Raw genomic sequence first — 56,748 nt, forward strand, 5'->3', positions numbered from 1 at the left:
GTAAGGGGCGGGCATAAATGTTGTTTGTATTTCTTCTTTTCTTATTTTACGTCTTAACGTGAATTTGTAGGGCTATAGCAGTGGTATAAAAGCGTTACTATCACTCTCTCCTGATGTCGCTGTTGTAGAGCCAACCGGGGTTAATTACTCCAAGTTCTGGGTAACTAAACTAGCCGAAGCTGGAGTAGAAATCCCCCTAGTAGGTCACAAACAATTACACGCCTACCGGGTAAATCTAGACTTACCAGATAAAGACGACTCCGCCGACGCTTTAGCCCTAGCTTGTTACTATATGGAACACAATCAGAGCGATCGCCGTTTCGTTCGTATCCGCGACCCGATCGTCTCCCAAATTCGGGATATTGTTCTGCGCCTCCAGCACCTCAACCGGGTGCAGTCGCCGATCATTAATCGGATGCGTCAAGACCTGGCATGGCAGTTTCCCGAAGTTGCAATGACGAGCCTAAATGCGCCGCTATTTTGGGGCTGGTTAGCCGGGGAACGAAAGAGCCAAAGGTACGATAAAAAGCTGATTAATAGTTCAGGCTTAGGTCTGGAAAGCGAAGTAATCCACAGCGCTAAAGCCATTTGCGTTCTCCAAAGAAGGGAACGCGCTCTTGAAGTTCTGATGCGTAATTTAATGAAAGACCTGCGCTTTTTAAAATACCGTAAAGTCTTTGCCCAGTTTGGCTTTGGCGAACGCACCGAAGCCCTGATTTTGAGCCAAATTTACCCGTTAGAAAACTACTTTGACGCAGATGGAAAGCCAGAAGTTAGAGTTGCTATTGGTCGAGAATCGGGGAAACCAACTAAACGCCACCTGTCCCGTAGGCGATTTCAAAAGGCACTAGGGGTAGCGCCATCGCGTGAAGATAGCGGCGACAAGAAAAAAAGTAAAAAGGCTGGATCTTCCTTAATTAAGATGGCACTTTGGTAGTGGGTTTTTACTCGCATTGAGCCAAGAAAGAGACGCACAAAAAGTGATATTGGCGAAGCTCTGGGGGAGATATTCGACGCTGAAAAGGACGCTTTGCGCCCGATAAGACTTGTCCGCAGTCGCATCGCCAGTCGCGCTACCGATTGGCTGTTTGCTGAATTAGTAAAAGAGTTATTTACAAGTAACAATTAATTAAAAGGCTTCCTTGCCAAACTGACAGTGCCGAACTACGCGCAATGGTTCGGCTTTTCATTAAACTACTAAAAATGTCTAAAGTGAAATCGATTCAGCCTAGTTATAACGTTGCTTGGATTAATAAGATTGCCGAAGTCCCACAAGCGGCGTGGGATGCCCTCGCTATGCCCCTCAAAACACCTTTTTTGGAGTGGGAATGGTTGAATAACTTAGAAAGCTCTGGGAGTGCCATACCTCAAGCTGGCTGGTTGCCGAATCATTTAACTATTTGGCGCGATCGCCAATTAATTGCTGCCGCACCGCTATATCTTAAAGGTCATAGTTACGGTGAGTTTATTTTTGACCAGCAATGGGCAGAAGTATCAAGGCGAATTGGGGTTGATTATTATCCAAAACTCTTAGGAATGTCACCTTTTACACCTGCCGAAGGTTATCGATTTTTGATTGCGCCGGGAGAAGATGAAGATGAGATGACTGGGTTAATGGTAAGGGCGATTGATTATTTTTGCGATCGCCAAAACATTTCCGGCTGTCATTTTCTCTACGTCGATCCAGAGTGGAAACCTGTATTAGAACGTCATGGGTTTACTGCTTGGCTGCACCATAGCTCGATTTGGCAAAATCAGGATTTTCAAAACTTTGACGATTATTTGACAATGTTTAACGCCAATCAGCGCCGCAATATCAAGCGAGAACGCAAAGCTGTAGAAAAGCAAAGTTTGCAGTTGCAAGTATTGACAGGGGATGAGATTCCTAAATCATTGTTTCCGCTTATGTATAGTTTTTACGCCGATACTTGCGACAAATTTGGCGGGTGGGGAAGTAAGTATTTAACTAAGCGCTTTTTTGAGCAGTTATACACCAATTATCGGCATCGGGTGGTATTTGTCGCGGCTTACAACCAGTTGGATAAGCGTCAACCGATGGGAATGTCTTTTTGTTTGACTAAAGGCGATCGCCTCTACGGGCGCTACTGGGGTAGTTTTCAAGATATTGATTGCTTACACTTTGATGCTTGTTACTACACACCGATTGAGTGGGCAATCAAGCAAAAAATTCAAACTTTTGACCCCGGTGCAGGGGGCAGACATAAGAAGCGGCGCGGCTTTCCGGCAAGTCCTAATCATAGTATGCACCGCTTTTATAATCGTCGATTGACACAAATATTACTTCCTTATATTAAAGAAGTAAATGCTATGGAACAGCAAGAGATTGAGGAGATTAACCAAAACTTACCTTTTAATCCCAGTAGCGAAGGTAAGTAAATAAATTGCCTGAAGCAAGTTATTCAGGCAATAGCTGATTTGTCCATACTTAGACTATTACAGGCTACATAGCTAAAAAACCGTACATTTTCAGAGAGATTTTTATTTATTCGCAAGAGAGTAAGTGTAACTAGCTGGTTATTTGCCAATAACTGAAGCAAAAATGGGTTATTCAATCCAAGTATAAATTTATCAATTACCTCTATTAAGTAAAAACAACCTCCAAGTATTTGTATTTCTTTATACAGAATTAGTGCTTATAGTGATACAAAATGAACTTCTTAAGAGGTATTGACAACGTATTTAGTTTTAGGAGTAGAACAAGTTACTTCAGGCTTTCCTATGGCTCTTGAGTAACTTGTCCGGACGCTAAAGCTTGATGTTGTTAAAAGTTAAGATTTCACCAGATTATTAAGTATTTACTAATTTAAGGATTGCCAGGACGGATGAAGGTAAAACTCACACACAAGCACAAGCGGAAAAACACGAAAAGGCGGCTATATGGGCATTCAAGCTCACGCTTTAACAAAAATATCCCGATTTTGGCTCAGTTAGAGCGGGCAATTAAACAACTAACTCCTAGTTGGCAAGCCTGCATTCCTCTAGCAATCTTGATTGTGCTGGTATGGGGTTACGCAGCAGTTGCCCAAGACGGAGCGCCTGCAAATACTGACAAGGTAACGCAAGACTTGCAAAGCTTGAGGGTAGGGATAGACACACTATGGGTGTCTATCGCTGCCTTTTTGGTATTTTTTATGAATGCTGGTTTCTGTATGCTAGAAACTGGGTTCTGCCGTCAGAAAAATGCCGTTAACGTTTTAGCGAAAAACTTGATCGTATTTGCGCTATCTACCGTAGCATTCTGGGCGATTGGCTTTGGCTTAATGTTTGGTGATGGCAATCCATTTTTTGGTACTAATGGATGGTTCTTAAGTGGAGCCGACAACAGCCCCGCTACTGGAGATGCCTATCAAGGTGTTTTTAGCGCTCTAAATTGGACAGGCGTACCTCTAGGGGCAAAATTTTTATTTCAGTTGGTGTTTGCTGGAACTGCCGCAACAATCGTTTCTGGCGCTGTTGCCGAACGCATTAAATTTTTTAGCTTTTTAGTCTTTAGCCTTTTACTTGTCGGTATTGCCTACCCAATTACAGGCCATTGGATTTGGGGTGGTGGCTGGCTAGCAAAAGCTGGCTTTTGGGACTTTGCCGGATCTACGGTAGTTCACGCCGTTGGTGGTTGGGCAGCTTTGATGGGTGCAGCCTTTTTAGGGCCCCGCCTAGGCAGGTATCAGAATGGAGAGTCGGTAGCAATGCCAGGACACAATATGAGCATTGCCACCTTGGGCGCTTTGATCTTGTGGCTAGGATGGTTTGGTTTTAATCCTGGTTCAACAATGTCAGTAAACCCGAGCATTGCCCATATTGCTTTAACAACGAACTTAGCGGGATCTTTCGGTGGGATTGCAGCGACAATTACCGCTTGGTTGTATCTTGGCAAGCCGGATTTGTCGATGATTATCAATGGCATACTAGCAGGCTTGGTCGGAATTACCGCAAGTTGTGCTTTTGTTAGCTTACCTTGGGCTGCGGTAATTGGTGCGGTTTCTGGAGTAATAGTCGTCTTTGCTGTCACCTTCTTTGACAGAATTAAAATTGACGACCCTGTAGGTGCAACTTCCGTTCACTTAGTTTGTGGCATTTGGGGAACTCTGGCAGTAGGTCTATTTGCCGAAGGCCCTGCGGGCGCTTTGAATCTATATGGAGAAGGTTTAGGACCAATCAGGGGCTTGCTATTAGGTGGTGGTTTTCAACAAGTTTGGTCGCAAGTTGTTGGTATTATCTCGGTAGGTGGCATTACTGTTCTTCTGAGTACAATCTTCTGGGTGGCACTCAAGGCTACTTTGGGTATTCGCGTGACTGCGGAAGATGAAATTCAAGGTTTGGATATCAGCGAACACGGGATGGAAGCTTACAGTGGATTTCTCAAAGAGGCGGAGAATACTGGGTTTAGTGAAGCTGATCGTGGGGACAGGAAAAAGGGATCGCCAGATTTATCTGGTAAATTATATTAATCATCGCTAAAAGCTAAATAAGATCGAAACTGTCCCTAAAATGAAAATGACAAGTTTAGGGGCAGTTTTTGTGAAAGGACTTAAATTTTAAGTCCTAGTAGACCAAGCAAATGATCCAAACTTGAGAATTAGTTGCGAATAGGTCAAAGGTAAACTCAAGAAAGCAAAGTTTATTTAGAGCTTTATAAAGTTAGAGGCTAAGACTTTTGCTTGATACTTATTCCACTAGCAAATTCTTCTCCATAACCTTCTTCGCCGTGTTCGTGGATATCCATACCTTGGTATTCTTCCTCGGCAGAAAGACGCAAACCAACGGTAGCATCAAGGACTTTGAGAATTACAAACGTACCCACGCCAGCAAAAATATAGGCAACAGCGATCGCTGCTAATTGAATTCCAAGTTGATTGAAATTACCGCGCAGTAACCCATCTTTACCAAATTCATTGACTTCAACGGTGGCAAAAATCCCGGTTAAAATTGCTCCTACCGTACCGCCCACACCATGCACGGGAAAGGTATCTAATGCGTCATCAATTTGGAATTTATGCTTGACACTAATAGCAAAAAAGCAGCATACCGCCGTAATACTACCAATTAATATCGCAGCTAGAGGTGTAACAAATCCGGCGGCAGGTGTAATCCCAACTAAACCAGCCACCGCACCTGTCGCTACCCCTACGGCTGTAGGTTTGCCGCGTAAAACTTTTTCTAAAATTAGCCAAGTTAATGCCGCCGCCGCCGCCGCCGTATTAGTGGTAACAAAAGCAACGGTAGCCAAGCTACCGGAAGCAAAAGCACTACCAGCATTAAAGCCAAACCAACCAAACCATAGTAAACCCGCACCTAGCAAGATAAAAGGTACATTGTGAGGAGATGCTAACTGACTTGGATAGGTTTTGCGTGGGCCAATCACAATAGCCGCTACTAGAGCCGAAATCCCCGAACTAATGTGTACTACCGTACCCCCCGCAAAATCGAGAGCGCCAATGCCACCAGCCAAGCCTAAAAAGCCACCTTTTGCCCAGACCATGTGAGCTAAAGGACAATATATAAAAGTTGACCAAATTAGCACAAATAACGCGTAAGCCCGGAAGCTAACTCGCTCAACAATTGCTCCAGAAATTAGCGCTGGAGTAATAATTGCAAACATTGCCTGGTAGATCATGAATGTTTGGTGCGGAATAGTTGCGGAATACGAAACTAATTCCTCTGGCGCGGAGCCTTTGAGATAATCGGTGACTGCCATCGTAGCGCTGACACCATTCAAGCCCAGCCATTGCAAACCACCAATAAAAGCTGTCCCCGGGGCAAAAGCAAGGCTGTAACCCCAGAGAACCCAGGTAACTCCAACTATGCCCATGAGCAAGAAGCTCATCATCAAAGTATTTAAAATATTGCGATCGCGGACAAACCCACCATAGAAAAATGCCAACCCTGGTGTCATCAATAAAACCAAAGCGGAACACATCAACATAAACCCTGTATCCGCCGACGTTTGCGCCGCCGCTATCATCTCCTCAGTAGTCGCCGCTAATGCTGGAGAAATTAAACTAGAGCCTAGCAATATTAATGCGATCGCTACTATGATTGGTATTTTCTTTACCATTTATCTTAACCTTTTACATCTATACGTAGAGTGCAGTGCAATCTCATTGCATCAGTATCAATAGTAGTAATTCCGTATCTAAAGATACATTTGGCTCAATTAAGTCAAAGATCGTTGTAGTTAATGCTGCTTTACTGGGCAGTTTCATTTACGGGAAAACGATCGATTAACTGCACTGCACGATAAGCATTGCGTTGTAAAGAAGCTGACAAATGGGGAACATAGGGTATTTGCGATAATAAGTCTAAGGTGCGACGTAACAGCCGGACAACATCCCCCTCATCTAAACTTGTGTGGCTGCATAGTTCAACCCAATCTACCCCCAGCGCCCAATTTTCTAGTAAAGCAACTAAATCGTACTCTAACCAAATTGGTAAAGCGATGTTATAACGGCGTTGCATTTGAAACAAATTTCGCCGTGTAGAACGCAAGAGCGCAAGGGCTTCTTCTACAGAAACAGACAACGTGTAACGTACCCAGGTATCAGGGCGAGGGGTTTCTGTGACTATGGCAGCGATCGCCGCCGCCAAACATTGGGGATCTAATTCGTCAAACTCACCACTTGCTAAAGCTAGAGCAATCCATAATTCATTGTCCCCGCGAATTGCCGCCGCAACTTGTCCTAAATCAGTAGGTACTAAGTCTTGCAAACAACCAAATCGTTGCAAAATTTCGATTAGATGTAAAAATTCTTCCCAGTGACGCTGAGAAGTCTTTTCTAATTCTGCTTGACGGTTAGCAAGCTCGGCTTCAAGTTCTATTGCTTTGTTGCGACGCTTGAAAAGTGTTGCCGGATTGCCTGCTTCATGCAAAGGATGGGCTTCAATTTGCGCCGTCACTGCTATAGTTCGCTGTTGTTGAGCCAAGACTTCGGGCGCAATGTGAATAATCGCCGCCGAGTTAGGAATTAAAGCCGCAACTGCCTGAGATTCTTGGTTTCCTCGGCGTGATTGTCCGGGTCTGATCAGCATTTCTACCGGAGGCAAAAGATCGCTAGAAATTTCTAATGGTGGCAATTCAGCGTGTAAATCTACCACGTCGCTTGTTGTCACCACATACCAACGATTATTTGCCCCCAAACATACTAAGTAGGGCAGTTGTCCCGCTCCGGGGGTTTTGGCAACTAAAACGGCGGTTATAGGTACAGAAGTGACGACATTTTTTCCCTTGAGGCTCAGGAGAGTACCTGTCATGGCAAAGCTCAGAGTTAGACTTAGTTGCTCTACCCTGTCATCGGCGGCTTGTGCTTGGAGAGTTTTTAATAACTGGGTTTCAACTTTAAGCCGTTGCCGCAATTTTTCGTAGTTTTGCAATTGGATCGGATCTACAGAGGCAAGCTGCTCTTGTACTTGGGCTAGTTGAGCCTGCACCAGGGCGATCGCTTCGTATTGAGGTTTTAGGTACAAATTGGCGATATACTGCCCAAAACTACGTTCTACAAGCTCTTTTGCTTGTTCTAAGGTATGAGTTTGCAGTAAGTTCAACACCATGCCATAGGTGGGGGTAAACTGACTAACTAATGGGTCGGCTTTCGCTGTTGCTAGGTAAGCGGCTTCTTTTGCCCCTTCAAAGGGGGTTTGAGCGGTAACAACGTAGCCGCGCTTATCCATACCCCTACGACCTGCCCTACCTGCCATTTGCAGGAACTCAGAAGCATTTAACAATCGATGCCCGCGATCAGTACGTTTTGATAAACTAGAAATTACGGTAGTTCGGGCAGGCATATTTATTCCCGCCGCTAGAGTTTCTGTTGCAAATACAACTTTAATTAACCCTTGCTGGAATAATTCTTCAACTAATCCTTTCCATGCTGGCAATATTCCCGCATGATGGGCGGCAATCCCGCGATACAATTGCTCAACTTGTCCAGTCCTTCCCGCGTCGGGGTTGCGCTGTAAAAATTCATCAATTTGCCACTTCAATTCGGCTGCTTCTGAGGGGTTTACTAACGTCAGCGTTCCCAAATCTTCTACAGCTTTATCGCAATTTCTGCGGCTGAAGATAAAGTAAATTGCTGGCAGCATATCTCTTGAACTTAGCTGATTAAGCAGATAAATTATGCTGGGAGCTTCGGGTCTTGCTCCATTACGTCTGGCATCTTTTGCCTTTTGAGCGTCTATGCTACCGCGTTTTGGTCGGAGGCGGGGATTAATTTTGCCACCTTCAAGCAAGGGAAATAGCCCTTTAACATTGCAAAACTTAAACTCTAAAGGTACAGGGCGAAAATCTGAATAAATTAGTTGAGTTGGCCCGTGAACTGTATTAATCCAATCGGTAAGTTGGTCGCTGTTGGCAACGGTAGCAGAAAGGGCGACTAATTGAATTTCTCTAGGACAGTAAATAATTGATTCTTCCCAAACTGTCCCCCGTTGGCGATCGTTCATGTAATGACATTCATCTAAAACTACCGCCTCTACACCCTGCATCGATGTGCCAACTTCACCGATAGGCGTACCGTAGAGCATATTGCGGAAGATTTCGGTAGTCATTACCAAAATTGGGGCTTCTCGGTTAATCGAAACATCTCCCGTTAGTAATCCTACTTTATCTGCCCCGAAAGTTCTCCGAAAATCGCGCAGTTTTTGGTTAGATAGCGCTTTTAAAGGTGTCGTGTAAAATACTCGTCGCCCCCTAGCTAGAGCGCGATAAATAGCGTACTCGCCAATTAATGTTTTGCCTGAACCAGTAGGCGCACATACTACTACCGACTTATTCTCATTTAAAGCCGCGATCGCGCTATTTTGAAATTCATCTAATTCAAACGGAAATATATTTTTTAAATCCAATTCGGGAAATGCTTGGGAAACCACTTTTAATTAGGCGAGCAATAAATTTATTAGGCACAGAAGGCATTGCCAACTTGTCGATATTCCTACGATTGTAAGCCAATTTAATTAATTAAATTTTTTGGTAGGGGTTATTTACCTAATTCAAGACTGCGCGCACTTGCTGCTTGTACCGCTTGAATCAACGCCGAACGCAGCCCACCCTTTTCTAACTGGGCTACTCCAGCAATGGTTGTTCCCCCCGGACTTGTAACGCGATCTTTGAGGAGGGCGGGGTGCATTTTTGTAGTTTGCAATAGCTCTACAGTGCCTTTAATGGTTGCTAGGGCTAGTTGCATAGCAATTTCTCTTGGTAAGCCCGATTTTACGCCCCCATCGGCTAAAGCCTCAACAATCATTGCTACGTAAGCCGGGCCTGATCCCGATAATCCTGTCACCGCATCCATTAAGGTTTCGGGAACTTCTACCACTTCCCCTACCGACTCAAATATTTTTCTAGCGATTTGGCGATCGCTTTCAAGCACTTGAGAACCCATAGAAAGGGCTGTAATACCTGCACCCACTGTAGCCGGAGTGTTGGGCATAGCTCTAACTACTGGTAGATCAAAAGCTGATTCTAATTGACTTAACTTTACCCCTGCCAAAATCGAAATTATTAACGGCTTTGATTCGCTTGTCGTTAAAGCTTGGTTTAATACCTTGGCAACTTCGGGAAATATCTGGGGCTTAATTGCCAGTATAATCGCCCTACAGCGCGCTAAATCTTGGTTGTCGGCGGTTACTTGTACGCCATAGGTTTGCGCTAAATAATCGCGGCGTGTCTCCTTTACTTCGCTGACAACGATCTCTAAAGGTTGATAAATTTCCCTAACGATTAAGCGGGATAGCAGCGCTTCGCCCATTACCCCGCCACCAATTATACCAAGCTTGCCTTCGAGCAACGAAATCATCCTTTTACGAGCAGTTGCTAATTTTACCTGTTTTTGACAGGCTTTAAACCCAAAATAGGAAAATTCTTGTTTCCTTTATTAGCTAGATTGAGCTATCCGAGTAGATTCTGGTGTCCAAGACGCCGTTGGCGCTGTAACTCGTCCGGTGCGGACTTGAGCTTGAGCTTGGGCGGACTCGGTTACAATACCCGATTGAGTTGTAACTTGAACGCAGATAGGAGTAAATAAAAATATACTTTCTCCTACACGCTCTTGATGACCGTTGATAGCGTAAGTTCCGCCAGCAACAAAGTCTACTGCTCTTTGGGCTTGATCGGGGTCTAACATGGTGAGATTGAGAACTACCGATTTGCGATCAAGCAGTGCTTGAATTGCCTGGGGCATTTCTTCAAACGTGCGCGGTTCCATGACTATTACTTCGGAAGTGCTATTGTTTGTTCCTGGCATACCAATCACATTATTTAGTGGTGTACCCGATTCTGTGCTATCTGGGGCTACAGAAATTCGCTCGCGCATCCGGCGGCGACCGTTGCCTTCTTCAGGCATAGATTGAGCTTGCTCTTGTTGGTAGGTGTTGCGGTAGTTATCCCCGTTTCCATTATCTTCATACTCGTCATATTCGTACTCAATCGGGTCATTTAAACCCACAAATTCTTTTAATTTTCCAAAAATACTCACTGTTTGCCTTCCTCCTGACGATTTACACCTTTAGTTAAATTACCACAGCAAATTTTACCAAAGACTCTAGGACTAGCCTAAATAAACGCAATAAATTCTTTGTTGATAAATTCTCTTAACAACACTTTTTGAATTTATAAAATTAATACCCTATGTAAGTAATTAACGCAACCTTATATCCGATAAAACTTTTTGTACTACTGCAAGCGTTCTCCGAACAAAATCCGTCCTAGACGGATCATTGTTGCGCCAGATGCGATCGCACTTTTGTAGTCCTCTGACATTCCCATCGATAACTGCGGTTGCGGCAAATTTAGCCAATTTTTAGATTTAATCTCTGTAAGCAGAGCCGAAGTGCGGTCAAACACGCTTTTTACTTGACTTTCATCTAATCCTACAGGTGGAATTGTCATTAACCCACCAATAAGCAAGTTTTTACAGCAAGCTAAATCGGGTAAATCTGCCCAAAGCTGAGGTACAGTCCAGCCAGTTTTTTGCGGATCGCTCTCAATTTTTACTTGCAAACAAACTTGTAGTTGGCGCGGATTTTCTGCTGCTAATTTATCTAATTGCTGTGCTAATTTTAAACTGTCTACTGAGTGAATCCACTGAAACAACTCTATTGCTTTTTTAGCTTTATTACTTTGCAATCTCCCGATAAAGTGCCAAGTAATATCTGTCAAATCTACAAGTTGCAACTGCTTTGAGTGAGCTTCTTGGACTCGACTTTCGCCAAAATCTCTAATTCCCGCAGCGTAAGCAAGGCGCATTGCTTCTACAGGTACTTGTTTGCTAACAGCAATTAGCTTAACGGTATCGGGTAAATTTTGGCGAATTTGGGTAACTCTTTCGGCAATAGTCATGATTGAAAAGTGCTTTGCAGAATTTTTTGCAATTGCTCGTACTCTTGATATTGTCCGCTACGGCGTAGCAGACGCAAACGAGTTTCTAAGGATAAACGTGCCTGGGAGCGGCTGACCGATTCAAATTTCATTCCCCCACCGGGAGATTCGTGGGTGACTAAAAAAAACAAGCGTTGGGCGTAGAGAGTTGTAAATAGCTCTTGGTGTTGTTCGAGTACGCAAACTCTAGAAAGTAAACCAAAGGTGGGATGATTTAGATAGTTTTCTGTATTCATCAAATATTGAGGCAGGTAGCACCAACTTTCCCAAGGATTAGGCAGATTATGCCGATGATAGCTTGGTTTGGGTGCAAAAGGTAAATGGGGAATACTTATATTTAGACACGCAAAGCTACAATTTGGGCTTGGGCTTTTTGCAAAGATTCATGCCATTCAGTTTCGGGATCACTATCAGCGACAATTCCGGCTCCTACTTGACCCCATACAGCGCTTGAGTTGCTGCTTGGAGTTACGAGTAAGGTGCGGATCAAAATATTTAAGTCCAAGTTGCCTCGCCAATCTAAATAGCCGCAGGAGCCATAAAATAAGCTGCGCCGCACAGGTTCTAATTCTTCGATAATTTCCATACATCGAACTTTAGGACAACCAGAAATCGTGCCGCCAGGAAACATTGCCCGAATTAGCTCAATAGGGGAAACCTCAGGCGGCAAAACTCCCCTGACGTTGCTTACTAGGTGCATAACATGGCTGTAGCGTTCTATGGTGAGTAATTCATCTACCTGTACCGATCCCCATTGACACACGCGCCCTAAGTCATTGCGTTCGAGGTCTAAAAGCATAATATGTTCAGACTTTTCTTTGGCACTAGCAATTAGCTCTTGAGCTAGTCTATTATCTTCTGCAATCGTCGCTCCGCGCGATCGCGTTCCGGCAATTGGTCTAGTTTGAGCAATGCCATTATATAGTTGTACCAGTCGTTCGGGAGAGCAACTAATCACATCTCCCCAAGGCGATCGCCAGAAGCTTGCAAATGGGGAAGGATTAACTTGCTGTAAGGTGCGGTAAATTTCCCAACTATCGCTACTCGTTTGAGTGCTAAATCGTACCGATAAATTTGTCTGAAAAATATCTCCCGCTTGAATATATTTTTTAGCTTGTCTAACGGCGGCTTCGTAGTCACTTTGAGCGGTTAAGAAACGAACTGGGGAAGTACGAGCAATAAAGGGTAACGGGGGCGTAGGAGCTAATTTCAGTTGGTTTGTAAGCGTGTCTAATTGACTAATATCTGCGGCGGCTAACCAGAGCAACTGCTGCAAATGATCCAATACGGCGAAACTTTCTGGTTGATACCAAAAGGCAACGGGAAACGGTAAGTTATCTGCTCTTTTCCAAGGCAATTTCTCAATTTCCCAAGCTGCATCATACCCTAGCCACCCCAGCCACCCCCCGGTAAATGGTAGCTCGTTGGGGCAGTAATTGAGGGTTTTTTCGCCGGATGCTTGTGTTAGCAGTTGTTCTAAAAACGGAAAAATCTTGCCAATTGGTGGTGTCCAGTGCAGACATCCATCAACTAGACGAGGAGATCCGGCACAGATAGAATATCTAGCTAAGGGAGTGCGATCGCCTTTTATGGGTAGTGGGCTTTCTAATAGTGTGGCAATCTTTGCCTTGCCAAATAAAGCTGCAAAAACCTCCGCGCCTGTGCGATTCTCTAATGGTAGCGATTTCCAGTACCAACTTTGTTGCATTTATTTTTCACTAAAAGCCAGCTAAAAACTTAAATTTTGCTAAATCTGCCTAAAAACAGCTTTTACTCATTGCCTTAGCTAATAGACTAGAGCGGTGACTTTTAAGCTTTGATTCTACACGGATTACTAGCAAAATATTTTTCTATTTAACTTAAAGCAAGTCAATTACTTTCTTATTCAATTTTCGCCACTTGCCAAGAAACCAAGGTGGCAAAATCATCGGTAAGTTGAGTTTGGAAGTGTGGGGTTCGGCAAGATAAACAGTAGTACAGTAAAGTAAGCTAATTATGCCGCGATCATTTGGTCATTGAGCGTGTAAGTCCTGCAAATTTGAGAGGAGTTCTTGCTGTGCGGCTCCTTCTTGGGGGACAAAAGATTTACTTTGGGCGTAACCTATAAGTCCAGGCAAATCTAGCTCGTGTCTGTGCATAAATTTGTGGCGACGGATGCGCATAAAATCTGGACTCGACCACAACGGATTCATTGCGCCGCTTTGCTTTCCCCTTGGAGCATGATTCGGTAAGGCTTTAAAGATAACGCGATTAAATTCTGTGAAAAAGTCGTTTTCAGCAACCCATTCGTTCCAAATTAAAGCTAATCGCCCTGATGGTTTCAAAATGCGATGAAACTTTCTTAGAGTTGGCATCGACTGGAACCAATGAAAAGCCTGAAAGCAAGTTACTAAATCTACGGATTCCTCGGATAACTTAGTTTGTTCAGCAGTGGCATCACGACATTCTCCTAAAGGATGAGGTTCCGCAGCCTCTCTCATTGAGGAGTTGGGTTCAATAGCAACAACTCTTAACCCACGTTCAGCGAAAAGACGCGAGGCGATACCTGTCCCTGCACCAATATCTGCTGCTGTTAGCGAGGAGGGCTAGGTAAGCCCTCTTAAAATAGTTTCAATTGCGGTAGCGGGATAGCTTGGACGGTACTTAACGTAATTTGTCACTTAGTTAGAAAATAAACTTGTTGAGTTCAACTTATCTCTTGCTACGTTGTTGGTGTTAGTTGTATTCACAATCGTTACTCCTAGCTTCAGCGCTCGGCACTTAGTTAACGATCAAGCTTACACAATTTTCTAAATAACACTCAACTTTTGCAAGTTCACAAAAATTATCTGAAAAAGGCTTGAACTATATAGCGTTAAAACTGTATAGCTCAAGCCTTTTTGATGTATTGAAAAAGTGAAGTTTTTATCAGCTGCCTTAGCCTTTAACGCTGGGATGATGTTGTTGTAGTCTTAACATACTCTCGCGTTTGGGTCACAATCTGTGCTGGCTGCTGCTTAGGCTTGTTTTGGTCGTAATGGTTAGTAATGTATTTATTAACAACTTTGTCGGCGATGACAAAGGTTTTACGAATAATTCTTTTCCATAAAGAATTGTTTTTGCTAAAGGAAAGACGTACGATCCAAGGTTCAATCAGCGTCATGTGTCGTCGCCATCCCAAGCGATTATACTTATTTTTGAAATACTCATCTTCGGTGAGATCCCACTTGGTACGCAAGTTCTGCAAACTAGCTAGTTCCCAAGCATCGCTCCAACGCAACATATAAAAGGTCATGTCGGACAACTCTAGGGGAGGTCCTGGTACGTAAGTAACTAGGGAATCTGGTTCTAAGTAAACCGTTCCACCGGCTTCTACTACTGTCATGCAGAAATCTACGTGTTCTTTGGTATTAAGCATACCTTCATCTAGCTGACCGATTTTATCAAATATACTTGTACGGACTAACATACAATGGAACTCTGCAAGCCCTGTTTCCCCGCGTTTTAGCCCGTCGCGTACATCTACAACCCGCCGACCTTGTTTGTAAATTTTCTCTAAAATCCGCCGTCTGACGTTACCGTCTTTATTTTCTAATAGTACGCCCGATTCTCCACCAGCACAGTGAACTATTTCATGAACGGGTGAACCTTGGCAAATTAATGGGCTAATTACTGTAGCGTCTGTTTTTTCTGCACACTCTACCAGTTTTGTCAACCAACCTGGTGTCACCTCTACGTCGTTGTCTACAAAAACGACGTACTTACTCTTTACCTTAGCTAGACCAATATTACGTGCTTGATTGGGTGAAAGGTAGTAATCTGTTCTAATTAATTCAAAGCCTTTTTCATGCGCTGCTTGTTGCAAATAGCTTTTGATATTTGCTGGCGAACCACCATCTATATAAATGAGTTCAAAAGGAAACTCTGTATGCTTGTAGATACTCTCAAGGGATTGAGAAGTATAGTTAAAACGTTCTCTGGGCGAAACAACAACTGTAACTTGAGGATCTGACACTAGCGAATTATCCATTGCTCTCTCCTGATGAATTTAACCGAAATTACTTTGGTGAATGAGTAGCAATTGTTACAACAAATCTGGCTTTTCAAGTTTTCCTCAATAAACTTATATTAGTTAAGTCATCTTAGAAATTGCAAGTTGTTTATAATTTATTCCTCAATTTTACTAGCCTTTTCTGTCAGAACTTGGTGATAAATCTCTACTAAGCGATCATTAAGCTGATTGGTGTCATAGTGTTTTTCTACATAGGCACGACCAGCTTCACCCATACTTACCCAAGTTAGGGAATGTTCAACTAGCCAAGACAATTTCTCTGTTAAAGCATCTACATCTTTTTCTGGAACTAAAAAGCCAGAAACGCCATTTTCAACAAGTTCAGGAATACCACCATGTAAAGTGCCAATAACTGGCATTCCCATTGCCATTGCTTCTTTTAATGTATTTACTGGAGCATCTTGATCGCCGTTAGCTGCTGTTATACTTGTAGCTATGAAAATAGAAGATTCACTGAGAATTTTAACAACTTCTTGCTGGCGTTTTTGACCTAAGAGTTTTATTTGGTCGCTTACTCCTAAATCGTTTATTAATTGCTGCAATTGTTCTTTTAAAGGGCCATCACCCATAATGTTATATTCAATGTTTTTGTTGTTTTTAACCAGCCTCGCCACTGCACGAATACAATATTCAATACCTTTCTTTTCTACTAAGCGACCAGTGGTGGCAATGCGTATTAAGCCGTCTGCGGGTAAAGTGCGAGGAATATAAACAAATTTACTGCAATCTATACCCGACCCCAATACAACTAGCTTGTCTTCATTACAACCAAGTTTGAGCAGTCGATTTTTGAAGTAGTTACAGTTTGTCAGAAAAAAATCCCCGGTTTTGAATAGTTTGTTATAAACCTGTTCACCCCTTTGTCTGATAACTGAACTAATATCATAACCACGAAAGGAGACAACCAATTTCCCCTTAATCGCACCAAGTTCTTGTAGTTGCATTATCGGTAGTCCAATAGTCCCAAACTGACAGTGAATAATGTCGTAGGGTGCCTTGTTTACTAAATATTTGCTTCGGTACAACAATCGTAAGGAGGTTGCTTGAGTGCCATATTTAAAAGTATTGAGACTCCGCAACAAAACTAAAGGAGCTTGATAGAAACTAGCGGACAAAGCTATGCCTTTAAGTAACCGAAATAAAAAATTTTTGGGGATTTCAGGCACGTAGTAAGTGCGTTCGAGCAGGTTGTATTTTTCTATATCTGGATGAACTTTAGTTGTGTCTACTTTTACATTTTCTTCAATTGCATAAATGTCAACGGTAATTCCCCGTTCAATCAATCCTACAATTTGATTTAATATAAAGGTCTCTGACGTAACTGGAAAATTAGCAACAATAAAAGCGACTCTCATAGTAATTATTGATTTTAAAAAGTTTTTTTACTGGTTTATGAACTCTTTCAATTCTGATATTGCTATTTTTTTGATAGTAAATTCAAAATTTTATATTCTAGTTTGTATTAGGCTTACCCTCCCCATTTTTTTAGCTTTTGCTCAATTCTTTATCTAACTTTAGGGTTTTATGAGGATTTTGTAAAGATTGAGTTGATTGATAATACATTACGTTCTTATGTAATAGAATAAAGTTATTTAATAGCATTATCAATGCTAACTGTATAGATTAAGACAAATTTTTATCAGTAAAAGCAGTGCTTGGGGCAAATAAGAAGTAGCTGATGCCTAAAACCACCAAATAATTTAAGCAGGAAAAATTTTAAAAGTTAAGCTTTCTCAAACTAAAATTATTAAAGTTTCTACAAAACAAGCAAAGATGTTTATTCTGTTAAACACTAAGTGCAAAAGTTGAGTGTTTAAATTTAGCAATAAACGAGCAATACCCAACTTTCTATCAAATCAACGATTGAAGAAAAAAACCCTATGCCAACTGTAACAGTAATTATTCCAACCTACAATACTATAACTTACTTACCAAAAACATTAGAAAGTGTCCTCAATCAAACATTCACTGATTTTGAAATTATAATTATTGATGATGGGAGTACGGATACAACCGCTAAATGGCTTGGTAATCTGGTAGAGCCAAGAATAAAAATAGTAGTGCAAACTAACCAAGGGGTGGCGGTAGCTCGAAATAAAGGTATTGCTCTTGCTAGTGGAAAATACATAGCATTTTTAGACAGTGATGATCTGTGGGAGCCAACAAAACTAGAAAAACAAGTGCAGTGTTTAGACGCAGATCCTGCTGTAGGTTTAGTAAATACTTGGATCAAGAACATAGATGAGCAAGGCAATGATTTAGTTGTTGTGCGTGTGCCAGAAGCCGAGGGCAATGTCTGGAACCAAATAATAGAGGAAAATCTAATTTTGTGTGGTAGCGTCCCGATGATCCGCCGCAGTAGTTTTGAAGAAGTTGGTGTATTTGACTGCAATTTGCTTTCTGCGGAAGACTGGGATATGTGGATTCGTTTGGCGGCAAAGTATTCTTTTGCTTTGATTAAAGAGCCTTTAGTTTCCTACCGCCAGCATCTTAAAAGCAAATCTAACAACCTAGAAAAACACCTATCCCACCGATTGAAAGTAATTGATAAAACATTTCTGGCTGCGCCTCCCCAGATGCAACACTTAAAAAATCGCGCAGTTGGGCGTGCGTATTTGGCAATCGCTTGGAAACTGCTGCTACAAAAAGATTATAAAGCAGTAAATACTCACCGCCAGAAGGCATTGACTTACTCACCGGAGTTACGAAAGAGCGATAACTACAAGCGTTTAACTTTACTAAGTTGGGCAAAACAATGGTTAGGTGAAGAGAGCTATGCAAGATTGCGATCGCTAATTGGTAAATTCAAAAAGCCGTCTGTAATTGGAAGTTAGCTTTTTTAGCTCATTGCTGGGAAGGGAAATAATCGCGCAATCCAAAATATAACCAAAAATGCGATCGCAATACCATCAATTGTTTTTAACTTTAACTGCTGCCATTGGACGCGATGAAGATTCGGGCTAGTAAAACCCCGAACTGTCATCGCATTAGCCATTTGGTCGGCTCTTAATAACAAATTTTCTAATAATCGCTCGGCGACTAGCATCCATACTCTAATTCCTCCCTTAACACCAAGCTTTTGCCAATTGATGGCGCGGGTATTGACGGAGCGAATTAAGTTTTGGACTTCTTCTAACACCAAAGGAATAAACCGCAAAGATAAGGTTAGTGTCAAAGCAATTTCTGTAACCGGAATTTTAAAACGGCGCAAAGGACGCATTAAGCTTTCAATTCCGGCGGTAATTTCTTCTGGAGCGGTGGTTAGTAAGTAAAGATTGCTGCTGTAAATTACGTTAAACATCAGTGTACTAACCCGAATTGCTAAATCGAGCGATCGCCTAGTAATAGTAAATCGCTCAATTTGGAATAGGATGTATTGGTAGTCTGAAACCTTGGCAATGCTTTGATCTACTGGTGGCAAGCGGGGTTGGTACTTGACATTAAAAGAGTCTGGGACAAAAGCACCTAACAGAAATACCATGCCAGCGAGTATCAACAGAAACCCCATTTGTTGCCGCCAGGCTCGAAGCGGAATTTTTGCCGTCAGAGTAATAGCAATTAGCATGACTACCAAAGCAATCCGCCAAGGTGCAGTAGCTAAAATAGGTGCAGCTAAAAAACTTAAGAGCCAAAATAGCTTTACTCGCGGATCGAGTTTATGCAGCCAAGTAATCGGTTGTTCTAGATATAGCCCTAGGGGAAGATTTCGCAGTAAATCCATTAGTGCAATTTGTAGCGCCGTAATCTAATCTAATTGACATCGGGGAAAAATTATCAAAATTTCCCCATTGCCTTATTGCTAGTAGCTTTTAACGCGAGTAGCACGATTAGCTGAACTGCCAGTATCTTCTACATCACGAACTTTTTTGCTGCGCCAAAACAACCTAATCGGAGTACCAATAAACCCTAGTTGCTGACGAAATTGCCTTTCAATGTAACGCTTGTAGTTTTCATGAAAGCGGGAAGCTTCATTAACAAATAATGCGATCGCCGGGGGCTGTGTACTTACTTGAGTACCGTAATAAATTTTCCCTTGACGACCTTGGCGGCTGGTGGGTGGTGAATGCCAGCGCAAGGCTTCTTCTAGCACTTCATTAATTACCGAAGTTGTGACGCGGCGTTTGTGGGCAGTGGCGGCGATATCTGCTAATTCGAGGATTTTTTCAACTCGCTGCCCAGTTTTGGCACTGACAAAAATCATTTCTGCCCATTCAATAAAATACAGCCGCTCTTTAAGGGTTTTTTCGTGGTCGTAAATTGTGTAAGAATCTTTTTCTACAGCATCCCATTTATTAATTACTACGACGCAAGCTCTGCCTTCTTCTTCAATCCGGGCTACTAATTTTTGATCTTGCTCCGTAACGCCGTCTTCAGCATCAAGTACCAGCAAAACCACATCGGCGCGACGGATAGCTTTAAACGCGCGATTGATGCCAAAAAATTCTGCCCCATATTCCACATTTTTTTTGCGCCGAATGCCTGCGGTGTCGATTAAACGGTAGGTTTTGCCATCCCTTTCAATTACAGTATCGATCGCATCGCGGGTTGTGCCAGAAATCGGACTAACGATCGCTCTATTTTCGCCAACAAAAGCGTTCAGTAAGCTAGATTTGCCCACATTTGGTCGCCCAACGATCGCTATTTTTGTTTCCTCTACGTCTGGAAGCTGGTCACTATGGGGTAAGTGGGCAATTACCGCGTCTAATAATTCTCCTGTACCATTGCCATGAATCCCTGACATGGGGAAAGGTTCGCCTAAGCCTAGTTCCCAAAACTGCGCCGCTTGGGTTAAACCAAGTTCGGCAGATTCGCATTTATTGACCGCTAGAACAACCGGGACGCTTTGTTGGCGCAACCATTGGGCAATTTCTTCATCGGCGGCGCAAATCCCCGCTTGACCGTCTACGATCATCAGGGCAGCACTTGCTTCAGTAAGGGCTAGGGCGGCTTGTTCGCGGATCATTGGTAAAAATTCGGTATCGTCGTCAAAGACTAACCCGCCTGTATCGACGACAACAAAATCGCGATCGCCCCAGAAGGCATTTAAATAAGTGCGATCGCGGGTAATTCCTGGTTCATCGTACACAATAGCCGCGTTCGTCCCTGCCAGACGATTTACTATTGTAGATTTGCCCACATTGGGACGGCCGATAATTGCGACTATTGGTAGAGACATAAAAGTAAAAGAGGCTGGAAAAAAATGCTTTGTGTCTATATTTTAGCTGTGTCTTTGGTGAGGTAGTTAAATTTGATATGCTGATCAAGAGCAACTAACCGTAAAAACCATGCCCTCTCTTTCAATTTCTACTTTTCCCCTCACGGCTGTAGTGGGTCAAGAAGCCATAAAATTAGCTTTATTGCTAGTAGCTGTAGATCCAGGATTGGGGGGAATTGCGATTGCTGGTAGGCGTGGTACGGCTAAATCGGTTATGGCGCGGGCGCTGCATGATTTATTGCCACCGATTGAAGTAATTACAGGTAGCATATTCAACGAAGAAGCAGAAATCGATAACCTTGATACAAGAGTAATTCCGGCTCCTTTCGTGCAAATTCCCCTCGGTATTACCGAAGATCGGTTGCTTGGCTCGGTAGATGTAGAGCAGTCGGTAAAATCTGGAGAATCAGTATTTCAGCCGGGTTTACTCGCTCAAGCCCACCGGGGAGTTTTGTATGTAGACGAAATTAATTTATTAGATGACCAAATTAGCAATCAGTTATTGACGGTTTTAAGCGAAGGGCGCAACTTTATCGAACGAGAAGGTATTAGTTTCGATCATCCCTGTAAACCTTTATTTGTAGCTACTTACAATCCCGAAGAAGGTAATTTAAGAGAACATTTACTTGATCGCATTGCAATTACTTTAAGCGCCGATGCCATTTTGGGTTTAGATCAAAGAGTCCAAGCTGTAGACCAAGTTATTCAATACTCCGCCTCTCCTCAAGAGTTTCTAAAACAGTACGACGAAGACTTAGACAATCTCAAAACTCAAATTATTTTGGCGCGAGAATGGCTTAAAGATGTCACTATCAGCCAAGAACAAATTATTTATCTAGTTGATGAAGCGATCCGCGCTGGGGTACAAGGACATAGAGCCGAATTATTTGCGGCTAAAGTAGCTAAAGCGGCGGCGGCGATAGATGGACGAGATCGGGTGAATGCGGAAGATTTGCGCCGAGGAGTGGAACTTGCGATCGTTCCTAGAGCTACAATTATTCAAACGCCCCCAGAGGACTCACCACCGCCACCGCCACCACCTCCCCAAAATCAAGAAGAATCGCAGCAAGAGCAAGAGGAGCAAGACGAGCAAGAAGAACAAGAAGAACCTGACGAACCCCAAAAAGAAGAAGAACAGCCTAGTATTCCTGAAGAATTTGTTTTTGACGCAGAGGGGGTAATTTTAGATCCCAGCGTATTGTACTTTGCTCAAATGGCACAAAAACGGGGCAAATCTGGCGCTCGGAGTGTAATTTATTCTGACGATCGCGGACGTTATATTAAACCAATGTTGCCTAAAGGTGCGGTGCGCCGCATTGCTGTAGATGCAACCCTTAGAGCGGCTGCACCCTACCAAAAAACCCGCCGTGAACGTCAACCAGATAAGCGGGTAATAGTTGAACAATCCGATGTACGCGTCAAACGTTTAGTCCGTAAAGCTGGAGCGTTAATTGTCTTTGTCGTCGATGCTTCTGGCTCTATGGCATTAAATCGGATGCAATCAGCCAAGGGTGCAGTATTACGCCTGTTAACCGAAGCCTACGAAAACCGCGATCAAATATCTTTGATTCCCTTTCGCGGCGAACAAGCAGAAGTTTTATTACCCCCCACTCGTTCAATTTCCGCCGCCAAAAAGCGGCTAGAACGAATGCCTTGCGGTGGTGGCTCCCCCCTAGCTCACGGCTTAACTCAGGCGGTGAGAGTCGGCACTAATGCCCAAATGAGCGGCGATATTGGGCAGGTAGTCATTGTCGCAATTACCGATGGACGTGGGAATATTTCTTTATCGCGCAGTTTGGGCGAAACCATCCCCGAAGGCGAAAAACCCGATATCAAAGCCGAGTTACTCAACATTGCAGCAAGGATTCGGGCTTTGGGGATGCAGTTATTGGTAATTGATACCGAAAATAAGTTTATTTCTACAGGGTTTGCGAAGGAATTGGCGACAACATCTGGCGGGAAGTATTACCATTTACCAAAAGCTACTGATAGCGCGATCGCATCGGTAACTAAGGGTGCTATGGCAGATTTGCGATCGCGTTAGAAAGGAATCAATACATTTTCTGTTATTTCTTCGCGTACTGTACGGCTGACGTAACGTGCATGATTGAGACACTCTACCAATAGCTTATTGGCATAATAATATTGCTTCAATACTTGCTTTTGAGCCTTGCTAAACTGACAATTTTTTAGTTCTTGAGTGTAGCTGTGTATATGAGCAGTGTTTAACCCAGTATCGCCAGCAAAATCGTTATCCAACGTTAAAGCAAAGTCAAAGTCAATGTTAAGAATGAACTCTAAAGATAAAGCGCGAAAAGCTGAGGACTTGTAGGGGGATTTTATTTCCACAGATTTTTGCATATTCCAATTAAGAAAATGCAATAAAATTTCGTCTTTGGCAACTATCGCATTAGCTCTGTTTTTGATTAACTTGAGCAAATAATCTCCATTTCTCAGCATTCCAGCCAACAATAAAAATACTTCTTTCCAGCGATTTTCGGTTAAATGCTCTACTAAGTTTTGTAGGGATTTTTCTAGGAGTTGGGGTGTAGAACTATTGAGAATTTCTCTAGCAGTAAAATACTCTTGTAGCGCCAAATCAGAAAAGGAATAAATACCTTTTGATTGCTGTACAACTACTCCATGCTGCACTTCTATTGATTTTAGTACGGCTTTGCTATTAAGTTGCAATTCTTGGTAATTAGTTGTGGCGTTGGGCAAATTAGTAATGTAATCGCTAATATATTCCTCTACAATTTGCTGAGTAAAAAAGTAATCGCCATTGCTAAAAGTTTTCAGCGCGATATAACTTAGTAAGTCTTGCTTACTTTGTAAAGATATTTTTTTGTATATATCACTTCTTTCTGTCTCGTTATTGCTATCCCACTGTTTTAATAATATTTCTAATCCATTATTATAAAATTGCGAGTTGTTTAAGGGAAATTCTGAAGTTTCTTCAAATACCAAGTCCAGCATTGTTAGCAGCAAAGAATTTGTATTATTATTTTTAATACTTTGACGGCTGCTGCTTTTTTCTGCCTTGGCAATCTTTTTAGGCTCCGCCCATTTATGGCTAAAGTTAGTAATATGTATTTTGTCTACAGTCATCAGTTTTGAAAGGTTTGAATCTAAGTTATTTGCTAAAGCTTTCATAAGAATATTTTTATAGTTGCTGGTTTATTTAAAAGTTGCAGAAAGTTTCTAAGCGCCTGTTTGCAGCATTTGAGGTTGTAGTAAGCCGATTAATTGCTCTTTTCCTCTTTGCAAGTATCGAGTCACGGTCATTGGACTAATGCCAATTCTTTTAGCTGTTTCTTTGCGCGATAGCTCTTTGAGAAACACCAATTCAACGGCGGTTCTAGTATTTTCTTCCAATTGACTCATGGCTCCTCGCAATTGTTCCCGCTCTTCGTCTTGTTGTTGGCTAGTAGTCGCTTGAAAATCTGGTAAAATATCACCCAATGTTAGGGAACAATCAATATTTTGAACGACGGTACTATCTAAACTTATTGCCTTCCGATTTTGAGCCGCTAATTGACTGTCGTACCATTCTTGAATAGATACATTAAGTTGATGAGCAAGTTCTATATCTGTCGGACAACGACCTAAAGTTACAGTTAATTCTCTGCGAGTTTTTTGCCCTTGATTGTAAACTTCTTGCCACCGTCGAGGAATTTTTACAAGCCCAGAGCGATCACGTAAAAAATGCATGATTTCGCCGCGAATATAAGGTACGGCAAAAGAACTAAAAGCATAGCCTTGTTTAGGATTAAATCGCTCGATTGCCCGAATTAAACCAAAATAACCAATTTGTTCTAAGTCTTCGTAGGGTTCGGTGCATTGATGGCTAAAATGATGAGCTATTTTGCGGACTAATCCGGTATGTAAATTTACTAATCTATTGCGAAGCTGTATAGAGGGATTTTGATAATATGCAAATAGTAATTCTAGGCTGTTGGACTTGATACTAGATTGAGTGACCGCCATATAAACCCTACGTTAAATAATAATCTTTCTTACCAGGTAATAATTGAGGAGTCGTCGGTTGCACGTTCCTCAAATCGCTGAGATTATTGTCCGTAGAATAGCCAGAACAAACCATCGTTGTTTTACTGAATTTCTTAAAGACATTACTGGCAAGAGGCGCATTTCTACGTATATTTTCTGAGGAATTGAATAAATGATTAAATTTAATCGAAGAAAGGGGCGTTCAATTCAAGAGATTGAAGACTACATAAGGTAGTAAAAAATAAGTTTTAGCTGCTCTTTATACAATTAGTCTTAAAGCTGATGGAGAGAAGACTTTGATGGCGTTTAGATAAAAATCATCTCCGTACCAAGCTATAGCTAAAATAGAAGATGCAAGTATATGTATATAAAAGCGCGATCGCATGGACATTTCAGATATCAAGCGCGAAGTTGCCTTATTGTCTAGCCGCCTGGGTAAAACTCAGGACTATCTTTGACATCCCTGCACTAAACGCCAAAATTCAAGATTTAGAACAAGTAGCCTCAGTGCCAGAATTTTGGGAAGACCAAGAAGAAGCGCAAAAGACGTTGCAAGAGCTTGGCGGCGTTAAAGATCGCCTCAGCCAATACCACCAATGGCAGGCAGGTTTGGAGGATGCCAAGGCGGTTTTAGAGCTATTAGAACTAGAAAACGATGACTCTTTACTAAATGAGGCTCAAACGAACCTCTGTCAACTTAGCCGCGAACTTGACCTATGGGAGTTGCAACAATTGCTCTCTGGTACTTATGACGAAAAAGGCGCAGTTTTGACAATCAATGCTGGCGCAGGCGGAACCGATGCCCAAGATTGGGCCCAAATGCTGCTAAGAATGTACACTCGCTGGGCGGAGGAACATGGCTACAAGGTGGCTTTAGAGGAAATTTCTCAGGGAGAGGAGGCGGGGTTAAAGTCTGTGACTATAGAGATTGCAGGACGCTATGCTTACGGGTATTTGCGCTCGGAAAAAGGTACTCATCGTTTAGTCAGAATTTCGCCCTTTAATGCCAATGATAAGCGGCAAACAAGTTTTGCTGGGGTAGAAATCATGCCTTTGATTGACAACAGTGTTCATCTAGATATTCCTGAGAAAGATTTAGAAATTACGACAACTCGCGCTGGTGGTAAAGGTGGGCAAAATGTCAACAAAGTAGAAACCGCCGTGAGAATTGTTCACATTCCGACGGGAGTTGCAGTGCGTTGTACTCAAGAACGAAGTCAATTGCAGAATAAAGAAAAAGCCTTAGCTATTTTGAAAGCAAAGCTACTAATTATCGCTGAGGAGCAACGGGCCCAAGAAATTGCCGAAATTCGCGGCGACATAGTAGAAGCAGCCTGGGGAAACCAAATTCGTAATTACGTGTTTCATCCGTACCAAATGGTCAAAGATTTGCGTACCAATGTAGAAACAACGGCAGTTACAGATGTGATGAATGGGGAAATAGATTTATTTATTCAAGCTTATTTGCGCCAACAAAACCAAATAGTTGATAACTAAACTAGACTTGCACCAGGGGATGCACGTTAAATTGATGAAGTAATCTGTTAAAAATTTATTCTTAAGTATGAACACATCCACCACAGAAAAACCCGAACCAACAGTAGCAAAACCAAGTTACGTTAAGCTTGCCATGCGAAATATGGTACAGAAAGGGGGAACTTCTTTACAACATTTTGCCTTGACAGCGTTTGCTTTAGTAGCTGTACTGGTAGGGCTTGCCTACTTGACACACTAAGGAAATGGGGAAAACGTGTCAGGTAGAAGTAAACGTTCAAGACAGCCGCATTGATGAATCTTTGCACCCACAATCAGAGTCAATCACTCTCTGGGAAAAGTGGTTTGAGTGCTGGATTACTGACTTAAAATCTCAATTACCGACGGCAAATACTTACGAGCTTAGTTTGCGCTTAACGGATGATGCCGAAATTAGAGTTCTTAATCATCAATACCGCGAGCAAGATAAACCTACCGATGTCTTGGCTTTTGCAGCTTTAGAAGCAGATTTTCCTATGAATGAAAAAATGCGATCGCAACTGCCGCTATACCTTGGTGATATTGTTATCTCAGTAGATACTGCGAATCGGCAAGCTACTGAGCAGGGACATCCACTGCAAACAGAATTAGCTTGGCTGGCAACTCACGGTTTACTGCACCTTTTGGGTTGGGATCATCCTGATGAAACCAGCCTATTACAGATGCTAGAGCAGCAAGCTGTTTTGTTGCAACTGATCGGGCTAACCATTGAAAGGGACTACAATCCCTAAATTGGGTCGTAACTGCGACACAACTAATTTGCCCGTGACCGCCATCAAAACTGCTATAGCTATCAACCTAACAACTACTTTTTCTGCTGTCGTCTCCTGTCTATGCCTCAAAACCTTCCGACACCAACGCCCAGCCGACCAGAAAAGGTTGCTCCAGCGCGCGAGTTATCTTGGCTTGTAGCTGCAAATTTATTTGTTAGTTTTAAATATGCTTGGTGTGGAATAACTTACGCCTTTCAAACTCAGCGTAACTTTCGCATTCATGTAGGAGTAGGTGTTTTAGCCATGGGGTTAGCAATTTTTTTACAATTGCCACTTCTTGAAATGGCAGTAATTGGGCTAACCAGTGGTTTAGTGTTAGTGATGGAATTACTCAATACCGCGATAGAGTCGGTGGTCGATTTGGCTGTTAAGCAGTCTTACCACGATTTAGCAAAAATAGCTAAAGACTGTGCGGCGGCGGCGGTTTTAGTTTCCGCGCTGGTAGCGGTTTTAGTTGCAGGAGTTTTAATTATGCCGCCATTGATGGTGCTGATGCGAAGTCTTTGGGCGTAAGGGATAAGCTAATTTTTGCAGCGCTACTAAACCTAAACTAGGAGAAAATTGAGTTTTGATTATAGTTATTGATAATTACGATAGCTTTACTTATAACTTGGTACAGTATTTAGGGGAACTAGGGGCAGAGTTTCCCGTTGCTTCAGTTATTCAAGTTTACCGCAACGACCAAATTTCCCTTGAGCAAATCCGCCGATTGCAGCCAAAGGGAATTGTAATTTCTCCAGGCCCCGGTCGCCCGGAAGATGCGGGGATTTCTTTAGAGATAATTCGCACCCTAGGGCAAACTGTACCTATTTTGGGTGTATGTTTGGGTCATCAAAGCATCGGGCAAGTTTTTGGGGGTCAAATAGTCTCGGCTCCAGAATTAATGCACGGTAAAACCTCCCAAGTAACTCATACTGGTGTAGGCGTTTTTCGCGGTTTGGATAATCCTATGACCGCAACTCGATATCATAGTTTAGTCATTGAGCCGCAAACTTGCCCGGAAGCGCTTGAAATTACAGCGTGGGTGGAAGATGGCACGATTATGGGAGTTAGGCATCGCAATTACCCCCATATTGAAGGCGTACAGTTTCACCCCGAAAGCGTACTAACTACTTTGGGTAAGCAATTGTTACGAAATTTTTTGACACAACTACAGTCGTCCAGAGGGTGAGGAGAAATTGATGAAACGGCGACAAGTATTAGGTTATGCAGGAGCGGGGTTGGCAACAACGCTGTTGACAAATTTGAGTGCGACGGCGCAAACAGGGGAATCGTTAGCAGTAAAATGGTTGGGTCATACTTGCTTTTTGTTTAGTAGTGGCAAAACGCGAATTTTGGTTAATCCATTTCGGACGCTTGGTTGTACGGCAAAATACCGCGCTCCTAAAGTGGAATCGGGTTTAGTGCTAGTAAGTAGTCAGTTGTTGGATGAGGGAGCCATAGAAGGGCTGCCAGGTAAGCCTCAGCTAATTTACGAGCCTGGGGTATATCGATATAATGACATTCAAGTTCAAGGAATTAATACCTTTCATGATCGCTTTAATGGCAGAAGATTCGGCAATAATGTAGCTTGGCGCTGGAAGCAAGCAGGAATTAATATCTTGCATTTGGGTGGTGCGGCGGCTCCGATTACGATTGAACAAAAAATTCTCATGGGTCGTCCTGATGTGCTGTTAATTCCCGTTGGCGGTGGTGTTAAAGCTTACAATCCAACGGAGGCTCAAGCAGCGATTCGAGAGCTTAATCCAAAGTTGGTGATTCCGACTCATTACAGAACCCAAGCGGCGGATAGTAGTAGTTGCGACCTGGTGGCGGTAGACCAGTTTTTGGAATTAATGAAGGGTGTTGCTGTGCGTCGCGCTGATAGCGATACGGTGGCAATTAGTGCTGGCAACTTGCCTCAAAAAGATATGGCAATTCAGTTACTAAGTTACAAATTCTGAGTAATGCGATCGCATTTTTATAGAGACGTTTTAGTTGAGCAATCCTAAAACGTCTTTTTGTTTTTAATAATTTATTAGTTTTTTATTCGCTTTAATTTAGAGATGAGATAAAAATGCTACATGACTATGAGGAGCCAGAACAGCTAATATAACAGTCTCTTTACACTCTTTTTCAGTTGAAGCAGATGTCTCTTTAATACTTATCTAATTAAAAGAATGTATAAAATGAAACTTTGAATTCAATCGTTTATGTGTTAAAGTATACAGGACTAACTAATTAGGCTTCTAATGACTGCTTCGTGGTAGTAAAGATATATTTCAAAACTTTATAAACCAATATCGTCAAAAAACTTGAAACAACCCCGGTAAGTGAGAGGAGCTTTAAAGGTACAGCTTTGACTTATTAAATTTCCATCCATTAGCAAGAATTTAGTCTTCAACAACTTTGAATAAAATCTAAATGTGTTGAATTTTAGGATTATTAGTAATATCTTAAGCCGCAACCCTTATTAATACAAAAAACAATGAAAATTGGAATTTTAACCTATCACTGCACAACCAATTACGGAGCAGCTTTACAGGCTTATGCTTTACTAACGGCAATCAAGCAGCAAGGATGGAAAGATGTAGAGATTATTAACTATCAGCCTTATTCAATGCTTAAAAACTATTTTATTAGACCACTTCAGCCAATTAATAAAAAGCTTCAAATTAATACTCAGCTTTTTGTTAATTTAAGAAAATGTTTAAATATGAGAAAATTTTTACTGGATAACCTACCGTTAAGTAAAAACAGAGCCTATACAAAATCTAGCTTAAAAAAACATTATCAAAACTATGATTTGGTCATTTGTGGTAGCGATCAAATATGGCGCATTGATGCAACTTATGGCTTTAAATCGGCATTCTTTTTAGATTTCATAAATACTAATACTGGTTGCCGTAAAATGAGTTATGCTGCCAGCTTTAGCGATACAGATAGTTTAAAACAACATCAACAGTCAATAGCTCAATTACTCAAGAGTTTTGATAAAATTTTAGTGCGAGATTCTAACAGCTTACGATTAGTGCAAGAAGAATGCAGTCTTCCCGCAGTGAAAGTTGTAGATCCTACATTTTTGATCGACTATGATGCGATCGCAGTGTTGCCCAAAGTAACAAAAGAGTATCTATTAATGTACAACCAACAAGGTTTTACGACCTTAGAAGAAGACTTCATAAAAACTATTGCTACAAAACGAGGCTTAATAATAATTTCGATTGGACAAATTAACAAAATAGCGAGTATAAATATTGTGGAAGCCGATCCTAAAAAGTGGATAGGATATTTTAATAAAGCTGCTTATATTGTTACCAATACATATCATGGAACGATATTTTCAATGCTCTTCAAGAAGCAATTTACAGTAATTCTTAATGAGAACAAATCAAATAAAACTGGTGATTTATTAAAAGATTACGACTTAGAGGAGCGAATTTTTTCACCGCAATCCTACACCCAAGACTCAGAATATAACTTGATAGATATTGATTACAGTCAAGTTGAGCCAAAAATAAAATTAGCTGCAGCTAATTCTAAAAATTGTCTATTCAAAGCGATTGAGAGTAAAGTAGCTTGAGTAAATCTCTCTTAAAGTAGTGGTTTGAGAAAACAAGGCTTTTCTAGCGGTGCGAGGTATTCTGAAAAAAATTCATTGTCGCGTAACAGCACTGTCATAGCAACTTCATATCAAGGGCATAGATTAATAAAAGTAAGCGACAGTACACCTAAATTCTTGAAGATGCCAGTAAAAAGACCTAAATCCTGTCGGCAGCCTCAAAATATAATACTTAATACGGCCCCCAAAATGAACAATCAAAAAACAGCTTCTTGGCGCAAAAGCGCTACTTATTTATCGCTGATCCTCCTAGGTGCGGGAGCAACTTTTTCTGGTAATTATTTAGCTGACAAAACCCAAAGCGCGCCAGCAATTGCGGCTCCAGCTATTAGTAATAATGCGTCTCAATTACCCGGTGCGACTAATACTAACTTTGTTACCTCGGTAGTAGAGCAAGTAGGCCCGGCGGTTGTCCGCATCAATGCTTCGCGCACGGTAACGCGCAACATACCAAACGATCCGCGCTTGCGCCGCTTCTTTGGCAATGATTTACCGCGATCGGCAAGTAGAGTTGAAAGAGGAACCGGATCGGGCTTTATTATTAGCAAAGATGGACAGATTTTAACTAATGCCCACGTAGTTGATGGGGCGACAAATGTAAGTGTAATCTTAAAAGATGGTCGGCGCTTTACTGGTAAGGTGCTAGGCACAGATCCGGTAACGGATGTAGCTGTAATTAAGATTCAAGCCGATAACTTACCTACAGCGACTCTAGGCAATTCTGAGGGGTTAAAACCTGGAGAATGGGCGATCGCCATTGGCAATCCTTTAGGACTTGATAGCACCGTCACCACTGGAATTATCAGTGCTACAGGTCGTTCTAGCAGCGCTGTAGGTGTTCCTGATAAGCGGGTGGCATTTATTCAAACCGATGCGGCAATTAACCCCGGCAACTCTGGAGGCCCGCTATTAAATCAGCGTGGTGAAGTCATAGGGATGAATACAGCAATTATTCAAGGTACGCAAGGATTAGGTTTTGCTATTCCTATTAATACGGCGGGAAAAATTGCCAATCAATTAATTGCTCAAGGTAAGGTCGAACATCCTTATCTGGGAATTGAAATGGTTGCCCTTACGCCAGAAATCAAGCAAAATTTTAACAGCAATTCTGATAGCGGCTTCACAATTGCCGAAGATCGAGGTGTGTTAGTCGTCCGCGTTTTACCCAATTCACCCGCCGCCACTTCTGGCTTAAAAGCTGGGGATGTAATTCAAAAGCTTAATGGTCAAGCGGTAACGGACGCTGAGAGCATTCAAAAAGCTGTAGAAGATACATCTGTTGGTGGAAACTTGCGCTTAGACTTGCGCCGCAACGGGCAAACCCTGGATTTAGCGGTACGTCCCGGCGCACTACCGCAGAGCGTTCAGTAATTAAGCTACAGGTAGGAAAAACTTAAACGTACTACCTTTACCAAACTTACTTTCTACCGAGATTTCGCCGCCTTGCAACTCCACTAAACGGCGAGATATAGCAAGTCCGATTCCTGTCCCGCCTGAATGACGCGATCGCGATCTATCCGCCCGATAAAAGCGCTCGAATATATGGGGTAAATGTTCTGAAGCAATCCCAATTCCTGTATCTGTAACCGCTACCCACAATTTACCCGTTTCTGTCCAAGCAGACAGCGTAATCGAGCCAGAAATTGTATAAAGCAAAGCATTACCGAGTAAATTAACTAATATTTGCTCGGTTCGGTCTATATCTGCCCATACTAGCGGCAATTGGGGCGGACAGTCTAAAAGCAAAATGGGGCTTTCTTCATGCAATTGGTCGGCGAATCTTTGCACTAAAGAGGCTAGTAAGGGACGGATATTGAGAGACTGCAAATTAATTGCTAGATAGCCTGCTTCGGCTTTGGAAAGCTCTTGTAAATCGTTAACTAACCGCTCTAAACGCTTGGTTTCGGTGGATAGCCTGAGATAAATTTCCGCCGAAGGCTCTATTCCTCCCTCGGCTAGTTCTTCTAAATATCCCCGCACAATTGTTAGCGGGGTTCGCAATTCATGGGTTAAATCACTAATAAGTTCGCGCCGCCGTTGTTCTACACCTTCTAAACTAGCGGTCATGTGGTTAAAACTAGCACTAAGGCGATCAAGTTCGGGAATGTCACTATTGGGCAAACGTCGATCTAGCTGTCCGGCGGCGATTTGGCGGGTGATTTGTTCCATTTGGGTCAAACTAAGAACAATGCGCCGCGACACCCAATAACTTAAGGCTCCCGATGCTGTTGTGCTGACAACTAAAGACCAAAGCGTGCCGCGATACCAAGCATTTTCAAATCCTTCAATTAGTTGGGGACGAGCGTAACGCAAGCGATAACCTGTACCTTCTAACTGTTCTAAACGCAAAACAAAAAAGCGGGGTGAAGAAACTTTACCAATAATTACTAAGCTAAGAATGCCTACAAGCATTACAAGTAAGTGAGAAAAAAATAAACGCGATCGCAAATTCACTTGTTAAAGTTTTTTGGGGGTAGGTTGACCATTAATTAGCCGAATCTTCAAACTTATAACCCACGCCAACAATAGTTTTAATAAAAGTTGGATTGCTAGAATCTGGCTCGATTTTTTTCCGCAATCGGGCAACATGAGTATCTACGACTCTTTCATCGCCAAAAAAATCACTACCCCAAAGTTTATCTATTAACTGAGTACGATTCCAAACTCGTCCCGGATTGCTGACAAATAGTGTTAATAAGTTAAATTCTAAAGTTGTCAAATCGAGAATTTCTCCCGCCCCCGCCGTTAATTTGCGACTAGCCGAGCGACCATCTAGATCAATGATAAAATGTCCCGTCTTATATCCTTGATTTTGCCCTCCTTGGCGAAGACTGCGGCGCAATAACGCTCTAACTCTGGCAACTAATTCTCTGGGACTAAAAGGTTTGACTAAATAATCATCCGCGCCCGTAGATAAACCAATAACTCGATCTATTTCTTCACCTTTAGCCGTCAGCATCAAAATATAAGGATCTTTTGCTCCTGGTTTTTGCCGAATTCTGGCACATAATTCTAGCCCATCTAATCCAGGTAGCATTAAGTCAAGAATAATTAAATCTGGCTGTTGCTCTTGAATTACCCGCAATGCAGCTAAACCATCCCGGCTAATGTGGCAAACAAATCCTTCTTTTTCTAAAGATAGTTGGATTAATCTAGCTATTTCCGGTTCATCTTCAACAATCAAAATATCCATAAAGCGGTTAGCTTCCTGGTAGTGAATCCTAAAGGTGTAGTTGTAATACGGGCTGATTCAGGCTAAGGATGAGAAAATTTTTTGAATCTGCAATATTTAACTAATCGCCTGTAATTGTTCTAGGCGCTCTAATACTTCGGTACTATGAACGGTAGGATTTACTTTAACAAAGGTTTCGCGCAAAATTCCTTGCGGATCGATAATAAAGCTATGACGTACAGATACAGATCCCATCCACGATCCGTAGGCTTTGCTTACTCCTCCCGTTGTATCTGCTAATAAGGGGAATTTTAGACCTTCAGAGTCGCAAAATTCCGCATGAGAATCAACGGAATCGGCACTAATACCAATAATTTGCGTATTTTTTTCTACGTACTTAGGTAAGTCTTGTTGAAATCTCCGCGCTTCTATGGTGCATCCGGCGGTGAAGTCTTTGGGATAAAAGTAAACTACTAACCATTTACCTTGAAGTTCAGCAAGAGATATTTCACCATCGCCGATATTTATAGGTAAGGTAAATTCTGGTGCAGGTTGATTGATGGGTGGAAGTTTGCCCCCCATAGCGTTGGCTGCTGGTACATTTAACCAAGTAATTAAGGTTAAGCAACTAGCAAGGAGCAGAGTTAAGATTGTGCGGCGCGATTGCGTAAAGCGCAGCGCTAAGAGCGATCGCATTATAGGTATACCAGAAGTAATTGATCTGTGCTTCCATTCTACAAGTCTTGAGGTTGCAAGCCTAAATCTACTTGTTCGGTGATGCGAGTAATCGCTTCAATGTATTGACTATCAATTAAAAAAGTACCCTGATTAAAACGTACCGCCCAATAATTTGCCGGACGGCGATCGCTTACTATCCCTTCTTCTCCTAGGGTCACCACCTCAGCAGGGCGCAACATAGGCATCGGATCGGCGGTTTTGAGGTAAGGCGGAAGGGTAATTACTCGGACTTTTTCGCCAATGACAAATTCTTTAGACATAATTTTAATAGTTTGCTAGGGCGGTAGGTTGCGACCAGCGATTTACAGCTTTACCAATTACGGCTAGTTCCGACATCAAGCGGTCAAAGCGATCGGGTGTCAAAGATTGCGGCCCGTCAGACAGTGCTTTAGCGGGGTTGGGGTGAACTTCAATCATTAACGCATCCGTCCCCGCCGCGATCGCAGCAAGTGCCATAGCGGGGACATACTCGGCTCTACCTGTCCCGTGGCTGGGGTCGATGGCTATAGGTAAGTGGGTAAGACTTCGCAATACTGGAATTACTGATAAGTCTAAGGTATTACGGGCATACTGACGGTCAAAGGTGCGTATCCCCCGTTCGCAGAGAATAACGTTTTGATTGCCTGCCGCCATAATATACTCGGCAGCCATTAACCATTCTTCAATAGTTGCCGACATTCCCCGCTTCAAAAATACAGGTTTTGGTTGCGCCCCTACTTTTTTGAGCAAAGAAAAGTTTTGCATATTTCGAGCGCCGACTTGCACTATATCAGCGACGGCGGCAATTTTATCAAGCTCGGCAGTATCCATTACTTCAGTAATAATACCTAATCCACTTGCCGAGCGCGCGGCGGCGAGTAGTTCTAAAGCACTCTCACCGTGTCCCTGAAAGGCGTAGGGCGATGTTCTGGGTTTGTAGGCTCCACCTCGTAAAAACTGCGCTCCGGCGGCTTGGACGCGCTGGGCTGTCTCGATAATCATTGCTTCATTTTCTACCGAACAGGGCCCAGCGATCGTTACAATTGGGTGATTTTGCCCAAAATGTACTGCCCCGTTAGGAGTATTAACTATTACTTCGCTTGCTTGTCCGTGTCTAAATTCTAAGCTGGCGCGTTTAAATGGTTGTTCTACGCGCAAAACTTGCTCAATCCAAGGACTCACTTCTTGAATTTGCAAGGGATCGAGACTAGCCGTTTCTCCTACTAAGCCTAGAACTACTTTATGTTTGCCGACAATTTTTTCGGCGGTAAGTCCTTTACTACTTAGTTCTTCGCTAATGCGGGTAATTTCAACTTCTGGCGAACCAGCTTTCATGACTACAATCATGGAACATTCCTCGGTTGAAGGTAGTTATTTAATTTTAGAAATATTTTTAGCAAAAAGGGAGCAAACGCGAACTTGATTTGATTATTTCAAGTTGGCGATCGCCCTTAATATCAGAATTGCTAGATGTTTTTCTGTCGTGTCGATTTCCAAGCTGCGAGCATTCGACCCCAATTTACAACGAATTCTTGTATCCCTAACTTGCTCCCAGCGTTTTCTTCATCCCAGGAGGCAGAGAGAATCCCATAGGTTAGTCCCAAGACGCTTAAACCTAAAAAACCCATACTCGTTAGTAGCACTAACACTCCTGGCGGCTTAATCCCGTAATTAATACCGACATAGCCACCAATTAAAGTCACCATGCCTAAAACTGTGGGTACGCCGCAAAATACTACCATCCGCCGCGCCATGCGATCGCTTACTACTTTCGGCACTGCCATTTCTTCTTTAGTAAATGGCGGCTTAGGACTTACTGGGGCTTTTTGGGGCTTATAGTTACTTTTTAGTTTTTTGTTAGCCGCCGATTGGGAGACTTTGGGCGTTTTTTTGGGTTCATAAGGTAAGGGTTTGCGATCATCGGGTTCGGTAGCCATAATAACTAATCCTTAACCGCGAATTCCCAATCGCGCAATCAAAGCTTGATACTTCTCGCGGTTTTGCTTCTGCACGTAAGATAGTAACCGCTTGCGTTGACCAATTATTTTTAACAATCCCCGGCGTGATGAGTGGTCTTGTTGATTGGCGCGTAAGTGTTCGCTAAGACGGGTAATCCGGTCAGTTAGCATAGCAATTTGAACTTCCGATGAGCCAGTATCAGTCTCGTGGACTTGATAGCCAGTAATTAATTCTTGTTTGCGCTGTTGTGTCAGTGCCATAAAAACTCTAATTATTTTGATAATGCAGCAATTTACTATGTTATCACAGCCTTATTAGCCTGCCAAATACTCCTACTTTTTCTTAAAATAAGCTTCCATCACTTGAAGCACCATCGGCGCGCAAAGTTTGCCGCCACCGCCGCCGGAATGTTCTGCAAAGGCGACAACGACAATTTCCGGCTTACTACTAGGTGCGTAGCCACCAAACCAAGTATGAGATTTATGTCCAAAAGCTTCGGCAGTGCCACTTTTGCCCGAAGTTGGGGGAATATTGGGAGAATTTAATACTTTTCCCGTGCCGCTATCGACTACTTGGCGCAATCCTTGACGTATTACTCGCACGGTGTCTGGTTTGAGGTTTAAAGACTTGCGCCAGGTTTTTGCAGTTTCGTTGTTTTTGAGTAAGTGGGGTTGGACTAGATAGCCGCCATTGGCGGGTACTGCAAACATTCGCGCTGTTTGCAAAGGTGACACTTGCAAAAACCCTTGACCAATGGACATATTAACGGTATCTCCCACACTCCAAGGTAAGTCAAGATTTGCTTGCTTCCATTTATCGTCTGCAACCAATCCCTGCGCTTCTTCGGCGACTAATTCTATGCCTGTTTTTTTACCAAAACCATAACGGCGCGTCCAATCAATTAAAGTCGGCCCGCCAACGCCTCTACCAATTTGATAGAAGAATGTATCGCTACTCCAAGCCAAAGCGCCAGCAAATCCTAACGGCCCAAATCCGGCGCGATTCCAGTCGCAAAAGGTAGTACCGCCGATGTTCATACAAGCATAGGTTGGGAGTACGGTAGTAGGGGCAAATTTACCCGATTCAATTCCGGCGGTAGTAGTAATAATTTTGAAGGTACTAGCCGGGGGAAAGCCTCGCAAAGCGCGGTTGACAAAAGGATGATCTTTACTCTGTAAGCTTTTCCACGCTTGCGGGGCGATGCGTTTTGTAAATATATTTGGATCGAAGGCTGGACGGCTAACCATAGCCAAGACCGCGCCGTTACGGGGATCTAAAGCGACAATTGCTCCTTGGCGAAGTCCTAAAGCTTTCTCTGCGGCTTTTTGCAAGTTTATATCTATAGTTAAATAAACATTTTGTCCAGTTTTAGCTGCTTTTGCGCCTAATATTTTGACTATTCTGCCTTTTCCATCTACTTCTACCTGTTGTCCTCCCCATTCTCCTCGTAGCTGCTGTTCAAAGGCTGCTTCTACACCCATTTGTCCGACGACATCACCTAAACGGTAGCCTTGAGAGCGTTTTTTTACTAATTCGCGATCGCTCATTTCTCCGGTATAACCAAGGACATGGGAAGCTAATTCACCATTAGGGTACTCTCTTACTGCTTCTATATAAACTTCTACGTCTTTTAACTGGTTATGAAATTCAGCTAAAGCCGTAATTTGAGTAGGAGTTAAATCCCGCGCTACTCGTACCAAAGTTGAGGAATTGTAGCCAGCTTTTTCTAGGCGTTTTTGAATCTCTGCTTCTGGAGTATGGAGAATTTGAGCAAGTTTAGCTTTTGTTGCTGCCCATTCTACATTTTTGGGAGCCATTGGCCATACATACACTGCATGGGAAAGACGACTACTAGCAAGAATTTTACCATTGCGATCAAATATATTGCCCCGTTCTGGTTGTTTGGGGATAACGCGAATGCGGTTGCTATCTGCTTGTTGGCGATACTGGCTACCGCGAACAATTTGCAAGTAAGCTAAACGGCTACCAATACCGCCAAACATTAGTAAAGTAATGCCCAGCATGATAAATAAGGACTGATAGCTGTCGCCGACATTCCGAGCAGTATTATTTTTTTTGCTAGTTGCACGCACTGAGGACATACATTAGCCCTTATTCTCTATAAAAATATAAGTATAGGTAAAAATTCTCAATTGCTTACTTGCAAGCACAATATGCTATTTGGAGCGATCGCACAACCACAAACAAAATATGGCAAAGCTAAAAGACTCTACAGTAAAAATCATTTTTGATTTGCAAAGACAATTATTAGAGCGTATTGATGAAGCCACCGCTACAGAAGTAGTTATTTTTGAGCGCTTCGGTGAAAATGAAGAAACAATACCTGAACTCGAACAACTCCAAACGGTTAGAGAGAGGGCAACAACGTCTTACTCTCGACTTCATACTTTACTTTTAAGAGTATATGAGTCGCAACCATTAGCTACTTCTGCTATCTTAAAATTGTTAGAAAATTCCATTGAGCAAGCAGAAGCTACCAATGCGGCGGCTAAAGCCAGCGTCCAAGATACAAAGAGAAATTGGAATGTGTCATGAACCAACCAAGAATTCCCGATCCAGAAACAAGAAGACGCTCTATTGAGAAAATGCGCGAAGTTTGTCGTCAGTTTGATGCTCTCAATTTACTTTTAGATGAAGCGATTTTTTTAGCCGAAGCAGACATTCGTAATAGTCCTTTGAATGTTTATCGATTAAAAAAAGCAAAGTTAGGTGTTGTATCAGAAAGTAGCAAATTAGATACCTAGCGCGATCGCTTGATAAATATTTTTAGGCTTTTAAAAACGGAGAGGGAGGGATTCGAACCCTCGATAAGTTACCCTACACAGCATTTCCAGTGCTGCGCCTTCAACCACTCGGCCACCTCTCCAGATGTCGCGAATTCTAATTGTACACGCAATGAGACGCTAAATTAAATAAAGCCGAAAATATTTGCTTTAATTATGACTCGTTACTTCACAGTTAAGATACGCGATCGCATTTCTAACCAAGTACACACCCTCCAAGTACCAGAAACTAGCTACATTTTGCAAAACGCCGAGAATCAAGGGGTAAAATTGCCTTACTTGTGTCGCAATGGCGCTTGTACCGTCTGCGCTGTGCGGGTGGTATCTGGGGAAATCTATCAGCCCGAAGCGATGGGACTATCCCACGAATTACGCAAACAAGGCTATGCTCTATTGTGTGTAAGCTATGCCCGCTCTGACTTAGAAGTAGAAACCCAAGACGAAGATGAAGTATACGAATTACAGTTTGGGCAATACTTCGGTAGAGGTAAAGTCAAAGTAGGCTTGCCAATAGATGAGGAATAAATTTCTTTTTATTCTATTACTTCTCAACGGGTGTCAAACCACAACCCAGCCTCAAGGGTTAAAAGTCAAAGTAAAGCGCGTAATTAGCGGACAAACTATAGAAGTAGTCAGCAATGATAAAACTATACAAGTTAGGTTAATTGGCATTGACGCGCCCGACTTGCAACAACAGCCACACGGACAAGCAGCCAAAGCTTTTTTAACCCAGCTAATCGTTGATAAACAGGTGATTTTAGAGCTTGACGACCAAAAACAAGATGAATTTGGGCGATCTTTGGCTTACGTATGGAGCGACTTTTTAGTAAACGAATATTTGGTAAAACAAGGAGTAGTATTAGTTGCAGTAAAATCGCCAAATCATAAACATGATACCCGCTTAGTTCACGCCCAACAATGGGCTAGACTTCAAGAACAGGGAATCTGGAACCCCAAGCAACCAATGACTTTGACCCCCACCGAGTTCCGCGCCAAGTATCGCTAACTATGACAGCACAATTATCAGGTTTTTTAGAAATAGCTACCGAAGCCGCGATCGCTGCGGGTGAAGTTTTGCTAAGTTATTTAGGTAATATTGGTACGGCAACTCAAAAAGGTCGCCCAGGCGACTTAGTTACCGTAGCTGATAAAGCCTCGGAGGCTGTCGTTTTAGAAATTTTACAGCGACACTTTCCTACTCATGCAATTCTCGCAGAAGAATCGGGCAAACTAGGATTAGCCGAAAGTGAATATTTATGGGCAATAGATCCACTTGATGGCACAACTAATTACGCTCATCAATACCCCTTTTTTGCCGTTTCTATTGGGCTACTAATTGCTGGAGTACCTGAAGTTGGTGTTATTTTCGATCCCTTTCATCAAGAACTATTCCGTGCTGCTAAGGGACTAGGGGCGACAAAAAATCGTCGCCCAATTCAGGTTTCTACTACAAATCAATTAAGTGAAAGCCTTTTAGTGTCAGGGTTTGCCTACGATCGCCACGAAACAATAGATAATAATTACGCCGAATTTTGTCACCTTACCCATATTACCCAAGGAGTGCGGCGCAGTGGCTCGGCGGCGCTAGACTTGGCGCACGTTGCTTGTGGGCGTTTAGATGGTTACTGGGAGCGGGGAATTGCCCCTTGGGATATTAGCGCCGGGGTAATTCTACTCCAAGAAGCCGGGGGCAAAGTTACAGCCTATGATGAAAGTTTATTGAGTATTGAGTCTGGGCGAATTTTGGCTACTAATGGCTTGATTCACCACAGTTTAAGTCAGGAACTAATAAAAGTCCCTTCTTTATCAGCTATAAGCAATATAATTTCTAAATAGCCAGGAATAGATGTTACCGTTTTGACTTAGCTAAGAGGGGAGTATAACGCCCGTAAATAAACTTTTATGGCAGGCAAGCGAACAGCGTTTTATGTCTTTAAATATTGATATTGGGCTATTCAAATTTGATTTTACCGATTGCCATGCAGTTTTAGGAGTTCCTATTGATGCAAATTTTAAGGATATTCGCCAACGATACTTAAAAATTGCTCGTCTTTTACATCCTGATAGTACGGCAGCTAAAGAGATTGAGGAAAAACAAAAAGCCAACGATTTATTTTCTAAAATCGTTAATCCAGCTTACGAAAAATTTACAACAGAACATTCTCGTGCAGAATACCTTGTGCTGTTAAAAGATATTAGCAAACGGGTGAAGCAAGACCAAAATCCTTCATTACAGCACGAATCATCTCAAGAATTAGCTAAAACAAACAATATAGAACAGATTTATCAAAATAAACTGCGGCAACTTGCTCTCAATCAATACGAAGACTTCGATCGAGTTAAAACAGTTATTGCTGAAATTAGCGAACTAAATTTAGTGTATTTGATGCGTCAATCAAACAAAGCATTTAGTTCAGTATCGCAACCATTTCCAAGTACCACGCAAAAATCGCCGGAGCAACCCAAACAAACGTCATCACCGCCGGAGCAAACCCCAGCAACTCTAGTGGAACAATACTTACGCCGCGCTGAAAAATTGATGGAAAAAAATAACTTCCCTCACGCTAGAGTAGAATTACAAGATGCTTTGAAATTAGAACCTAATAATCCTATGGCTCATAGCTTAATAGGAATAGTTTATTTAAAGCAAAATCAATTAACAATGGCTAAAGTTCATATCAATAAAGCTTTGCAATTAAATCCTAATGAACCAATGGCATTAAGAAGCAAACAAGTATTAGCAGAAGCTGTACCAAAAATAGCAGGACAAACAAGTCCAGCCAACAAGGCGGGAGAAGGCGCAGACAAACCAAAAGGTGGTTTGTTTGGTGGTTTGTTTGGTGGGAAGAAAAACAAATGATCTATCAACCACCTACGGGCGCAAGAGATTTATTACCGCTAGATGTTACTCAAAAACACTGGATTGAGGAGCGGTTGCAGCAAGTATTTCAACGTTACGGCTATCACCAAATTATTACTTCAACTTTAGAGCGATTAGATACGCTGATGGCAGGGGGAGCAATTGAACGTCGCTCGGTGATTCAGTTGCAAGGCTTAGAGGAGGAATTGGGCTTGCGTCCTGAGCTTACAGCCTCCATTGCTAGAGCGGCTGTAACTCGCATGGCGGGAGTAACTCATGGGCAGAGATTGTACTACATAGCTAATGTGTTTCGCCGCACTAAAGGCAGTTCTCACAATCGAGTGCAAGAATTTTATCAAGCAGGGGTAGAGTTGTTAGGCGGTGGAGGTGGACTTGCGGATGCGGAAATACTATTGCTGGTGGCGGAGTGTTTGCAAGAATTAGGATTAGCTAGTGGATGGCGGTTGATTTTGGGAGAGGCAGGAATCGCTCGGAGTTTATTATCTCCTTTTCCGGTTTCATTGCAAGCTACGGTGAGAAAAGCGATCGCTTCTCTAGATCGAGTAACTTTAGAAAATTTGCCGTTAAGCGATGCTTTGAAAGCCCGAAGTCTACTATTGCTAGACTTGCGCGGTAAACCTGCTGATGTTCTAGAGCGCGTTGCTAGTCTAGACTTAGACGAATCGCAGATCGAGGCAGTTCATCACCTTAAATCTTTAATATCTCTGCTCGATCAATGCTATGAAGGAGCTAATAGTCAGTTTCCGTTAATTTTAGACTTAAGTTTGGTGCAAACTTTGGACTACTACACGGGGATTGTTTTTGAAGTTGTTAGCGATCGCAACCAAACTCATGTATTAGGGCAGGGGGGACGCTACGATCGCTTATTAGGTCTTTATCATCCCCAAGGTGAGTCATCCCCAGGAATTGGCTTTGCTCTCAATATTGAGCAGTTACAGCAAGTGTTGCTCGATAGCAATCAGTTACCCAAGTTTACACCCGCTAGTAATTGGCTAGTAGTTCCCGAAAACCCCGATGCTTATTTCGCTGCTTTTAGTTACGCCCAGAAGTTGAGAAGTTCTCATCATCATGTGCAAGTAGAGATGGAGTTAGAAGGAAGAAACAGCGACACTATCCGCGAATACGCCCGTAGTCAGCGAATTGGACAGATTGCTTGGATTAAAGCTGGGGATAAGCCCACGATTGAATCATTAAACGTGCGGCCGATTACGCCCGTAGAAATCTAAACATCAAAGCCTTAGCCCTAAAAGCGCGATCCCTTTGGGCTGCGCTTGCGCTATCGCGCTTTTGGCGAGAATTTTATAGAAACTGATGTCAGTATTGACTTACTAAACTGGCACAGTGCATGGCGCTAAAAGCACGTTACCGATCAATAACAATAATATTGCGAAAATAAGCAGAAAAAATGCTATTAATCCAAGTTTTATTGTTAGTTGCGACAACACTTTATCAGGCGATCGCACTTATGCTAGAAGACAAGCAACCACCGCCTGGTCAAATGATTGATGTGGGTGGATATCGGTTACATCTATGTGTAAAGGGAGAAGCTAAACCAACAATCGTTGTAGAGACTAGCTTAGGAGGAGTAGAAGGTTATTTCTTAATTGATAAATTAGCACTCCTTGGACAAGTATGTATTTACGACCGGGCGGGATATGGCTGGAGCGACTATAGCCTTCATCCTCGCACCAGCCATCAAATTGTTAAGGAATTAGACATCTTACTGACGAAAGCGAGAATTGAGCCACCATACATTTTTGTAGGAGATTCTTATGGCAGCTACAATGTACGACTCTATGCTCATTTGTTTCCCGAAAAAGTTGTCGGTATTGTGCTTACTGATGGACTACATGAAACGGGAATGCTTAAGATGTCTATGGTGTTACAAGCATTGCTTCTCTTTTTTCTTTCCGGTTTTGTGATGTCAACTATAGGCTCAACAATTGGGATTGTTAGATTGCTGAAAGTATGCGGAGTATTTGAACTAATAAAGCCCCAGCTTCGCCAATGTCCTCCTGATTCGCTGGCTAAAGTGAAACGTTCCTTTTGTCGTCCTAAACACTGGATTACGATGAGTCGAGAGATCGTAAATTTAGACACCAGTTCGCGTCAAGTCAGTAAAACAAAGCATCTGGGGACAATGCCTATAGTAAGTATTAAATCTAGTTCTTTCTTTAAGCCGTCTTTTTGGACTCTTTTTATTCCTTTGCAAGGTGCTAATCAATTGCGAGATAAAATGCACCGTAAGTTAGGTAAGTTATCAACCAATTGTTTGCAAGTTGACGCAAGTAAAAGCAGTCATTTTGTATGGGTAGATCAGCCAGAAATAATTGTAGATGCTGTGAAAACTGTCATTGCTAAAAATCAGAATATTCTGTAAATTTACTACAAAACCCCGCAGGATAAACTTTTCTATAAAAGAGGTCGGTTAGTAATTAAACCGATATTTAGTGAAGCAAACAGCTTTTCTGAAGGACTAGCAGCAGTGAAGGTCAAAGATAAATGTGGTTATATTAATAAGATAGGAAAAGCAGTTGTAAAATGCAGGTTTTCTGCTTGTGCAGACTTTTCTGAAGGATTAGCAGTAGTTCAAATTGGACAATAATTATGTTAACTACTACTGGAACTAGACTTCAGGAATTGCGTCCAGGCGATCGCGTTAAGTATTATGGTAGGCAATGGGATGTTAAAGATTACAGTACATACCACGATAACTTACAGAGATAGGAACCTACTGAGTGGTTATGGCGATCGCCAACAGGCAAAGAATATTACTTACTCCGATAAGTTGATTCTCAAAACCCGGAATCGCCCGTAAATTAGTATTTGGCTGTAGGTAGGACAACATCTACAAATTTTGGGTTCTTTACTCACTACCTACCGGGATAGCATATTACCAAGGCAGCACCTCTCCATTGCTGTGCCAAAAAGTACCCGTATTTTCTAGCGTCAGCTCATCAATTCGCGCTAATAATCCTCGTACCGATACTTCGGGCGTGATGCCGTTTGCTGTAAAATTTGTCATCCGAGTCTGTACCAAGCCTGGATGCAGGATAGCCACAGCAATACCTCGTGGTTTGAGGTCATGGGAGAGCGATTTACCTGCCATAGATAGCGCAACTTTAGACATCCGATAGCCGTAAGAACTGCCAGAAGTATTATCAGCTATTGACCCCATGCGACTTGTCATCATTACGACCTTTCCACCCACTTTAAGGCGAGGAAGTAATACCTGTGTTACCCGCAACGCGCCTAGGGCATTGACTTCAAACTGTTCTCGGATACTGTCAAAGTCGAGATGTTGTAATGTTACGCTCTTGGCGATCGCCGCGTTATTAATTAAGACATCAATCTGGGTTTCTCTTAGCTTCTTGTGCAAGTTGGCGACAGAATCATCAGAAGTTATATCGATGTTTTCTTCTACTCTGATTCCTAGCGCCTTCAATTCTACTGTTGTCTGCCGACAAACTGCGATCGCACTATCTCCTCTTGATTGAAGCTGACGGCAATATTCGTAGCCGATGCCACGATTGGCTCCTGTAACTAGATACGTTGCCATAAAACGCGCTACTGCAAAGGTTGATTATTTCCCACAATAACGCAACGTTTAGGGCAGTTCACTACAATGCGATCGTGGCTTTACTATTAAAGCAGTTACACAGGGTTCTGTTCTATGATTTATTTGCCCCGTACTCAAAGCATTAGTCAATCGCGCCGCCGCTTTTTGCGTTATCTTGCTGGAGGCGCATCTAGTAGCCTGATCTTTGGTTCTATAGCTTCTGCCAAAAGTCGAGAACTGAGTTTAGAATATCTCTGCTCAAGGTTTCCCCTCAATTCACGTTGCAAAGACTATTTACCAGGAGTACAAGCTCAAGATACTCAAGAAAAACCTATCCAAGTTGATGTTTTGCTCACTCAAATTAAACCAAATGTGCCTGTTTTAGTCCAAGGATTACCGAACCGCGATCGCGCTTACCTAGTTATTACCGAAAAACAACAAATTGCCCCTTATGCAATTAGACCTATTTGTACGCATCTTGGCTGCACAGTAGCGTGGCAATCTACAGAAAACCGCTTTGTTTGCCCATGTCACGGCTCTCAGTACGATGCTCAAGGGCGCGTTGTAAAAGGCCCAGCCCGTCGATCTCTCCCCATTATTACGGCAATTGTTAAGCAAAACCAGGTTCGGCTGGTAGAACTATCTCCAGCTATCGATCCCCGCTAAGATTTTACTTTATCTGCTAGCAAGGTGCGTCTCCCACTTATGATTAATTTTTAGTACCCCTACAAAAATAACCACTTTGCCAAGCTAAACAAACCTGCACTTAAGGCGGCGCTAATCGGGATAGTAACTATCCATGCTTTAGCAATATTTTTTAATGTTGAAAATTGAATTGATTTATAGTTCTGTACTAAGCCAATTCCCACAAGGCCGCCCACTAAAGCATGAGAAGTAGAAACGGGTAAACCCAAGCGTGAAGCAAGTAAAATTGTTGTCGCGGTTGCAAGTTCCGCACAAAAACCACCGCTAGGTTGCAAGGAAATAATACTTGAGCCAATAGTAGCAATAACTTTTTCACCCCAAACCGCTAAACCCGCTACAATTCCTGCGCCGCCAAGTACCAAAATCCACAACGGAATAGTTAAAAAACCTTGGGGAACGCTACCAGTATTGATGATATAAATAATTACGGCTAATGGCGCGATCGCATTTCCGACATCGTTAGAACCATGAGCGAAGGCGACAAAGCAAGCACTTAATAGTTGAAAGAAGGCTAATTGGCGCTCGACAACCATAGCATCGTTTGGGGTGTTATCGGCGGCTAACTGTCGCCAAGCATTGAAAGTAATACCTATAGCCGCAAATCCACCAATTGCTAGAGCAACATCTTGGCGAGGAATGGGTAAATTAGCAATTAAGGGCGTGTTAGTAATCGTTGGGAAAACAATTACGCCAAATACTCCTACTAAAGCGACACTCAGCCAGGGAATCCACTCCTCTAGCTGCGTTATTTTGTTAGTTCGATCTAAAATCCAGTATTTAATAGTTTTGTACAGTAAAGCGGCGATTACGGCGCTAAGTATTGGTGTAATTATCCAACCTAAAGTAATTAAACCAATAGATGACCAGGCGATCGCGTTTATTCCTACCGAGCAAACACTAAACCCGGCGATCGCACCAACTACAGCATGAGATGATGCTACAGGTAAGCCGCGACTGGTGGCAATTTGCAGCCACGCGCCACAGGCGATTAAAACTGAAGTCATCCCCAGGAGTAATACTTGCGGTGCGTCAGTAAATAAAGCTGGGTTAACAATTTCGGTGGCTAAGGTTTGCGATACTTCTTGCCCAAATAATACGGCTCCTGTAAACTCTAATACTCCGGCTATTACCAAGGCTTGACGCAGAGTAACCGCTTTAGAACCTACCGATGTTCCCATCGAATTGGCTACATCGTTCGCCCCTAAATTCCAAGCGACGTAAAAAGCTAAGAAAGCTACGATAAAAATCATTTAATTACTTTTTTATTTGGCGTTGCTGAAAATATGATGATTTCTCCTTTTGACCATTCTTCTGTCTCCTCCTCATTCCTACTGCATTACCAATTACCAATTACCAATTCAGCAACGCCTTTTATTTATTGCTGCCAGATCCTCTGGGGTATTGCAATTAAAAAGCATTTGAGCATCGGGTACAGTTAGAACTTGGACGAATTGGGGTTTGAGCCAGTGTTGAAACGATCGCCCACCAGTGTTAATGAAGCTTGTCAGCGAGCTTAAACAGTCACGGCGATAAAAACCGCATAATGGCTCCCAACCTTTGGTATGGCGAGGTAAAAGGGCGATCGCGTTGCAATTATTTAGTTGCGTTACCCAAGATTGCAACACTTCCTTTGGCAACGCTGGTAAATCTACCGCTTGTAGTAGTACCCAATCGGTATTAACTTGAGCAAGTCCTTGAGCAAAGCCGAGTATGGGGGCGGTAGCTGCTCCTTGAGGCTGCACTTCGCGGATAAATTGACATTTATCTAGTAATAAGGGCTGATAGCGCTCTTGCCAAGGTGTGACCACAAGCAGGCGATCGCATATTGAAAGAGCGCGATCACATACTAGGCGTAACATCGGTACTTCGTCAATAAGTAGCAAAGCCTTATCTGTCCCCATGCGTGAACTTTTACCCCCGGCCAAGACGATCCCAGTTAGGGGAAAATCGACATTATTGTTCACGCCTTAAAAAAAGCTCCAAAGTTTCTAATTTGAGCTTAAATATTTGTTCCAAACGCTCAATTTCAGCCGGAGTACAGAAAAACTCGTTGTTAAGCAACGTGCGAAAAGTGCCAAAAGCCTTTTCCGCGTCAGTGTTAAATAAACCAAGGGCGGCGCGCACACCATCAACTACAGCCAACGGTGGGTTAATAATAATTGCTTGGCGCTGATAAATGCGACTAAAAATCTGGGGTATATCTGCTCTTTGTAAAATCTCTGGGCCACCGACGGCGAAGATTTGGTTGCAAGCGGCGGTATTACTCACCGAATCTACCGCCATCCATGCTAAGTCATCGGTGCTAACAATTGAAGTGCGACTTTTAGAGTCTCCTATTAGTAAATATATGCCTGTTTGCTGAAATCTCTCTGCTAAAGGTAATAAATTTGAACTCAAACCTGCGGGGCGCAAAATAGTGTAATTTAAGCCGCTAGATTGTAAGTATTTTTCTACAGCGCGCTTTGCCTTAAATACTGGTGCGTCTTCGTAACCGCGATCTGCTCCCAGTACGGAAATAAATACAAAATGCTCTACTCCAAACTCTACGGCGCGATCGATTAATTCAATATTGGCGCGATAGTCTAAAGCTAAAGCATCGCCACCGCTACCATGAGCGCTGATAATATATTTTATTCCTAGACAAGCTTTAGAAATATCTTTTGGCTCAATCAAGTCACCAATAAATATTTCACTCCCTCGGTTTTCTAGTTCACCGTAGCGAGAATTTAGGCGGACAAAAGAGCGCACAGGTGCTTCTTTTTGCCGTAGTAGGCGTACAACTCTTTGTCCTATATCTCCACTTGCGCCTGTAACTAAAAACATTTAATTTATCCTCTTTTATCCAGCATATTTTAGCGGAATACGCCAAAGACAGTTAAATAATGATTAGCGATTTTTGGTTCAGGCTTTGTAATAAGCTAGTAAAAGATTATTCTTGCCCGTTTCCGCAGAACTATCAACCCAAGCTGTCAATAGCAGACTAAAGTCAATAGCATTGTGCTAGTGTCAGTTTTTAGAGCAATCTCTTAACCTGAGTAGCTAACCAAAGTCTAAACCTTAGCAACGGTAGTGGTTTATTGCTTTTTTCTTGTAATCTGTCAAAAGAAACCTTCAAGGCAGATTTTCCGCTTTTTTTAATCTTGGTAGCTGTATGTCTGACCTTCCTTTCACTTTAGATCAGTTACGCATTCTTAAAGCGATCGCGGCGGAAGGAAGCTTCAAGCGTGCCGCCGATAGTTTATACGTTTCTCAACCCGCCGTCAGTCTTCAAGTTCAAAACTTAGAAAGGCAATTAGATGTACCTTTATTTGATCGTGGTGGGCGACGGGCGCAGTTAACTGAAGCTGGTCATCTTTTGCTTAGTTATGGCGAAAAAATCTTAACTTTGTGTCAAGAAACTTGCCGCGCGATTGAAGACTTGCAGAATCTTCAAGGCGGGACTTTAATTGTCGGCGCATCGCAAACTACCGGGACTTATCTATTGCCGCAAATGATTGGCTTATTTAGACAAAAGTACCCTGATGTTGCCGTTCAGTTACACGTCCATTCTACCCGGCGCACAGCCTGGAGCGTTGCCAATGGGCAGGTAGATTTAGCAATTATTGGCGGCGAAGTACCAGCAGAATTGCAAGAATCTTTAGAGGTTATTCCCTACGCTGAAGATGAATTGGCGCTAATTTTGCCTGTGTTTCATCCCTTTGCCAAACTGGACACAATTCAAAGAGACGATCTGTACAAGTTACAATTTATTGCTCTTGATTCGCAATCGACAATTCGTAAAGTGATCGATCAAGTCTTGACTCGCTGTGAAATTGACACCCGCCGCTTGAAAATAGAAATGGAACTTAATTCTATTGAAGCAATTAAAAACGCCGTGCAGTCGGGGTTAGGAGCGGCTTTTGTGTCATTGAGCGCGATCGCCAAAGAGTTGCAAATGGATGTACTGCACTGCACCCCCATTGAGGGAGTAGTAGTTAAACGGACGCTGTGGCTAATTTTTAATCCCAATCGTTACAGGTCGAAAGCGGCGGAAGCGTTTAGCAAAGAAGTGTTACCGCAATTTGCCACCCCAGGATGGAATCAGGAGGTTTTAAAAGTCCCGCCCTTAGTTACTGAAGTTGAGGAAGATGTGCGCGATCGCTCAATCTCTACCCAAGCGTAACAAATCACTATTTAGCTAAAAGTTAATCTGCATAAGTTATAAACAAATAACTTGCTTATTGCTACCGTCAAGCTAATAACTATTTATGGAAGTCTATTGCACCCGTTGGACTTGTCCCCATCCGCAAAATAACTTTGCTGATTTAGACGATCCGGCAACTTTGAAGACGACAAAGCAAAAGTATTGTACTACTTGCGGGATGCCATTATTCTTGTTGGAGCAATACATACCATCAAAATTGTTAGGAAAAGGGGGATTTGGAGCGGCGTTTTTGGCGCGCGCGCGCTACACTCCAGGTTTTCGTAAGTGTGTAGTTAAGCAATTTAAACCTTCCGGGGAGCTAACAACAGAGCAATTAGACACGGCGCAAAAACTATTTGAACGCGAAGCGGAGGTGTTGGAACTTATTGGCAGTCAAAATAACCAAATTCCCGATTTATTTGCTTTTTTCGATTTAACAGTTCCCAGTCTCCAACCTCCCAAACAAGAGCAGTTTTTTTATTTAGTTCAAGAATTCATTGATGGCAAAAACTTAGAAGAAGAATTGCAAGAAAAAGGCAAGTTTTCCGAAGCTAAGGTGATGGAGGTACTATTAGAAGTTCTTAAAATCTTAGAATTTGTCCACAATAGCGGCTCAATTCATCGAGATATTAAACCCTCAAATATCATGCGTCACAAAAACGGGCGCTTATATTTGTTAGATTTTGGCGCAGTCAAGCAAGTAGCCAGCACCGCCACAAATAGCGCTTCTACGGGCATTTATTCAATGGGATTTGCACCCCCAGAGCAGATGTCTGGCAAACAAGTTTACCCATCTACCGATTTATATGCTTTAGCGGTTACTTGTGTGATGTTGCTAACGGGTAAAGAAGCAACCCAATTGTTGGATAGTTACAGCAATCAATGGAGTTGGCAACAGGAAGTAACGATTAGCCCAACGCTAGCAAATGTATTAGATAAAATGCTCCAGGCTGCACCAAATCAACGTTTTTCATCGGCTCAAGCAGCAATAGAAGCCCTGGCAATAACTACCCCACCGCTTAACCCTGTAGCGAACCCTAGCCAACCATTAGCACCTATTACGACCCCCGCACCAATTGCTACACCTCCCCCCACTCCTGCCCCTGTTAGGCAGCAGTCGCGTCCCTCTTTTTCAACCTGGGAATTATTAGGTAGTGGCGCTTTTACTGGGTTTGAAGGGGGGTTAATTGCGATCGCTCTATTGAGTCTTTTAGGCACAACTTTAATTAGTACGGGAGCGTGGTTAGTATTACTAGGGGCGCTAATGTTTGTGCAGTGGCGGCGCTGGATTGAAAAGGTAGATTTATTAATTATTGCTGGTATTACTTTGGGGCTGGTATTATTCTTGCCAGGTTTAAACGCAACTGTGAGTAGCTTTCAAGGAATTGGAGCAGTGCAAGCGGTATTAATATTAGCGATAGTTGGAGCATTAGTTGCGATCGCTTTAACAGCAATATTTCGTTTAATTTATAAATTACTTTCCCGGATATTGTAATCGAATAGCACTACCAATCACCTATGTCTCAGCCCAAAAATGAAACTGTTGTTCTGGTCTTGGCTCTATTAATAACATTAGGGTTGGGAAGCGTAGGAATTTGGGTTTTCAATTACTTTTCAAGAGATGGAAAGATTGTTACCCCAACCCCAGCACTAACCAATCAACATCAAACCGGATTAGTTTGGGCGAGAGAAGTTTGCTACCAGAAATAAGCCCAGCGAAAGAGGAGGGTATCGAGGCAATTTCTCAAGGAGACTATAGTAAAGCAATTGTTATGCAAACATCTCTACAAAACCAGAAAAACGATCCAGAAGCTTTAATTTATTTGAATAATGCCCGAATTGGCGCAGCTACAAGTTACACAATTGCCGCCTCTGTACCGATTGGTAGCGATCCTGATGTCCGCGAGTCTCGGCAATTGTGGGTAGGCGATGTCAGTTGGCGCACGGCTTTAGCTTATGATGCAACCGTAGCTTTGATTGCGGCGATCGCCCAAGATCCAACTCGCGTGGGAGTCCAACAAGCTTTGCTGTCACCAAAATTTAGTCCTCCTGGGGCGAAATGTACGATTTTTACCATCAGGCGATCGCAATACCCCAGTGCAACTGGTGCAAATTTTTCCTGGTAAACGTTCTGGTGCTGGTTATGACTTTGTTCCACTGCCATAATACTCTTAGCCAAGGTTGGACTTTAAACTAATGACATGGATAGATTTTACGATCCGCTTGATACTTGCATTCATCTTGGGTGCAGCAATTGGCATTGAAAGACAATGGCGACAAACTAAGTCAGTTCTCAAAACGAATGTTTTGGTATCTATTGGCTCGTCAATGTTTGTCATGTTGTCGGGAATGGTTGTAGGCGATGCTAGTCCCACAAGGGTAGCTGCCCAAGTAGTTTCTGGAGTTGGCTTTCTGGGGGGAGGTGTAATTTTACGAGAAGGTTCTAGCGTTCGCGGCTTAAATACTGCTGCGACTTTATGGTGTGCGGCGGCAGTGGGTAGCTTAATTGGTGCGGGATTTTTATTTCAAGCTTACGTGGGTGCTTTAGCCGTAATCGCGGCAAATCTACTACTAACACCGCTAGTTCAGTTTGTGCAACAACTAAATGGAGAAACGCTCGCTCAAACAAAAACAGAAACTCGCTATCGCTGCCGCATCGTTTGCGAACGAGAGGATGAAGCTGATGTTCGGGCTTTGCTATCTCAAGCAGTACATGATGGTGTTTTGATTCTTGATGCTTTCTATAGCAAAAATATCGATAGTAAAGACATAAATAATCCCACTTTGGTAGAAATTAAGGCAAATATTTTGACAGAAGGGCGCAACGATTTACTTTTAGAAGAACTTGTTAGTAAACTTAAGCTGAAAGCAAAAGTTAGTAAAGTAAGTTGGGAATTTGTTTCTCAAGAAGCTGAGTAAAAATTATTTTTGCCCCCCTCTTCTAAATCTACGTAAATTTGCTTAAGCCCTCTAAGGAGAAAATTTGTATACGGAGCTAGTTATCCGTAGAAATACGCTTGGAATCCTAGATAAGATAGGGGTAGTGTGTAAGGTTGTCAATACAAGGTAAGCGAAATTGACCAAGCTCTCAAACAAGAATAATCAAACTACCTCTAGCCCTGAGAGTAGTACGTTGGATACCAGTCAACCAATACCACGCAAAAAGATAAATAAATTTATTGCTATTTATTTCCTTGTCTTTTGTTTGATCGGTATCGGCCCTTTGATTTTTTGGTTAAATAACCGTAATGATCGCGCAAATCAATCAAATCAAGGTCAATCACCACTTGCTAGCTTGTTTAATTTTAATAGTAGTAATAAATCTATTCAGAGGCGGATTAGTCTAGCTAATAAAGTTTTAATTACAGCCGATAATAGTCCAGATAAACAGGCTGGAGTTCAAGCTTTTGCCAAACAAGATGTTGCCACTGCAATCGATAAGTTTAACTCATCTTTACAGATGAATCGTAACGATCCAGAAGGATGGATTTATTTAAGCAATGCTAAAGCAGCCCAAATAGGTAATGTTGTAAAAATTGCAGTAATCGTGCCAATTGGCGGCAATTTAAATGTATCTAGAGAAATACTAAGAGGCGTAGCTCAAGCCCAATACGAGGTAAATAATGCTGGTGGCATTGGGGGGAATTTATTGCAGGTGGAGATTGCTAACGATGATAACGATCAGGCGATCGCCACCCAAATTGCTACAGAGTTAGTTAAAGATGCAAGTATTTTGGCTATCATTGGACACAATTCTAGCGATGCCTCAATTGCTGCTGCTCCTGTTTATCAACAGGGCGGCTTAGTGATGATTTCTCCCACTAGCGTAGCCAGAAACTTGTCTGGTATTGGTAATCATATATTTCGTACTACCCCGAATACTAGATTTCTAGCTAGCACGCTGGCAAATTATGCAGTTATTGAGGCTCGCAAAGCTAATATTGCGATTTGTGCCGATTCCAAAGCTGAAGCTAGTAAGTCTTTCAAAGAAGAGTTTATTGCGGCTGTATTTGAAAAGGGCGGTAAAGTAACTAATACAACTTGTGATTTTTCCGATCCAAACTTCGATCCGCAAGAAGTTTCATCGCAAGCGATTAGTGATGGAGCAGATAGCTTGTTGTTAGCCCCTTCAGTAGATAAGCTGAATCAAGGTGTAGATGTAGCGCGAGCTAATAAAGGGCGGCTGCCTTTACTCGGTAGTCATACGATGTATACCTACGAGACTTTAAAGCAAGGACAAGTCGATCTCAATGGTATGGTACTTGCGGTAGCATGGCATCCGACAGCAATTCCAGGAAATCCCTTTGCACTCAAGGCAAAAAAGTTTTGGGGGGGAGCAGGGAGTTGGCGGACGGCAACGGCTTATGATGCGACTCAAGCGGTGATCGCTGGATTGAGATCTGGTAATAGCCGCGAACAACTGCAAAAGGCATTGTCTAATTCAGGCTTCTCTATCAATGGGGCAACAGGTACAGTCAAGTTTCTGCCTACAGGCGATCGCAACGCATCAGGTACTTTAGTTAAAATTCGACCAGGTAAGAATTCTGCCACAGGTTACGATTTTGCACCGTTTAAACCGTAAAACTCTTTTATTTAAATAAGACGAGCCACAAGGGAATCATTAATGGGAATGCAAGTGTAGACAGGACAATACTACTGGCTGCCAGTTGCCGATCTAAGTTGTACTCTTCAGCCAGAATTAAGTTGGCGAAGGCAGTAGGCATTCCTGACATCAAAACTAAAGCAAAGCGCGCATCTCCAGTTACGCCAAAATAAGTCAAAACTATTCCTGCTAGTCCTGGTAGCACTAATATTTTTAAAACAGCAGGAATTACAGCAGCGTGGAAACTTTTAATTCCCTGGAGTTTGCTTAATTGCATTCCTATCAACAGAAAAGCCCCAGGAATTACGAATAATAAAGAAGTTTGGATTCCCCATTCCATTAAGGGGGGAAACTCTAGATAACGGCTCAAGTAGCCAATTGCAAAAGCCCAAAGTGAAGGAACGCACATCACATCACGCAACTGCATCCACCACTGATTTTTCTGCGCTTGTCTGCCAAAATAGCTGGCAAGGACTACTCCTAAGCCGTAACTTCCTAGTAAGTTGTGAGTAACGCCGTAAAGTACCACCCAACCTAAATAAGCTGGATCGACAAAAGCTGGTGCGATCGCAAGTCCGATAAAACCAGTATTACCCAGCATAGATGCCAAAACAAAACTGCCCTTGCCCGATCGCTGTTTTGGAAATAACTTCCTGACAACTGGTAGTCCTCCCCACTTAATACTCTCAGCTAAAGGAATAGCTTGGTGCGGGCTTAACGCGTTATCGTTTTTTAATGAATGTGAAACTAAGCTATGCAAATACAGACTCAAGAGCGCCAAACCAAAACCCAGTAGCAGTACTTCTAGCGTAATTACTGGCGGCAACCACATAGCTTTAGAAAAATCTGAGCGTCGAGCTAGCGCTAAAATTTGCATTGGTACTCCTACCCAGTACAAACTGCGACCTAGTAACCGAGGTAAATTTTCTCTTAATGGCAAAAACTGTAACCGAAAGAGTAGTATTCCTAAACTTGTCCACAAAATACTTGTTGTCATTACCCACATTTTACTTACCAGCTAACAGCTAAGATGTATCATTTGAAAAATGTTTATTTGTTAGAATTTGAAGAAGCTAAAGGTAACTCTGTGATTAGCTGACAATTGATTTACAAGTTTTTAAGTCAAAATTTTTAATAAAATCGGCAAAGTTCTTCTTTCCGTCTTAGGTCTTTTTGTCTTTAAAATGGTAGTTATCGACAATGATTAATTTTTTGTAAAGAAAACACCATTTGAATCGCATATCTTTTAATCTGCGATTGAGAATAGTGTCGCTTGTATAAATCAACCAAAAATCAGTAATTGTTAGACAATTTCAAAGCAATATCTGCCTAAATAAACTAGCAATAAATTGAGTGCTTTAGAGATAGTTGATTGTTCTTAAGTATTATATTTAACGGTGTTTTAGCTTGTCTTAAAATCAGTTAATCAAGCCTTTTCAATAGCTTAGGTAAACTTTTTATAAAATGTTTTAGCTAAAATTGCTGATTTTAAACTAATTTTAACTATGGAGATACTTAGCTGAGGATTTTTATATTTCTATGGCAAGCTTTGAAATCACCTATTCTCATTTTATAAATATCCGATTAGAGTT

55 protein-coding genes and 1 tRNA gene are annotated in these 56,748 nt (G+C 42.4%); 28 read left to right on the forward strand and 28 right to left on the reverse strand.

The window, feature by feature from the left end:
- Window positions 1–292: 292 nt before the first annotated feature.
- From C7B70_RS27050 to C7B70_RS14250, 3 genes are all read left to right on the forward strand, one after another.
- On the forward strand, window positions 293–937 hold the full coding sequence (locus tag C7B70_RS27050; protein ID WP_199192269.1) for a hypothetical protein: 645 nt from the start codon (window positions 293–295) through the stop codon (window positions 935–937).
- A gap of 266 nt (window positions 938–1,203) precedes the next feature.
- Complete coding sequence (locus tag C7B70_RS14245) at window positions 1,204–2,397, forward strand: GNAT family N-acetyltransferase (RefSeq protein WP_106369692.1); 1,194 nt, start codon at window positions 1,204–1,206, stop codon at window positions 2,395–2,397.
- 446 nt (window positions 2,398–2,843) lie between these two features.
- The gene (locus C7B70_RS14250; protein ID WP_106369693.1) at window positions 2,844–4,469 is read left to right on the forward strand and encodes an ammonium transporter; all 1,626 of its coding nucleotides are present in this window, start codon (window positions 2,844–2,846) and stop codon (window positions 4,467–4,469) included.
- Between the two features lie 197 nt (window positions 4,470–4,666).
- Here the strand turns inward: C7B70_RS14250 and C7B70_RS14255 are convergent, their stop codons facing one another.
- The 10 genes from C7B70_RS14255 to C7B70_RS14300 all read right to left on the reverse strand — a co-directional run bounded on the left by C7B70_RS14255 (window position 4,667) and on the right by C7B70_RS14300 (window position 16,798).
- Complete coding sequence (locus C7B70_RS14255) at window positions 4,667–6,076, reverse strand: ammonium transporter (protein ID WP_106369694.1); 1,410 nt, start codon at window positions 6,074–6,076, stop codon at window positions 4,667–4,669.
- A gap of 131 nt (window positions 6,077–6,207) precedes the next feature.
- Window positions 6,208–8,886, reverse strand: coding sequence for an RNA helicase (locus C7B70_RS14260; protein ID WP_106369695.1), 2,679 nt, complete (start codon window positions 8,884–8,886; stop codon window positions 6,208–6,210).
- A 107-nt stretch (window positions 8,887–8,993) separates the two neighbouring features.
- The gene (gene proC / locus C7B70_RS14265; RefSeq protein ID WP_106369696.1) at window positions 8,994–9,812 is read right to left on the reverse strand and encodes a pyrroline-5-carboxylate reductase; all 819 of its coding nucleotides are present in this window, start codon (window positions 9,810–9,812) and stop codon (window positions 8,994–8,996) included.
- A gap of 78 nt (window positions 9,813–9,890) precedes the next feature.
- Window positions 9,891–10,490 (reverse strand): cell division protein SepF, encoded by a 600-nt coding sequence (locus C7B70_RS14270; protein WP_106369697.1) that lies wholly within the window; start codon window positions 10,488–10,490, stop codon window positions 9,891–9,893.
- A gap of 197 nt (window positions 10,491–10,687) precedes the next feature.
- On the reverse strand, window positions 10,688–11,353 hold the full coding sequence (locus C7B70_RS14275; RefSeq protein WP_106369698.1) for a YggS family pyridoxal phosphate-dependent enzyme: 666 nt from the start codon (window positions 11,351–11,353) through the stop codon (window positions 10,688–10,690).
- Window positions 11,350–11,628, reverse strand: coding sequence for a transcriptional coactivator PipX (gene pipX, locus C7B70_RS14280; protein WP_106369699.1), 279 nt, complete (start codon window positions 11,626–11,628; stop codon window positions 11,350–11,352). Before pipX ends, C7B70_RS14275 begins: the two co-directional genes overlap by 4 nt.
- Before the next feature lie 101 nt (window positions 11,629–11,729).
- Window positions 11,730–13,100 carry an anthranilate synthase component I gene (locus tag C7B70_RS14285; protein WP_106369700.1) on the reverse strand — a complete coding sequence of 457 codons (1,371 nt, stop codon included), beginning with the start codon at window positions 13,098–13,100 and terminating at the stop codon, window positions 11,730–11,732.
- Window positions 13,101–13,404: 304 nt separating this feature from the next.
- Window positions 13,405–13,953 carry a class I SAM-dependent methyltransferase gene (locus C7B70_RS27785; protein WP_255409339.1) on the reverse strand — a complete coding sequence of 183 codons (549 nt, stop codon included), beginning with the start codon at window positions 13,951–13,953 and terminating at the stop codon, window positions 13,405–13,407.
- 362 nt (window positions 13,954–14,315) lie between these two features.
- Entirely contained in the window at window positions 14,316–15,401 is a 1,086-nt protein-coding gene (locus tag C7B70_RS14295) for a glycosyltransferase family 2 protein (RefSeq protein ID WP_106369701.1), read from the reverse strand.
- A 137-nt stretch (window positions 15,402–15,538) separates the two neighbouring features.
- A complete protein-coding gene (locus C7B70_RS14300; protein ID WP_106369702.1) occupies window positions 15,539–16,798 on the reverse strand; it encodes a glycosyltransferase in 1,260 nt (419 codons plus the stop codon).
- A gap of 525 nt (window positions 16,799–17,323) precedes the next feature.
- Here C7B70_RS14300 and C7B70_RS14305 point away from each other — a divergent pair.
- Window positions 17,324–18,277: a glycosyltransferase gene (locus C7B70_RS14305; protein ID WP_106369703.1), complete on the forward strand. Its 954-nt coding sequence runs from the start codon at window positions 17,324–17,326 to the stop codon at window positions 18,275–18,277.
- A gap of 5 nt (window positions 18,278–18,282) precedes the next feature.
- Here C7B70_RS14305 and C7B70_RS14310 read toward each other — a convergent pair whose 3' ends face one another.
- Together C7B70_RS14310 and der are read right to left on the reverse strand one after the other, a co-directional pair.
- A complete protein-coding gene (locus C7B70_RS14310) occupies window positions 18,283–19,164 on the reverse strand; it encodes an energy-coupling factor transporter transmembrane protein EcfT (protein ID WP_106369704.1) in 882 nt (293 codons plus the stop codon).
- A gap of 78 nt (window positions 19,165–19,242) precedes the next feature.
- Window positions 19,243–20,619 (reverse strand): ribosome biogenesis GTPase Der, encoded by a 1,377-nt coding sequence (gene der, locus C7B70_RS14315; RefSeq protein WP_106369705.1) that lies wholly within the window; start codon window positions 20,617–20,619, stop codon window positions 19,243–19,245.
- Window positions 20,620–20,728: 109 nt separating this feature from the next.
- On the opposite strand from der, the gene bchD reads away from it, so the two are divergent.
- On the forward strand, window positions 20,729–22,702 hold the full coding sequence (bchD, locus tag C7B70_RS14320; protein WP_106369706.1) for a magnesium chelatase ATPase subunit D: 1,974 nt from the start codon (window positions 20,729–20,731) through the stop codon (window positions 22,700–22,702).
- On the opposite strand, the gene C7B70_RS14325 is transcribed toward bchD, so the two are convergent.
- Window positions 22,699–23,766 carry an NACHT domain-containing NTPase gene (locus tag C7B70_RS14325; protein ID WP_146134057.1) on the reverse strand — a complete coding sequence of 356 codons (1,068 nt, stop codon included), beginning with the start codon at window positions 23,764–23,766 and terminating at the stop codon, window positions 22,699–22,701. The genes bchD and C7B70_RS14325 overlap by 4 nt on opposite strands.
- Before the next feature lie 93 nt (window positions 23,767–23,859).
- Window positions 23,860–24,645 (reverse strand): RNA polymerase sigma factor SigF, encoded by a 786-nt coding sequence (locus C7B70_RS14330; protein WP_106369708.1) that lies wholly within the window; start codon window positions 24,643–24,645, stop codon window positions 23,860–23,862.
- Window positions 24,646–25,049: 404 nt separating this feature from the next.
- On the opposite strand from C7B70_RS14330, the gene prfB reads away from it, so the two are divergent.
- From prfB to C7B70_RS14370, 8 genes are all read left to right on the forward strand, one after another.
- Window positions 25,050–26,163 (forward strand): peptide chain release factor 2 gene (gene prfB, locus C7B70_RS14335; RefSeq protein WP_146134058.1). Its coding sequence is split into 2 segments (ribosomal slippage): window positions 25,050–25,121 and window positions 25,123–26,163, totalling 1,113 coding nucleotides; the frame shifts between segments, so codons are not numbered across the junction.
- A gap of 67 nt (window positions 26,164–26,230) precedes the next feature.
- Window positions 26,231–26,401, forward strand: coding sequence for a DUF3285 domain-containing protein (locus tag C7B70_RS14340; RefSeq protein ID WP_106369709.1), 171 nt, complete (start codon window positions 26,231–26,233; stop codon window positions 26,399–26,401).
- A 4-nt stretch (window positions 26,402–26,405) separates the two neighbouring features.
- Entirely contained in the window at window positions 26,406–26,930 is a 525-nt protein-coding gene (gene ybeY / locus C7B70_RS14345) for an rRNA maturation RNase YbeY (protein WP_106369710.1), read from the forward strand.
- Between the two features lie 102 nt (window positions 26,931–27,032).
- Entirely contained in the window at window positions 27,033–27,485 is a 453-nt protein-coding gene (locus tag C7B70_RS14350) for a diacylglycerol kinase family protein (RefSeq protein WP_106369711.1), read from the forward strand.
- A gap of 55 nt (window positions 27,486–27,540) precedes the next feature.
- Complete coding sequence (locus C7B70_RS14355) at window positions 27,541–28,143, forward strand: aminodeoxychorismate/anthranilate synthase component II (protein ID WP_106369712.1); 603 nt, start codon at window positions 27,541–27,543, stop codon at window positions 28,141–28,143.
- Between the two features lie 10 nt (window positions 28,144–28,153).
- On the forward strand, window positions 28,154–28,915 hold the full coding sequence (locus C7B70_RS14360) for an MBL fold metallo-hydrolase (protein WP_106369713.1): 762 nt from the start codon (window positions 28,154–28,156) through the stop codon (window positions 28,913–28,915).
- Window positions 28,916–29,439: 524 nt separating this feature from the next.
- A complete protein-coding gene (locus C7B70_RS14365; RefSeq protein WP_106369714.1) occupies window positions 29,440–30,534 on the forward strand; it encodes a polysaccharide pyruvyl transferase family protein in 1,095 nt (364 codons plus the stop codon).
- A gap of 228 nt (window positions 30,535–30,762) precedes the next feature.
- Window positions 30,763–31,944: an HhoA/HhoB/HtrA family serine endopeptidase gene (locus tag C7B70_RS14370; protein WP_199192270.1), complete on the forward strand. Its 1,182-nt coding sequence runs from the start codon at window positions 30,763–30,765 to the stop codon at window positions 31,942–31,944.
- On the opposite strand, the gene C7B70_RS14375 is transcribed toward C7B70_RS14370, so the two are convergent.
- The 8 genes from C7B70_RS14375 to mrdA form a co-directional block, all read right to left on the reverse strand.
- Window positions 31,945–32,985, reverse strand: coding sequence for a cell wall metabolism sensor histidine kinase WalK (locus tag C7B70_RS14375; RefSeq protein WP_199192274.1), 1,041 nt, complete (start codon window positions 32,983–32,985; stop codon window positions 31,945–31,947).
- 73 nt (window positions 32,986–33,058) lie between these two features.
- A complete protein-coding gene (locus C7B70_RS14380) occupies window positions 33,059–33,766 on the reverse strand; it encodes a response regulator transcription factor (protein WP_106369717.1) in 708 nt (235 codons plus the stop codon).
- A gap of 96 nt (window positions 33,767–33,862) precedes the next feature.
- Window positions 33,863–34,441, reverse strand: a complete 579-nt coding sequence (locus tag C7B70_RS14385; RefSeq protein ID WP_106369718.1) for a peroxiredoxin — start codon at window positions 34,439–34,441, stop codon at window positions 33,863–33,865.
- A gap of 38 nt (window positions 34,442–34,479) precedes the next feature.
- Window positions 34,480–34,743: a regulatory protein SipA gene (gene sipA / locus C7B70_RS14390; RefSeq protein ID WP_106369719.1), complete on the reverse strand. Its 264-nt coding sequence runs from the start codon at window positions 34,741–34,743 to the stop codon at window positions 34,480–34,482.
- A gap of 4 nt (window positions 34,744–34,747) precedes the next feature.
- A complete protein-coding gene (aroF, locus tag C7B70_RS14395; protein WP_106369720.1) occupies window positions 34,748–35,809 on the reverse strand; it encodes a 3-deoxy-7-phosphoheptulonate synthase in 1,062 nt (353 codons plus the stop codon).
- 119 nt (window positions 35,810–35,928) lie between these two features.
- On the reverse strand, window positions 35,929–36,399 hold the full coding sequence (locus tag C7B70_RS14400) for a PAM68 family protein (protein ID WP_106369721.1): 471 nt from the start codon (window positions 36,397–36,399) through the stop codon (window positions 35,929–35,931).
- A gap of 12 nt (window positions 36,400–36,411) precedes the next feature.
- Window positions 36,412–36,681, reverse strand: a complete 270-nt coding sequence (gene rpsO / locus C7B70_RS14405; protein ID WP_106369722.1) for a 30S ribosomal protein S15 — start codon at window positions 36,679–36,681, stop codon at window positions 36,412–36,414.
- A gap of 72 nt (window positions 36,682–36,753) precedes the next feature.
- On the reverse strand, window positions 36,754–38,523 hold the full coding sequence (mrdA, locus tag C7B70_RS14410) for a penicillin-binding protein 2 (RefSeq protein ID WP_106369723.1): 1,770 nt from the start codon (window positions 38,521–38,523) through the stop codon (window positions 36,754–36,756).
- 109 nt (window positions 38,524–38,632) lie between these two features.
- On the opposite strand from mrdA, the gene C7B70_RS14415 reads away from it, so the two are divergent.
- Together C7B70_RS14415 and C7B70_RS14420 are read left to right on the forward strand one after the other, a co-directional pair.
- Window positions 38,633–38,977, forward strand: a complete 345-nt coding sequence (locus C7B70_RS14415) for a hypothetical protein (protein WP_106369724.1) — start codon at window positions 38,633–38,635, stop codon at window positions 38,975–38,977.
- Complete coding sequence (locus C7B70_RS14420; RefSeq protein WP_106369725.1) at window positions 38,974–39,186, forward strand: hypothetical protein; 213 nt, start codon at window positions 38,974–38,976, stop codon at window positions 39,184–39,186. The genes C7B70_RS14415 and C7B70_RS14420 overlap by 4 nt, the downstream gene beginning before the upstream one ends.
- Before the next feature lie 37 nt (window positions 39,187–39,223).
- Here the strand turns inward: C7B70_RS14420 and C7B70_RS14425 are convergent.
- Window positions 39,224–39,308, reverse strand: a tRNA-Ser gene (locus C7B70_RS14425).
- Window positions 39,309–39,381: 73 nt separating this feature from the next.
- Here C7B70_RS14425 and C7B70_RS14430 point away from each other — a divergent pair.
- The 7 genes from C7B70_RS14430 to C7B70_RS28770 all read left to right on the forward strand — a co-directional run bounded on the left by C7B70_RS14430 (window position 39,382) and on the right by C7B70_RS28770 (window position 44,711).
- A complete protein-coding gene (locus C7B70_RS14430; RefSeq protein WP_106369726.1) occupies window positions 39,382–39,750 on the forward strand; it encodes a 2Fe-2S iron-sulfur cluster-binding protein in 369 nt (122 codons plus the stop codon).
- Window positions 39,740–40,231, forward strand: coding sequence for a thermonuclease family protein (locus tag C7B70_RS14435; protein ID WP_106369727.1), 492 nt, complete (start codon window positions 39,740–39,742; stop codon window positions 40,229–40,231). The genes C7B70_RS14430 and C7B70_RS14435 overlap by 11 nt, the downstream gene beginning before the upstream one ends.
- A gap of 2 nt (window positions 40,232–40,233) precedes the next feature.
- Window positions 40,234–41,061, forward strand: a complete 828-nt coding sequence (locus C7B70_RS14440) for an inositol monophosphatase family protein (protein ID WP_106369728.1) — start codon at window positions 40,234–40,236, stop codon at window positions 41,059–41,061.
- Between the two features lie 91 nt (window positions 41,062–41,152).
- A complete protein-coding gene (locus tag C7B70_RS14445; RefSeq protein ID WP_106369729.1) occupies window positions 41,153–42,085 on the forward strand; it encodes a J domain-containing protein in 933 nt (310 codons plus the stop codon).
- Window positions 42,082–43,332 carry an ATP phosphoribosyltransferase regulatory subunit gene (locus tag C7B70_RS14450; protein ID WP_106369730.1) on the forward strand — a complete coding sequence of 417 codons (1,251 nt, stop codon included), beginning with the start codon at window positions 42,082–42,084 and terminating at the stop codon, window positions 43,330–43,332. Before C7B70_RS14445 ends, C7B70_RS14450 begins: the two co-directional genes overlap by 4 nt.
- A gap of 179 nt (window positions 43,333–43,511) precedes the next feature.
- Entirely contained in the window at window positions 43,512–44,486 is a 975-nt protein-coding gene (locus tag C7B70_RS14455) for an alpha/beta fold hydrolase (RefSeq protein WP_106369731.1), read from the forward strand.
- Window positions 44,487–44,711, forward strand: a complete 225-nt coding sequence (locus C7B70_RS28770; RefSeq protein ID WP_106369732.1) for a WG repeat-containing protein — start codon at window positions 44,487–44,489, stop codon at window positions 44,709–44,711. It abuts the gene before it with no gap.
- 288 nt (window positions 44,712–44,999) lie between these two features.
- On the opposite strand, the gene C7B70_RS14465 is transcribed toward C7B70_RS28770, so the two are convergent.
- Window positions 45,000–45,665 carry an SDR family oxidoreductase gene (locus C7B70_RS14465; RefSeq protein ID WP_106369733.1) on the reverse strand — a complete coding sequence of 222 codons (666 nt, stop codon included), beginning with the start codon at window positions 45,663–45,665 and terminating at the stop codon, window positions 45,000–45,002.
- A gap of 114 nt (window positions 45,666–45,779) precedes the next feature.
- Here C7B70_RS14465 and C7B70_RS14470 point away from each other — a divergent pair, with 114 nt between their 5' ends.
- Window positions 45,780–46,331, forward strand: a complete 552-nt coding sequence (locus C7B70_RS14470; protein WP_106369734.1) for a Rieske 2Fe-2S domain-containing protein — start codon at window positions 45,780–45,782, stop codon at window positions 46,329–46,331.
- Window positions 46,332–46,390: 59 nt separating this feature from the next.
- Here C7B70_RS14470 and C7B70_RS14475 read toward each other — a convergent pair whose 3' ends face one another.
- The 3 genes from C7B70_RS14475 to C7B70_RS14485 all read right to left on the reverse strand — a co-directional run bounded on the left by C7B70_RS14475 (window position 46,391) and on the right by C7B70_RS14485 (window position 49,193).
- Window positions 46,391–47,620 carry an inorganic phosphate transporter gene (locus C7B70_RS14475; RefSeq protein WP_106369735.1) on the reverse strand — a complete coding sequence of 410 codons (1,230 nt, stop codon included), beginning with the start codon at window positions 47,618–47,620 and terminating at the stop codon, window positions 46,391–46,393.
- A gap of 108 nt (window positions 47,621–47,728) precedes the next feature.
- The gene (locus tag C7B70_RS14480; RefSeq protein ID WP_233220936.1) at window positions 47,729–48,334 is read right to left on the reverse strand and encodes a molybdenum cofactor guanylyltransferase; all 606 of its coding nucleotides are present in this window, start codon (window positions 48,332–48,334) and stop codon (window positions 47,729–47,731) included.
- Window positions 48,324–49,193, reverse strand: a complete 870-nt coding sequence (locus tag C7B70_RS14485; protein ID WP_106369736.1) for an SDR family oxidoreductase — start codon at window positions 49,191–49,193, stop codon at window positions 48,324–48,326. Before C7B70_RS14485 ends, C7B70_RS14480 begins: the two co-directional genes overlap by 11 nt.
- 328 nt (window positions 49,194–49,521) lie before the next feature.
- On the opposite strand from C7B70_RS14485, the gene C7B70_RS14490 reads away from it, so the two are divergent.
- The 5 genes from C7B70_RS14490 (at window position 49,522) to C7B70_RS14510 (ending at window position 55,135) form a co-directional block, all read left to right on the forward strand.
- The gene (locus C7B70_RS14490; protein WP_106369737.1) at window positions 49,522–50,532 is read left to right on the forward strand and encodes a LysR family transcriptional regulator; all 1,011 of its coding nucleotides are present in this window, start codon (window positions 49,522–49,524) and stop codon (window positions 50,530–50,532) included.
- Between the two features lie 85 nt (window positions 50,533–50,617).
- Window positions 50,618–52,048 carry a serine/threonine-protein kinase gene (locus C7B70_RS14495; RefSeq protein WP_106369738.1) on the forward strand — a complete coding sequence of 477 codons (1,431 nt, stop codon included), beginning with the start codon at window positions 50,618–50,620 and terminating at the stop codon, window positions 52,046–52,048.
- A 100-nt stretch (window positions 52,049–52,148) separates the two neighbouring features.
- Entirely contained in the window at window positions 52,149–52,679 is a 531-nt protein-coding gene (locus C7B70_RS14500) for a hypothetical protein (protein WP_233220937.1), read from the forward strand.
- A 70-nt stretch (window positions 52,680–52,749) separates the two neighbouring features.
- On the forward strand, window positions 52,750–53,472 hold the full coding sequence (locus C7B70_RS14505) for an MgtC/SapB family protein (protein WP_106369739.1): 723 nt from the start codon (window positions 52,750–52,752) through the stop codon (window positions 53,470–53,472).
- Between the two features lie 304 nt (window positions 53,473–53,776).
- Window positions 53,777–55,135 carry an ABC transporter substrate-binding protein gene (locus C7B70_RS14510; protein WP_199192271.1) on the forward strand — a complete coding sequence of 453 codons (1,359 nt, stop codon included), beginning with the start codon at window positions 53,777–53,779 and terminating at the stop codon, window positions 55,133–55,135.
- 7 nt (window positions 55,136–55,142) lie between these two features.
- Here the strand turns inward: C7B70_RS14510 and C7B70_RS14515 are convergent, their stop codons facing one another.
- Window positions 55,143–56,153, reverse strand: coding sequence for an AEC family transporter (locus C7B70_RS14515; RefSeq protein WP_233220938.1), 1,011 nt, complete (start codon window positions 56,151–56,153; stop codon window positions 55,143–55,145).
- Between the last annotated feature and the right edge of the window lie 595 nt (window positions 56,154–56,748).

Source organism: Chlorogloea sp. CCALA 695 (assembly GCF_003003885.1).
Lineage (GTDB): Bacteria > Cyanobacteriota > Cyanobacteriia > Cyanobacteriales > Chroococcidiopsidaceae > Aliterella.

Excerpts from the sequence above, each read along its gene's own strand:
- C7B70_RS14485 (WP_106369736.1), bottom strand. The coding sequence starts at position 49,193 with ATGTTTTTAGTTACAGGCGCAAGTGGAGATATAGGACAAAGAGTTGTA.
- C7B70_RS14375 (WP_199192274.1), bottom strand. The coding sequence starts at position 32,985 with ATGCTTGTAGGCATTCTTAGCTTAGTAATTATTGGTAAAGTTTCTTCA.
- C7B70_RS14380 (WP_106369717.1), bottom strand. The coding sequence starts at position 33,766 with ATGGATATTTTGATTGTTGAAGATGAACCGGAAATAGCTAGATTAATC.
- C7B70_RS14305 (WP_106369703.1), top strand. The coding sequence starts at position 17,324 with ATGCCAACTGTAACAGTAATTATTCCAACCTACAATACTATAACTTAC.
- C7B70_RS14340 (WP_106369709.1), top strand. The coding sequence starts at position 26,231 with ATGAACACATCCACCACAGAAAAACCCGAACCAACAGTAGCAAAACCA.
- bchD (WP_106369706.1), top strand. The coding sequence starts at position 20,729 with ATGCCCTCTCTTTCAATTTCTACTTTTCCCCTCACGGCTGTAGTGGGT.
- C7B70_RS14515 (WP_233220938.1), bottom strand. The coding sequence starts at position 56,153 with ATGACAACAAGTATTTTGTGGACAAGTTTAGGAATACTACTCTTTCGG.
- C7B70_RS14430 (WP_106369726.1), top strand. The coding sequence starts at position 39,382 with ATGACTCGTTACTTCACAGTTAAGATACGCGATCGCATTTCTAACCAA.
- proC (WP_106369696.1), bottom strand. The coding sequence starts at position 9,812 with ATGATTTCGTTGCTCGAAGGCAAGCTTGGTATAATTGGTGGCGGGGTA.
- C7B70_RS14420 (WP_106369725.1), top strand. The coding sequence starts at position 38,974 with ATGAACCAACCAAGAATTCCCGATCCAGAAACAAGAAGACGCTCTATT.
- C7B70_RS27050 (WP_199192269.1), top strand. The coding sequence starts at position 293 with ATGGAACACAATCAGAGCGATCGCCGTTTCGTTCGTATCCGCGACCCG.
- C7B70_RS14300 (WP_106369702.1), bottom strand. The coding sequence starts at position 16,798 with ATGAGAGTCGCTTTTATTGTTGCTAATTTTCCAGTTACGTCAGAGACC.
- C7B70_RS14285 (WP_106369700.1), bottom strand. The coding sequence starts at position 13,100 with ATGCAACAAAGTTGGTACTGGAAATCGCTACCATTAGAGAATCGCACA.
- C7B70_RS14245 (WP_106369692.1), top strand. The coding sequence starts at position 1,204 with ATGTCTAAAGTGAAATCGATTCAGCCTAGTTATAACGTTGCTTGGATT.
- aroF (WP_106369720.1), bottom strand. The coding sequence starts at position 35,809 with ATGATTGTAGTCATGAAAGCTGGTTCGCCAGAAGTTGAAATTACCCGC.
- C7B70_RS14370 (WP_199192270.1), top strand. The coding sequence starts at position 30,763 with ATGAACAATCAAAAAACAGCTTCTTGGCGCAAAAGCGCTACTTATTTA.
- C7B70_RS14490 (WP_106369737.1), top strand. The coding sequence starts at position 49,522 with ATGTCTGACCTTCCTTTCACTTTAGATCAGTTACGCATTCTTAAAGCG.
- C7B70_RS14435 (WP_106369727.1), top strand. The coding sequence starts at position 39,740 with ATGAGGAATAAATTTCTTTTTATTCTATTACTTCTCAACGGGTGTCAA.
- C7B70_RS14360 (WP_106369713.1), top strand. The coding sequence starts at position 28,154 with ATGAAACGGCGACAAGTATTAGGTTATGCAGGAGCGGGGTTGGCAACA.
- C7B70_RS14450 (WP_106369730.1), top strand. The coding sequence starts at position 42,082 with ATGATCTATCAACCACCTACGGGCGCAAGAGATTTATTACCGCTAGAT.
- C7B70_RS14440 (WP_106369728.1), top strand. The coding sequence starts at position 40,234 with ATGACAGCACAATTATCAGGTTTTTTAGAAATAGCTACCGAAGCCGCG.
- C7B70_RS14475 (WP_106369735.1), bottom strand. The coding sequence starts at position 47,620 with ATGATTTTTATCGTAGCTTTCTTAGCTTTTTACGTCGCTTGGAATTTA.
- C7B70_RS14325 (WP_146134057.1), bottom strand. The coding sequence starts at position 23,766 with ATGACTGTAGACAAAATACATATTACTAACTTTAGCCATAAATGGGCG.
- C7B70_RS14495 (WP_106369738.1), top strand. The coding sequence starts at position 50,618 with ATGGAAGTCTATTGCACCCGTTGGACTTGTCCCCATCCGCAAAATAAC.
- C7B70_RS14330 (WP_106369708.1), bottom strand. The coding sequence starts at position 24,645 with ATGGCGGTCACTCAATCTAGTATCAAGTCCAACAGCCTAGAATTACTA.
- C7B70_RS14445 (WP_106369729.1), top strand. The coding sequence starts at position 41,153 with ATGTCTTTAAATATTGATATTGGGCTATTCAAATTTGATTTTACCGAT.
- C7B70_RS14255 (WP_106369694.1), bottom strand. The coding sequence starts at position 6,076 with ATGGTAAAGAAAATACCAATCATAGTAGCGATCGCATTAATATTGCTA.
- C7B70_RS14295 (WP_106369701.1), bottom strand. The coding sequence starts at position 15,401 with ATGGATAATTCGCTAGTGTCAGATCCTCAAGTTACAGTTGTTGTTTCG.
- C7B70_RS14415 (WP_106369724.1), top strand. The coding sequence starts at position 38,633 with ATGGCAAAGCTAAAAGACTCTACAGTAAAAATCATTTTTGATTTGCAA.
- pipX (WP_106369699.1), bottom strand. The coding sequence starts at position 11,628 with ATGAATACAGAAAACTATCTAAATCATCCCACCTTTGGTTTACTTTCT.
- C7B70_RS14470 (WP_106369734.1), top strand. The coding sequence starts at position 45,780 with ATGATTTATTTGCCCCGTACTCAAAGCATTAGTCAATCGCGCCGCCGC.
- C7B70_RS14385 (WP_106369718.1), bottom strand. The coding sequence starts at position 34,441 with ATGCGATCGCTCTTAGCGCTGCGCTTTACGCAATCGCGCCGCACAATC.
- C7B70_RS14275 (WP_106369698.1), bottom strand. The coding sequence starts at position 11,353 with ATGACTATTGCCGAAAGAGTTACCCAAATTCGCCAAAATTTACCCGAT.
- C7B70_RS14455 (WP_106369731.1), top strand. The coding sequence starts at position 43,512 with ATGCTATTAATCCAAGTTTTATTGTTAGTTGCGACAACACTTTATCAG.
- rpsO (WP_106369722.1), bottom strand. The coding sequence starts at position 36,681 with ATGGCACTGACACAACAGCGCAAACAAGAATTAATTACTGGCTATCAA.
- C7B70_RS14365 (WP_106369714.1), top strand. The coding sequence starts at position 29,440 with ATGAAAATTGGAATTTTAACCTATCACTGCACAACCAATTACGGAGCA.
- sipA (WP_106369719.1), bottom strand. The coding sequence starts at position 34,743 with ATGTCTAAAGAATTTGTCATTGGCGAAAAAGTCCGAGTAATTACCCTT.
- C7B70_RS14350 (WP_106369711.1), top strand. The coding sequence starts at position 27,033 with ATGCCTCAAAACCTTCCGACACCAACGCCCAGCCGACCAGAAAAGGTT.
- C7B70_RS14250 (WP_106369693.1), top strand. The coding sequence starts at position 2,844 with ATGAAGGTAAAACTCACACACAAGCACAAGCGGAAAAACACGAAAAGG.
- mrdA (WP_106369723.1), bottom strand. The coding sequence starts at position 38,523 with ATGTCCTCAGTGCGTGCAACTAGCAAAAAAAATAATACTGCTCGGAAT.
- C7B70_RS14505 (WP_106369739.1), top strand. The coding sequence starts at position 52,750 with ATGACATGGATAGATTTTACGATCCGCTTGATACTTGCATTCATCTTG.
- C7B70_RS14465 (WP_106369733.1), bottom strand. The coding sequence starts at position 45,665 with ATGGCAACGTATCTAGTTACAGGAGCCAATCGTGGCATCGGCTACGAA.
- der (WP_106369705.1), bottom strand. The coding sequence starts at position 20,619 with ATGTCTCTACCAATAGTCGCAATTATCGGCCGTCCCAATGTGGGCAAA.
- C7B70_RS14400 (WP_106369721.1), bottom strand. The coding sequence starts at position 36,399 with ATGGCTACCGAACCCGATGATCGCAAACCCTTACCTTATGAACCCAAA.
- ybeY (WP_106369710.1), top strand. The coding sequence starts at position 26,406 with ATGGGGAAAACGTGTCAGGTAGAAGTAAACGTTCAAGACAGCCGCATT.
- C7B70_RS14310 (WP_106369704.1), bottom strand. The coding sequence starts at position 19,164 with ATGGATTTACTGCGAAATCTTCCCCTAGGGCTATATCTAGAACAACCG.